The 56925-nt window shown below is 67.7% G+C and carries 49 protein-coding genes and 1 tRNA gene (2 of these 50 only partly in view); 12 read left to right on the plus strand and 38 right to left on the minus strand.

The window, feature by feature from the left end; translation table 11 throughout:
- The 3 genes from uvrA to FDN03_RS13150 form a co-directional block, all read right to left on the minus strand.
- Nucleotides 1–1889, minus strand: partial view of an excinuclease ABC subunit UvrA gene (uvrA, locus tag FDN03_RS13140; RefSeq protein ID WP_249354571.1) — the 5' portion only. The gene continues 985 nt to the left of window position 1, outside the view; only the first 1889 of its 2874 coding nucleotides appear in the window; the start codon lies at nucleotides 1887–1889; the stop codon falls past the left edge of the window.
- A gap of 96 nt (nucleotides 1890–1985) precedes the next feature.
- Complete coding sequence (locus FDN03_RS13145; protein ID WP_138177821.1) at nucleotides 1986–3605, minus strand: PQQ-binding-like beta-propeller repeat protein; 1620 nt, start codon at nucleotides 3603–3605, stop codon at nucleotides 1986–1988.
- Between the two features lie 162 nt (nucleotides 3606–3767).
- Nucleotides 3768–4163: a GntR family transcriptional regulator gene (locus FDN03_RS13150; RefSeq protein ID WP_246049495.1), complete on the minus strand. Its 396-nt coding sequence runs from the start codon at nucleotides 4161–4163 to the stop codon at nucleotides 3768–3770.
- Between the two features lie 73 nt (nucleotides 4164–4236).
- On the opposite strand from FDN03_RS13150, the gene FDN03_RS13155 reads away from it, so the two are divergent.
- Nucleotides 4237–4890: an MBL fold metallo-hydrolase gene (locus tag FDN03_RS13155; RefSeq protein ID WP_138177823.1), complete on the plus strand. Its 654-nt coding sequence runs from the start codon at nucleotides 4237–4239 to the stop codon at nucleotides 4888–4890.
- Nucleotides 4891–4905: 15 nt separating this feature from the next.
- Here the strand turns inward: FDN03_RS13155 and FDN03_RS13160 are convergent, their stop codons facing one another.
- On the minus strand, nucleotides 4906–5709 hold the full coding sequence (locus FDN03_RS13160; RefSeq protein WP_138177825.1) for a methyltransferase domain-containing protein: 804 nt from the start codon (nucleotides 5707–5709) through the stop codon (nucleotides 4906–4908).
- Nucleotides 5710–5785: 76 nt separating this feature from the next.
- On the opposite strand from FDN03_RS13160, the gene FDN03_RS13165 reads away from it, so the two are divergent.
- Complete coding sequence (locus FDN03_RS13165) at nucleotides 5786–8314, plus strand: DEAD/DEAH box helicase (RefSeq protein WP_138177827.1); 2529 nt, start codon at nucleotides 5786–5788, stop codon at nucleotides 8312–8314.
- On the opposite strand, the gene FDN03_RS16970 is transcribed toward FDN03_RS13165, so the two are convergent.
- Together FDN03_RS16970 and FDN03_RS13175 are read right to left on the minus strand one after the other, a co-directional pair.
- Nucleotides 8311–9258 (minus strand): NAD-dependent epimerase/dehydratase family protein, encoded by a 948-nt coding sequence (locus FDN03_RS16970; RefSeq protein ID WP_138177830.1) that lies wholly within the window; start codon nucleotides 9256–9258, stop codon nucleotides 8311–8313. The genes FDN03_RS13165 and FDN03_RS16970 overlap by 4 nt on opposite strands.
- Before the next feature lie 91 nt (nucleotides 9259–9349).
- Nucleotides 9350–10102, minus strand: a complete 753-nt coding sequence (locus FDN03_RS13175; RefSeq protein ID WP_138177831.1) for a metal-dependent hydrolase — start codon at nucleotides 10100–10102, stop codon at nucleotides 9350–9352.
- 63 nt (nucleotides 10103–10165) lie between these two features.
- On the opposite strand from FDN03_RS13175, the gene FDN03_RS13180 reads away from it, so the two are divergent.
- Together FDN03_RS13180 and FDN03_RS13185 are read left to right on the plus strand one after the other, a co-directional pair.
- Nucleotides 10166–10642, plus strand: a complete 477-nt coding sequence (locus tag FDN03_RS13180; protein ID WP_138177833.1) for a GNAT family N-acetyltransferase — start codon at nucleotides 10166–10168, stop codon at nucleotides 10640–10642.
- Nucleotides 10642–11973 (plus strand): alpha/beta fold hydrolase, encoded by a 1332-nt coding sequence (locus FDN03_RS13185; protein WP_138177835.1) that lies wholly within the window; start codon nucleotides 10642–10644, stop codon nucleotides 11971–11973. The genes FDN03_RS13180 and FDN03_RS13185 overlap by 1 nt, the downstream gene beginning before the upstream one ends.
- 89 nt (nucleotides 11974–12062) lie before the next feature.
- Here the strand turns inward: FDN03_RS13185 and FDN03_RS13190 are convergent, their stop codons facing one another.
- The 3 genes from FDN03_RS13190 to FDN03_RS13200 all read right to left on the minus strand — a co-directional run bounded on the left by FDN03_RS13190 (nucleotide 12063) and on the right by FDN03_RS13200 (nucleotide 15069).
- A complete protein-coding gene (locus FDN03_RS13190) occupies nucleotides 12063–13322 on the minus strand; it encodes an MFS transporter (protein ID WP_138926372.1) in 1260 nt (419 codons plus the stop codon).
- A gap of 72 nt (nucleotides 13323–13394) precedes the next feature.
- Nucleotides 13395–13856 (minus strand): MarR family transcriptional regulator, encoded by a 462-nt coding sequence (locus FDN03_RS13195; RefSeq protein WP_138177839.1) that lies wholly within the window; start codon nucleotides 13854–13856, stop codon nucleotides 13395–13397.
- Nucleotides 13857–14049: 193 nt separating this feature from the next.
- Nucleotides 14050–15069, minus strand: coding sequence for a TerC/Alx family metal homeostasis membrane protein (locus tag FDN03_RS13200; protein ID WP_138177841.1), 1020 nt, complete (start codon nucleotides 15067–15069; stop codon nucleotides 14050–14052).
- Nucleotides 15070–15346: 277 nt separating this feature from the next.
- Here FDN03_RS13200 and FDN03_RS13205 point away from each other — a divergent pair, with 277 nt between their 5' ends.
- The gene (locus tag FDN03_RS13205) at nucleotides 15347–15709 is read left to right on the plus strand and encodes a protease inhibitor I42 family protein (protein ID WP_138177843.1); all 363 of its coding nucleotides are present in this window, start codon (nucleotides 15347–15349) and stop codon (nucleotides 15707–15709) included.
- A 24-nt stretch (nucleotides 15710–15733) separates the two neighbouring features.
- On the opposite strand, the gene uvrB is transcribed toward FDN03_RS13205, so the two are convergent.
- From uvrB to coaE, 3 genes are read right to left on the minus strand one after another with little or no spacing between them, the layout of a single operon-like run.
- Nucleotides 15734–17815 carry an excinuclease ABC subunit UvrB gene (gene uvrB / locus FDN03_RS13210; protein ID WP_138177845.1) on the minus strand — a complete coding sequence of 694 codons (2082 nt, stop codon included), beginning with the start codon at nucleotides 17813–17815 and terminating at the stop codon, nucleotides 15734–15736.
- Between the two features lie 39 nt (nucleotides 17816–17854).
- Nucleotides 17855–18115 carry a hypothetical protein gene (locus FDN03_RS13215; protein WP_138177847.1) on the minus strand — a complete coding sequence of 87 codons (261 nt, stop codon included), beginning with the start codon at nucleotides 18113–18115 and terminating at the stop codon, nucleotides 17855–17857.
- Nucleotides 18112–18708, minus strand: a complete 597-nt coding sequence (gene coaE / locus FDN03_RS13220) for a dephospho-CoA kinase (protein ID WP_138177849.1) — start codon at nucleotides 18706–18708, stop codon at nucleotides 18112–18114. The genes FDN03_RS13215 and coaE overlap by 4 nt, the downstream gene beginning before the upstream one ends.
- Nucleotides 18709–18767: 59 nt before the next feature.
- On the opposite strand from coaE, the gene FDN03_RS13225 reads away from it, so the two are divergent.
- The 3 genes from FDN03_RS13225 to FDN03_RS13235 all read left to right on the plus strand — a co-directional run bounded on the left by FDN03_RS13225 (nucleotide 18768) and on the right by FDN03_RS13235 (nucleotide 22453).
- Nucleotides 18768–19457 (plus strand): YigZ family protein, encoded by a 690-nt coding sequence (locus FDN03_RS13225; RefSeq protein WP_138177851.1) that lies wholly within the window; start codon nucleotides 18768–18770, stop codon nucleotides 19455–19457.
- A complete protein-coding gene (locus tag FDN03_RS13230) occupies nucleotides 19454–20572 on the plus strand; it encodes a methyltransferase (protein WP_138177853.1) in 1119 nt (372 codons plus the stop codon). The genes FDN03_RS13225 and FDN03_RS13230 overlap by 4 nt, the downstream gene beginning before the upstream one ends.
- A gap of 171 nt (nucleotides 20573–20743) precedes the next feature.
- Nucleotides 20744–22453: an HNH endonuclease signature motif containing protein gene (locus tag FDN03_RS13235; RefSeq protein WP_138177855.1), complete on the plus strand. Its 1710-nt coding sequence runs from the start codon at nucleotides 20744–20746 to the stop codon at nucleotides 22451–22453.
- An 81-nt stretch (nucleotides 22454–22534) separates the two neighbouring features.
- Here FDN03_RS13235 and FDN03_RS13240 read toward each other — a convergent pair whose 3' ends face one another.
- Nucleotides 22535–22936, minus strand: a complete 402-nt coding sequence (locus FDN03_RS13240) for a hypothetical protein (RefSeq protein WP_138177857.1) — start codon at nucleotides 22934–22936, stop codon at nucleotides 22535–22537.
- 181 nt (nucleotides 22937–23117) lie between these two features.
- Between FDN03_RS13240 and FDN03_RS13245 the strand changes: the two genes are divergently transcribed.
- Complete coding sequence (locus tag FDN03_RS13245) at nucleotides 23118–23912, plus strand: hypothetical protein (RefSeq protein ID WP_138177859.1); 795 nt, start codon at nucleotides 23118–23120, stop codon at nucleotides 23910–23912.
- A gap of 212 nt (nucleotides 23913–24124) precedes the next feature.
- Here the strand turns inward: FDN03_RS13245 and rpsA are convergent, their stop codons facing one another.
- The 7 genes from rpsA to FDN03_RS13280 form a co-directional block, all read right to left on the minus strand.
- The gene (gene rpsA, locus FDN03_RS13250) at nucleotides 24125–25591 is read right to left on the minus strand and encodes a 30S ribosomal protein S1 (protein ID WP_138177861.1); all 1467 of its coding nucleotides are present in this window, start codon (nucleotides 25589–25591) and stop codon (nucleotides 24125–24127) included.
- A gap of 237 nt (nucleotides 25592–25828) precedes the next feature.
- Nucleotides 25829–27121, minus strand: coding sequence for a GNAT family N-acetyltransferase (locus FDN03_RS13255; RefSeq protein ID WP_171021255.1), 1293 nt, complete (start codon nucleotides 27119–27121; stop codon nucleotides 25829–25831).
- A gap of 214 nt (nucleotides 27122–27335) precedes the next feature.
- The gene (gene polA, locus FDN03_RS13260) at nucleotides 27336–30002 is read right to left on the minus strand and encodes a DNA polymerase I (protein ID WP_283205491.1); all 2667 of its coding nucleotides are present in this window, start codon (nucleotides 30000–30002) and stop codon (nucleotides 27336–27338) included.
- A gap of 162 nt (nucleotides 30003–30164) precedes the next feature.
- Nucleotides 30165–30716, minus strand: coding sequence for a dihydrofolate reductase family protein (locus FDN03_RS13265; protein WP_138177867.1), 552 nt, complete (start codon nucleotides 30714–30716; stop codon nucleotides 30165–30167).
- 54 nt (nucleotides 30717–30770) lie between these two features.
- Entirely contained in the window at nucleotides 30771–31010 is a 240-nt protein-coding gene (locus FDN03_RS13270) for a hypothetical protein (protein WP_138177869.1), read from the minus strand.
- Nucleotides 31007–32254 carry an inorganic phosphate transporter gene (locus tag FDN03_RS13275; protein ID WP_138177871.1) on the minus strand — a complete coding sequence of 416 codons (1248 nt, stop codon included), beginning with the start codon at nucleotides 32252–32254 and terminating at the stop codon, nucleotides 31007–31009. The genes FDN03_RS13270 and FDN03_RS13275 overlap by 4 nt, the downstream gene beginning before the upstream one ends.
- A 330-nt stretch (nucleotides 32255–32584) precedes the next feature.
- Nucleotides 32585–32666, minus strand: a tRNA-Leu gene (locus tag FDN03_RS13280).
- A 184-nt stretch (nucleotides 32667–32850) separates the two neighbouring features.
- Here FDN03_RS13280 and FDN03_RS13285 point away from each other — a divergent pair.
- Nucleotides 32851–33468 carry a response regulator gene (locus FDN03_RS13285; protein WP_171021256.1) on the plus strand — a complete coding sequence of 206 codons (618 nt, stop codon included), beginning with the start codon at nucleotides 32851–32853 and terminating at the stop codon, nucleotides 33466–33468.
- A 316-nt stretch (nucleotides 33469–33784) separates the two neighbouring features.
- Here the strand turns inward: FDN03_RS13285 and pyk are convergent, their stop codons facing one another.
- The 11 genes from pyk to hisI form a co-directional block, all read right to left on the minus strand.
- Nucleotides 33785–35293, minus strand: a complete 1509-nt coding sequence (pyk, locus tag FDN03_RS13290; protein WP_138177873.1) for a pyruvate kinase — start codon at nucleotides 35291–35293, stop codon at nucleotides 33785–33787.
- A 96-nt stretch (nucleotides 35294–35389) separates the two neighbouring features.
- Complete coding sequence (locus tag FDN03_RS13295; RefSeq protein WP_138177874.1) at nucleotides 35390–36847, minus strand: glutamate synthase subunit beta; 1458 nt, start codon at nucleotides 36845–36847, stop codon at nucleotides 35390–35392.
- Nucleotides 36840–41483: a glutamate synthase large subunit gene (gene gltB / locus FDN03_RS13300; protein WP_138177876.1), complete on the minus strand. Its 4644-nt coding sequence runs from the start codon at nucleotides 41481–41483 to the stop codon at nucleotides 36840–36842. The genes FDN03_RS13295 and gltB overlap by 8 nt, the downstream gene beginning before the upstream one ends.
- Before the next feature lie 473 nt (nucleotides 41484–41956).
- Nucleotides 41957–43063, minus strand: a complete 1107-nt coding sequence (lgt, locus tag FDN03_RS13305; RefSeq protein WP_138177878.1) for a prolipoprotein diacylglyceryl transferase — start codon at nucleotides 43061–43063, stop codon at nucleotides 41957–41959.
- Entirely contained in the window at nucleotides 43060–43848 is a 789-nt protein-coding gene (gene trpA / locus FDN03_RS13310; RefSeq protein WP_138177880.1) for a tryptophan synthase subunit alpha, read from the minus strand. The genes lgt and trpA overlap by 4 nt, the downstream gene beginning before the upstream one ends.
- A complete protein-coding gene (trpB, locus tag FDN03_RS13315; RefSeq protein WP_138177883.1) occupies nucleotides 43849–45105 on the minus strand; it encodes a tryptophan synthase subunit beta in 1257 nt (418 codons plus the stop codon).
- A gap of 125 nt (nucleotides 45106–45230) precedes the next feature.
- Nucleotides 45231–46109: an indole-3-glycerol phosphate synthase TrpC gene (gene trpC / locus FDN03_RS13320; RefSeq protein ID WP_138177885.1), complete on the minus strand. Its 879-nt coding sequence runs from the start codon at nucleotides 46107–46109 to the stop codon at nucleotides 45231–45233.
- 1 nt (nucleotide 46110) lies between these two features.
- Nucleotides 46111–46359, minus strand: a complete 249-nt coding sequence (locus FDN03_RS13325) for an HGxxPAAW family protein (RefSeq protein WP_054822081.1) — start codon at nucleotides 46357–46359, stop codon at nucleotides 46111–46113.
- A 155-nt stretch (nucleotides 46360–46514) separates the two neighbouring features.
- The gene (locus FDN03_RS13330; RefSeq protein ID WP_138177887.1) at nucleotides 46515–47105 is read right to left on the minus strand and encodes a Trp biosynthesis-associated membrane protein; all 591 of its coding nucleotides are present in this window, start codon (nucleotides 47103–47105) and stop codon (nucleotides 46515–46517) included.
- On the minus strand, nucleotides 47102–48664 hold the full coding sequence (locus FDN03_RS13335) for an anthranilate synthase component I (RefSeq protein ID WP_138177889.1): 1563 nt from the start codon (nucleotides 48662–48664) through the stop codon (nucleotides 47102–47104). The genes FDN03_RS13330 and FDN03_RS13335 overlap by 4 nt, the downstream gene beginning before the upstream one ends.
- A gap of 110 nt (nucleotides 48665–48774) precedes the next feature.
- Nucleotides 48775–49176, minus strand: coding sequence for a phosphoribosyl-AMP cyclohydrolase (hisI, locus tag FDN03_RS13340; RefSeq protein ID WP_138177891.1), 402 nt, complete (start codon nucleotides 49174–49176; stop codon nucleotides 48775–48777).
- A gap of 135 nt (nucleotides 49177–49311) precedes the next feature.
- On the opposite strand from hisI, the gene FDN03_RS13345 reads away from it, so the two are divergent.
- Together FDN03_RS13345 and FDN03_RS13350 are read left to right on the plus strand one after the other, a co-directional pair.
- Nucleotides 49312–49953 (plus strand): TIGR03085 family metal-binding protein, encoded by a 642-nt coding sequence (locus FDN03_RS13345; RefSeq protein ID WP_249354573.1) that lies wholly within the window; start codon nucleotides 49312–49314, stop codon nucleotides 49951–49953.
- Between the two features lie 171 nt (nucleotides 49954–50124).
- Nucleotides 50125–50763 carry a DUF6318 family protein gene (locus FDN03_RS13350; protein ID WP_138177895.1) on the plus strand — a complete coding sequence of 213 codons (639 nt, stop codon included), beginning with the start codon at nucleotides 50125–50127 and terminating at the stop codon, nucleotides 50761–50763.
- A 958-nt stretch (nucleotides 50764–51721) separates the two neighbouring features.
- Here the strand turns inward: FDN03_RS13350 and hisF are convergent.
- The 7 genes from hisF to ribD all read right to left on the minus strand — a co-directional run.
- The gene (gene hisF / locus FDN03_RS13355) at nucleotides 51722–52492 is read right to left on the minus strand and encodes an imidazole glycerol phosphate synthase subunit HisF (RefSeq protein WP_138177897.1); all 771 of its coding nucleotides are present in this window, start codon (nucleotides 52490–52492) and stop codon (nucleotides 51722–51724) included.
- A gap of 25 nt (nucleotides 52493–52517) precedes the next feature.
- Nucleotides 52518–53366: an ATP phosphoribosyltransferase gene (gene hisG, locus FDN03_RS13360; RefSeq protein WP_138177899.1), complete on the minus strand. Its 849-nt coding sequence runs from the start codon at nucleotides 53364–53366 to the stop codon at nucleotides 52518–52520.
- 125 nt (nucleotides 53367–53491) lie between these two features.
- A complete protein-coding gene (locus FDN03_RS13365) occupies nucleotides 53492–53755 on the minus strand; it encodes a phosphoribosyl-ATP diphosphatase (protein WP_054821212.1) in 264 nt (87 codons plus the stop codon).
- Between the two features lie 72 nt (nucleotides 53756–53827).
- A complete protein-coding gene (gene ribH, locus FDN03_RS13370; RefSeq protein WP_138177901.1) occupies nucleotides 53828–54304 on the minus strand; it encodes a 6,7-dimethyl-8-ribityllumazine synthase in 477 nt (158 codons plus the stop codon).
- A gap of 103 nt (nucleotides 54305–54407) precedes the next feature.
- On the minus strand, nucleotides 54408–55640 hold the full coding sequence (gene ribB / locus FDN03_RS13375; protein WP_138177903.1) for a 3,4-dihydroxy-2-butanone-4-phosphate synthase: 1233 nt from the start codon (nucleotides 55638–55640) through the stop codon (nucleotides 54408–54410).
- Complete coding sequence (locus tag FDN03_RS13380; protein ID WP_138177905.1) at nucleotides 55637–56260, minus strand: riboflavin synthase; 624 nt, start codon at nucleotides 56258–56260, stop codon at nucleotides 55637–55639. Before FDN03_RS13380 ends, ribB begins: the two co-directional genes overlap by 4 nt.
- 134 nt (nucleotides 56261–56394) lie before the next feature.
- A protein-coding gene (gene ribD, locus FDN03_RS13385) for a bifunctional diaminohydroxyphosphoribosylaminopyrimidine deaminase/5-amino-6-(5-phosphoribosylamino)uracil reductase RibD (protein WP_138177907.1) crosses the window boundary here: on the minus strand, nucleotides 56395–56925 show its 3' portion. It continues 519 nt past the right edge of the window; the window shows 531 of its 1050 coding nt (coding positions 520–1050); the start codon falls outside the window, past its right edge — the gene reads right to left on this strand; the stop codon is at nucleotides 56395–56397.

The following is a 56925-nucleotide window of genomic DNA, read 5'->3' on the forward strand; positions in this document are numbered from 1 at the left end:
AGCATCCGCTTCTTGTCGACCTTGCGGCGGTTTTCGGGCACCTCGATCCTGCGCCGCCCGGCCAGGTAGTCGCCGGTCAGCGACAGCTCGTTGCGCTTCAGCTCCTCCAGGGACCCGGAGTGCACCACGGTGCCGCCGTGCTCCCCGGCGCCCGGGCCGATGTCCACGATCCAGTCGGCCTCGGCAATGGTGTCCTCGTCGTGTTCCACCACGATCAGCGTGTTGCCCAGGGAGCGCAGCCGGATCAGGGTCTCGATCAGCCGGCGGTTGTCGCGCTGGTGCAGCCCGATCGACGGTTCGTCCAGCACGTAGAGCACCCCGACCAGCCCGGAGCCGATCTGGGTGGCCAGGCGGATGCGCTGGGCCTCGCCGCCGGAGAGCGTGCCGGCGGCCCGCTCCAGGGTCAGGTACTCCAGGCCCACGTCCAGCAGGAAGCGCATGCGCGCCCCGATCTCCTTGAGCACCTGCGCGGCGATCTGCGCCTCGCGTTCGCTCATCTGGACGGTTTCCATGAACTGGGCGGCGCTGCGCAGGTCCATGGCACACACCTCGGCGATGGACTTGCCGCCCACCAGCACGGAGAGCGAGGCCGGGTTCAGCCGCGCTCCGTTGCAGGTCGGGCACGGGATCTGGCGCATGTACTGCTCGTAGCGGTCCCGGGCGTGGTCGGACTCGGTTTCCTGGTGCTTGCGGTGCACGTAGGCGATGACGCCCTCAAAACCGGTGGTGTACTTGCGTTCGCGCCCGAACCGGTTGCGGTACTGCACCACGACCTTGTGGTCCTTGCCGTTGAGGATCGCGTTGCGGGCCTTGGCCGGCAGGTCCTTCCAGCGGGTGTCCATGGAAAAGCCCAGGTCCTTGCCCAGGCCCTCGATCAGCCGGTTCCAGTATTCGGTGGTGGCCTTGCCCAGCGACCAGGGGGCGATCGCCCCGTCGGCCAGCTTCACCTCGTCATCGGGCACGATCAGCGCCTCGTCGACCTCCAGCTTGGTGCCGATGCCGCTGCAGGCCGCGCAGGCGCCGAACGGGTTGTTGAAGGAGAAGGTGCGCGGTTCGATCTCGTCGATCGCCAGCGGGTGCTCATTCGGGCAGGCCAGGTTCTCGGAAAACGCGCGCACCCGCTGCGGGTCATCGGCGTCCAGGTCCACGAAGTCCACCAGCACGCGCCCGTCGGCCAGGCCCAGCGCGGTCTCAATGGAATCGGTCAGCCGCTGGCGCACGGTGTCGTTGATCGCCAGGCGGTCCACGACCACCTCGATGGTGTGCTTGTACTGCTTGGCCAGCTTCGGCGGGTCGGTCAGCTGGATGGTTTCCCCGTCGACGCGGGCGCGGGCGTAGCCCTTGGCGGACAGCTCGGAGAACAGGTCCACGAACTCGCCCTTGCGGGCGCGCACCACCGGGGCGAGCACCTGGAAGCGGGTGCGTTCGGGCAGTTCCAGCAGCTGGTCCACAATCTGCTGCGGGGTCTGCTTGGAGATCGGCTCACCGCAGACCGGGCAGTGCGGGTGGCCGACGCGCGCCCAGAGCAGGCGCATGTAGTCGTACACCTCGGTGATGGTGCCCACGGTGGAGCGCGGGTTGCGGCTGGTGGACTTCTGGTCGATCGACACCGCCGGGGACAGGCCCTCGATGAAGTCCACATCCGGCTTGTCCACCTGGCCCAGGAACATGCGGGCGTAGGCGGAGAGGGACTCAACGTAGCGGCGCTGGCCCTCGGCGAAGATGGTGTCAAAGGCCAGGGAGGACTTGCCGGACCCGGAGAGCCCGGTGAACACGATCATTGCATCGCGCGGCAGGTCAAGGTCCACATTCTTCAGGTTGTGCTCACGGGCACCCTTGACCACCAGGTGCGACAAATCAAGTGAAGTAGTCTCTGCAGTAATAGCCACCAGCCCATACTAATCGAAAACTGGTTCGAATAAGAGTGCCGTTGGGCACATCTTCCGGTGATGTGCCCCGCTCCCGGCGAGCGCCGCCGGCAGGCGCTACCGCTGCACCTGCCGGGGCACGTCGGGCGCGCCCGGGGCCGGTTCGGCCGGCGGCATCCGGTAGGCGGTCATCCCCTGGGTCCCGGCCAGCACCACCACCTGCTGCTGGTGGTGCCCGGTGCGCACGAACTCGGCGTAGCGCGGCGGCACCGTGCCGGGTTTGAGGGTGTCGCGGTCGCACGGGTGGATCGCGTCCTCGCCGTTGAGGTAGCGCGGCTCCCGGTCCCCGGGGATCGGCAATTCCAGCGTTTCACGCGCCGTCGTGCACAGCACGCTCTGGCCCAGCACCTGCCCCAGTTCGCGCACGTTTCCGGTGGCGATCTCAATGGCGCGCCACCCCTGGGGCAGCGGCAGGATGGCGTGTTCGGTGTCGGACAGGATCCGTGCCCGCGGTTTGATCAGCTCCCGGGTGCGCTTCAGCTCCGGCAGCCCGTGGCTCCACTGTTCGGCGCCGGTGCAGGCGTCCAGGGCGGTGACCCGCCATTTCAGGCCGGTGAGCACGCCTTGGCGCGTGTCGCTGTCGGATTCGAGGATGGAGGACATGCCGCTGTCGATGGTGCACAGCACCACGGTGCGCCGTGCGTCGGTGACCCAGTCGGTGAAGATCCCCTGGCAGTAGGCTTCCGCCCCGGGCTGGCGCCACAGCACCGTGCCGCTGGCCGCGTCCACCGCGATGCTCATGTAGTCGCTGGCCAGATCGAGCAGGTAGGTGCCGCTACTGGCCCGGTTGTGGGCGCGCGAACCGCTGCCGATCAGCGTGTCGGAGGGTTCGCTGGCCAGGGTCCAGGTCCATCCGGAGTCGGAGGAGTACTCGGTGGCGAACGCCTTCTCGTAGGGCTGCTTCCAGAGGATTTTGCCGTTCCGGGCGTAGGCGAGCTGTTCCTTGTTTGGCCCGCGCTGCCCGGTGGCCGAGAGCCCGTGCCCCAGCAGGCGGGAGTCCTCATCCGGCAGGGGCACCGGCAGTTGGGCGGGCGGCACCGCTGCCCAGCTGCCGCCGCTCGCGTCGAAGCGGTATTGCCTCGCCCCGCGCCGGTTGACCGAGTCGTTGGTGCCCTCGGTGCACCAGCTGGTGGCGCAGGGCTGGGGCCTGCTCCCCCAGTAGTGTTCGCCCCACCCCGGTGCCAGCTGCCGGCCGGTGTCGGTGTTCAGCACCACCAGTCGGGCGCCCTGCTGTCCGTCGGGGATCTGCACGGCCACCGTGTCCTGCCCGTCGATGCTCACGCTGTCCAATCCCACCGGCACCCCGGAGGGGTCATTGCCCGGGTAGGCCCGGCGCTGCCAGGCCAGTTTGCCGCTGTGCAGCTCCCGTGCGGTGAGGTACAGCTTGTTCTTTTCATGGGTGTAGGCCAGCACCCGTTGGCCGACCACGAGGCTCTGGCTGAGCAGCGCATCCTGGCTGTCCCACAGTTTGGTGGCCGGTTTGGCCAGGCGCTCGGCCTGCGCCGCCACCTGGCGCTCCCGGTCGGGCTGCCCGCCGTCCTGCCCGGCCACGCAGCCGGTGAAGGCCAGCGTGCCGGCCAGTGCGGAGGCCAGGAACAGCGGGGCCCGTGTTCCCCGGTGCGGGGGTGCGGCGGCAGCTTCTGGCGGGGCGGTGGTGGCGGCTGGACTGCGGTGCATGATGACCCTCCTGGTTCACCGGCGGGGCCGGTGCTGATCGGTGGGCTCATCCTATGGCGGGGAAAAAATCTGTGCGGAGGATATCCACAGCCGGGGCCTGCCGCCGGTCCGCCGGGGGTGGGAGGTGGGGCCGCAGGCCGGTCCGGCGGCCGGCCGGGGACCCTAGCGCGGCAGTGAGCTGAAGGCGGCGCGCAGGTACTGTATCGCCTTGTCCTCGGTGACGTTCCACAGCTGGCAGGCCCGGGCCAGGTCGGCGGCGGCGTCCGTGACCTCCTGCACGCCGCGCTCGGCGCTGGCCTGCACGATGGTGCCGTGCCGTCCCCGGGTGACCACCGCGCCCTGGGCCTCGAGCTCCTTGTACACCTTGGCGACCGTGTTCGTGGCCAGGGACAGCTGCTCGGCCAGGGCCCGCACGGAGGGCAGCTTGGTTCCCGGGGCGAGCTTGCCCCCGGCGATCGCCGCCAGGATCTGTTCGCGCACCTGCTGGTAGGGGGCGGTGGGATCCTGCGCGTCGATCGTGATGAACCCGAGGCTGTCCATGGCTGCTGTCACTTCCATTTCATCGAAAAGCTAAATCGTTGTTCCCTTGAGCCTATCGCCTTGCCCCGGGTGCCGGACGTAGGGTGGGGGCATGAATACCTTGGATCTTGACGACGTGACCATTCGCCAGATAAGCGTTTCCGACATGGACAACAACGTCTACCTGCTCACCGAGAAGGCCAGCGGCAAGCAGCTGCTGGTGGACGCGGCCGATGACTGGTCGGCGATCTCGGCGATGATCGAGCAGGCCGCCGGGGACGGGCCCGAACCGGAGCTGGTGGGCATCGCCACCACCCACCAGCATTGGGATCATGTGCGCGCGCTGTCCCAGGCGCATCAGGCGCACCCGGTGCCGACCTACGCCGGGGCCGAGGACGCGGCGCAGATCGAGCAGCATAGCGGGGTGGCGACCAGCAACCCGGTCAAGCACGGGGACCGGCTGCCGCTGGGGGACGTGGTGATCGACTGCGTGCACCTGCGGGGGCACACCCCCGGTTCGATCGCCTACGTGGTGCGGGATTCCTCGGGCAGGATCGCGATCCTCAGCGGGGATTCGCTCTTCCCCGGCGGAGTGGGCAACACCGGGGAAGATCCCCAGCGTTTCATGCAGCTGTTCGCCGATGTCAGTGAGCGGCTCTTTGGCGCCTACCCGGATGAGGCGGTGGTGCTGCCCGGGCATGGGGATTCCACCACCCTGGGCCAGGAGCGCCCGCACCTGGAGGAATGGCAGGAACGCGGCTGGTAGCCGGCCCGGGACCGGCTAGCTTCCCGGCCGTCCGAGCTTCTGCCCGACCATGAAGATCCGGCGGAACGGGAAGTTGGTCAGCTGCTGCCCGCCGGCGACCTCGATGCGCCGGTAGTGCCCGCCGACCGCCTGGCGGTAGTCGTCTTCGAAGCGCCGGTAGTCCTCCGGATCCAGGGCGGCCTTCACCGGCAGCAGTGCGGTGCCGCGCACCCAGTCCAGGATCGGGTCGCTGCCGGTGAGCAGCTGCTGGTAGCTGGTCTCCCACACGTCGGCGGTGAACCCTTCCTCGATCAGCAGCCGCTGGTAGTCCGCCGGCGCGGCGACCGCGTCGGCGTGGCGCAGCACCCCGGCCAGCTTGGCCGACCAGTCGGGGCGTTCGGCGACCTGGCGCATCACCGCGTGGGAGGGCGAGTCGAAGTTGCCCGGCACCTGGATGGCGATGGCCGCCTCGCTTTCCAGCTGCCGCAGCCAGCCCCGCAACAGCTGCAGGTGCCCGGGGATCCACTGCAGCATGGCGTTGGAGAACAGCAGGTCGATCGTGTCATCGGCCTGCCACGAGGTGGCGTCGGCCAGCTCAAAGCGCAGGTTCGGCGGGTTGTCTCCGGCGTGGGCGGTGTCAATCATCTGCCGGGAAGAGTCCAGGCCCAGCACCAGCGCCTCGGGCCAGCGTTCGGCCAGCAGCCTGGTCATGTTCCCCGGCCCGCAGCCCAGGTCCACGATTTTCTTTGGCGCCAGGTGCTCCACCCGCGCCATCAAATCCAGGTAGGGCCGCCCCCGGTAGTCGGCGAATTCGGTGTATGTGCTCGGCTCCCACTTCATAACCCAAGTTTATTGCCGCACACTGCGCCACGACTAGGGTCTGTTAACAGTTCGCAACCGTTAGGCTGGAAGCATCATGATGCTCACTGACTTGCTGCCGGCAGACCCGAACAACGTCTCCGACGAGGAAATCTACGAGGCCTTCGGCCGCTGGGTTTCCGACCGCGGAATCACCCTCTACCCCGCCCAGGATGAGGCGTCCCTGAACCTGGTGGCGGGGAACAACGTCATCCTGGCCACCCCGACCGGTTCGGGCAAGTCGCTGGTGGCGGTCGCCGCCCACTTCTACGCCATGTGCCGCGACCAGGTCAGCTTCTACACCGCGCCGATCAAGGCGCTGGTTTCGGAGAAGTTCTTCGATCTGTGCAAGATCTTCGGCGCCGAGAACGTCGGGATGCTCACCGGGGATTCGGCGGTGAACGCGGATGCGCCGATCATCTGCTGCACCGCGGAGATCCTGGCCAACATTGCGCTGCGTGAAGGTTCGCGCGCCGATGTAGGCGTGGTGGTGATGGACGAGTTCCACTTCTACGCCGACCCGCAGCGCGGCTGGGCCTGGCAGGTGCCGCTGATCGAGCTGCCCCAGTCCCAGTTCCTGCTGATGAGCGCCACCCTGGGCGATGTGACCCGCTTCGAACGTGAACTGGGCGAACGCACCGGGCGGGAGACCACCACCATCGCGCACACCGAACGCCCGATCCCGCTGCACTTCTACTACTCCATGGACCCGGTGCAGGAGGCGGTCGACGAGTTGATCAAGACCCGACAGGTGCCGATCTACATTGTGCACTTCTCCCAGCTGGACGCGATCGACCGCGCCACCGGGCTGATGAGCATCAACGTCGCCACCCGTGAGGAGAAGGAGAAGATCGCGCAGCTGATCGGCGGGTTCCGCTTCGCCGCCGGGTTCGGCAAGACCCTGAACCGCCTGGTGCGCCACGGCATCGGGGTGCACCACGCCGGGATGCTGCCCAAGTACCGCCGCCTGGTCGAGCAGCTGGCGCAGGCCGGGCTGCTGAAGGTCATCTGCGGCACCGACACCCTGGGGGTGGGCATCAACGTGCCGATCCGCACCGTGGTGATCACCGCGCTGTCCAAGTTCGACGGGACCCGCACCCGGCTGCTGAACGCCCGCGAATTCCACCAGATCGCCGGACGGGCCGGGCGCGCCGGGTTCGACACCGCCGGCACCGTGCTGGTCCAGGCCCCCGAGCACGCGATCGAGAACGCCAGGGCGATGGCCAAGGCGGTGAAGAAGCACGGCGAGGGTTCCTCCAAGCTGCGCCAGATCCCGAAGAAGAAGCCGCCGCAGGGCTTTGTCAGCTGGGGTGAGAAGACGTTCGAGAAGATCGTGCACGCCGCCCCGGAAACCCTGCGCTCCTCCTTCCAGGTGTCGCACTCGATGATCCTGAACCTGCTCGAGCGCGAGGACAACGCGTTCGAGGCCGCGAACCGGCTGCTGAGCGAAAACCATGAGCCGCCGGCCGCCCAGCGCCGGCTGAAGCTGCGCGCCCTGGGGATCCTGCGCGAACTGCTGGCCACCGGGGTGGTGGTGCGCAACGCGGAACCGGACCAGTACGGCAACCACTATGCGCTGACCGTGCACCTGCAGCAGAACTTCGCGCTGAACCAGCCGCTGTCCCCGTTCGCCCTGGCCGCCCTGGAACTGTTCGACCCGGAGTCGGCCAGCTACGCGCTGGACGTGGTCTCGGTGATCGAGGCGACCCTGGAAAAGCCGCGCCAGGTGCTCTCCGCCCAGGAGAAGAAGGCCCGCGGGGAGGCGGTCGCCCAGATGAAGGCCGACGGGATCGAATACGACCAGCGGATGAACATCCTGGACACCATCAGCTACCCGCAGCCGCTGGCCGAGCAGCTGGAGTCCGCGTTCGAACAGTACCGTGCCGGCGCCCCGTGGCTGGCCGACTTCGAGCTCGCCCCGAAGTCGGTGGTGCGCGACATGTACGAACGCGCCATGGGCTTCTCCGACTTCGTGCAGTACTACCAGCTGGCCCGCTCCGAGGGCGTGCTGCTGCGCTACCTGACCGATGCGTACAAGGCGCTGCGCCAGAGCGTGCCGCAGGATGCGCTGCGCGAGGACCTGGTGGATCTGATCGAGTGGCTGGGCGAGATGATCCGCCAGATCGACTCCTCGCTGCTCGATGAGTGGGAGGAGCTCTCGCGCGGTGAGCTGGTTGAGGAGACCGAGATCGCCCCGCCGGCCCCGGAGAACCTGACCAGCAACATGCGCGCGTTCCGGGTCATGGTGCGCAACGAGATGTTCCGCAGGGTCAAGCTGTTCGCCGACGAGCAGGAGACGGCGCTGGGCGAGCTGGACGGGCACAACGGGTTCGACGCCGACGCCTGGGCCGAGGTGATGGACCAGTACTTCGAGGAGCACGAGGACATCGACGACGGGCCCGGCGCCCGCAGCCCGAAGCTGTTCCTGGTCACCGAGAAACCCAACCGCATCTGGCAGGTGCGCCAGATCTTCGCCGACCCGCAGCAGAACCACGACTGGGGCATCAACGCCACCATCTCGCTGGACGAGTCCGACGAGGCCGGTCACCCGGTGGTCACGGTGACCTCGGTGGGGCGCCTGGACTAGCGCGGCCCGGACACGCCCAGGATCCGCAGTTCCTCCGCCCGGCTCAACCCGGTCGGTGCGGCGGTCTCCGCCCCGGCCCCCAGCACCGACCGGGCACTGTCCGCCACCGGGCGCACCCGCAGCCCGGCCCGCCGGGCCGGGGCGTGGTCCCGGTCCATCAGCGCGGTCAGCTGCGCGGGCAGCCACAGCGGCAGCGACCGCGGCCCGGACCACGGTTCGATGCGGTGCGCGACCAGCTGTTCGGGACTCAGCCAGCGCACCGCCGGAGCCGGCGGGCCGAGCGTTGCCGCGAGCCGGTCGATGAACTGCGCACGGGTCATGACCGGCCCGACGGCATCGCACACCAGTTGGTGGCGCTCGTCGGCCAGCAGCAGGATCCAGTCGACCAAATCCCGCGCGTCGATGAACGGGTGCCCGTCGGCGGCGGCCGCGGCCAGGCGCAGCGGCCAGTAGCTGAAGCGTCCGGTCCGGTCCCCCGGCCCGATGATCAGTCCCGGGCGCAGGATCGTGAAGCTCGGGGCGCGCGCGGCCACCAGCTGCTCGCAGCCCACCTTCATCCCGCCATAGGACTGCGGGGAGTCGATCGAAACGTCCTGGCCGATCGCCGGCACCAGCCGCTCATCCGGCCCGGCCGCATCCCCGGGCCGCGGGTCGGCGTACACGTTGAGCGTGGAAATGAAGATCCAATGCCCCGCGTGCAGCCCCTGCAGGGCCCGGCGCACGTGGCTGGGCTGCCCCAAGACGTCCACTGCCACATCGAAGCGGGCCCCGGACAGGGCGGCGGGCGCCGCGTCCTTGCGGTCCCAGCGCACGAACCGGCAGCCGGCGGGCGGGCGGCCGCTCACGCCGCGGCTGGCGCAGGTGACCTGGTGCCCGGCGGCGAGCGCGGCGACGGCCAGGTGGCGGGAGAGGAACCCGGTGCCGCCCAGGATCAACAGTTTCATTGGCCCAGTCAACCAAGCGCCGGCGGGATTGGGAAGGGGCAGGGGGCAGGCCGCCCGGGCTTTTCCTGCCGCCCCGGTGTTCCGGCGGTGCCTAGTGCAGCAGCAGCGCGACGGTCACATAGGAGGTCAGCGCGCTGGCCAGCACCCATTCGGCGTTCGAGCCGGTCGCCCCGAGCACCGGCACCGCCACCCGGCCGTTGGCCTTCCAGCATCCGCCGATCCCCGGCAGGCGGCGGAACCAGCGCGGGGCCTTGAAGCGGATCGGCCACAGCAGGTTCACCCCGCCGATGGTGAGCATGTCCCCCAGCAGGTGCACCCCGGCGCCCAGCACCACCGCCAGGAAGAACCAGGAACGCTCATCGGGGGCGTTCATTCCCACGAACGCGGCCCCGGCCAGGGCGATCACCCAGCACAGCAGCGCCGGCATGAACTTCATGGTCTTCACGGCGAAGGAGATCAGCAGTACCGCGAACACGGCGGCGCCGGGGTAGACCACCCCCAGGCCCGCGGTGTGGATCGACCACTTGTCCAGCACCCAGGCCAGCAGCGCGAACGCGCCGACCCCCAGCAGCGAGTGGGTGCCGTTGCGGTGTCCCCCGGAGATTGTGCAGACCAGGCGGGTGACCAGGTTGGAGATCGGCGGCAGGGAGCGGGCGATGGTCGCCGAGGGGTGGTCCGCGTCGGGCAGCATCGCCGCCCCGGCGCACACGATCGCCCCGGCCAGCGTCTCCCACTGGTTCATCTCGAACAGCCCGAGCCCCAGGTTCACCGGTCCGAGGTCCACCTGTGTTGTTATTGCCAGCCACGCGGCCGCGCCGCTCATGGCGTGGTGTCCACCCATCATGGATTCAACCTTAGAACGTATGTACGACACTTCCCGATCCGCGACAGGGGTAACCTTAGACACATGTCAACCGTGAGAATTGCGCAGAAGCACGACTGTGCCCGCATCCTGGAGCTGATCCATGAGCTGGCCGTCTACGAAAAGGAACCGGACGCGGTGAGGAACACCGTCGCCGACCTGCAGGAGCACCTGTTCGGCGCCAACCCGCAGGTCTTCGCCCACGTGGCCGAGGACGCCACCGGGCAGGTGGCCGGCGTGGCGATCTGGTACCTGACCTATTCAACGTGGGAGGGCCGGCACGGGATCCACCTGGAGGACCTGGTGGTGCGGGAGTCCGCCCGCGGGCAGGGGCTGGGCAGCGCGCTGTTGAAGGAGTTGGCGCGGATCGCCGTCGAGCGCGGGTACCGGCGCCTGGAGTGGGCGGTGCTGGACTGGAACGCCCCGGCGATCGGCTTCTACGACGCCATCGGCTCCAGCTCTCTGGACGGCTGGACCACCCGCCGGCTGGACGGTGCGGCGCTGGCGAAGGCGGGTGCCTGATGGAGTACCGCGGCATGCACGTCACCGACCACTGGGTCCAGGTGCCGCTGGATCACCAGAACCCGCACGGGGAGCAGATCAGCGTCTACGCCCGTGAGGTGAGCACCGATCCGGCCAAGCCCTGGCTGCTGTATCTGCAGGGCGGGCCCGGCGGCAAGTCCCCGCGCCCGGCCTCGCTCTCGGGCTGGCTGGCCGAGGCGGTCAAGCATTTTAGGGTGCTGCTGCTGGACCAGCGCGGCACCGGGCTGTCCACCCCGGCCAACCGCCAGTCCCTGGCGCTGCGCGGGGACGCGGCCGCCCAGGCGCACTACCTGCGCTTCTTCCGGGCCGATTCGATCGTGCGCGACGCGGAGGCGCTGCGCACGGCGCTGGGCATCGAACGCTGGAGCACGCTGGGCCAGAGCTATGGCGGGTTCTGCACGCTGAGCTACCTCTCGCTCTTCCCGCAGTCCCTTCAGCGCTGCCTGATCACCGGCGGGCTGGCCTCGCTCACCGCCGACGCGGACACCGTCTACCGGGCCACCTACCGCAGGATGGCCGAACGCAACGCCGAGTACTTCACCTGGTACCCGCAGGACCGCCAGGTGCTGCAGCGCATCTACCGCCACGTGCGCACCTTCCACGATGAACACCTGCCCGATGGGCGGCCGGTAACGGTCCCGCTGGTGCAGATGCTCGGGCAGTACCTGGGCGGGAACACCCGGGTGCATTCGCTGCACCATGTGCTGCAGGAGGCGTTCATCGACACCCCGGGCGGGCCGCGGCTGTCGGACACGTTCCTGGGGGTGCTCTACGACCAGGCCAGCCGCGCCGCGAACCCGCTCTACGCGGTGCTGCACGAATCGATCTACGCCCAGGGCCAGGCCACCAACTGGGCCGCGGAACGGGTGCTGGAGGAATTCGCGGAATTCAGCCCGCAGGCCGAGGTGCCGCTGCTGACCGGTGAAATGGTGTACCGCTGGTACTTCGCCGAGGACCCGGCGCTGCGCCCGCTGGAGGAGACTGCCCGGCTGCTGGCCGAATACGAGCACTTCACCCCGCTGTACGACCTGCAGGTGCTGGCCCGGAACCAGGTGCCGGTGGCCGCCGCGGTCTACCACGACGACGTCTACGTGGACCGCGAGCTCTCCCTGGACACCGCCAGCCGGGTGCGGGGCCTGCAGACCTGGGTGACCAAGGCGTTCCACCACGATGGGATCGCCGACGAGGGCGCGTACATCTTCAAGCGGCTGCTGGACATGACCAACGGCGTCGACCCGGATGCGGCGCTGAAGTCCGCCACCGCCACCGCCACCGAAGACACCACAGCACAGGGCGCCACCGGGAACTGAGCGGAGCCCCCGGCATGAACAACGCCCTGCCCCGCGCATCAGTGGATGCGTGGGGCAGGGCGTGGTCCTGTCCTTGGGAGGACTGGCCGCTATGCGTCCGCGGCGGTGAGGTCCTCGGCGACCTCCTGTTCGCTCTCATGCGAGACGCCAATGTGGCTCAGCGTGTGCCCGGCGAAGGCCAGCACCAGGATCGCCACCACGATCGACCCGGCACCGAACCAGTACGGCGCGCCGGCCCCCAGGGCGGTGGCCAGCGGACCGGCCACGGCCGGGGCGATCGCCCCGCCCAGGAAGCGCACCCCGGAGTAGGTGGAGCTGGCCACGTTGCGCGGCAGGTCGGTGGCCTCCATCACGGCCTCGGTCAGCGCCGTGTTCATCACGCCCAGCGCCAGGCCGGCGACGACGATCAGCACGATCAGAACCACCAGGTCCTCGTGGAAGACGGCCATCGCGCCCAGGATCACGGCCAGCGCGCCGAGCATCGTGAACAGGGTGGGACGCAGCCCGAAGTTGCGGGTCAGCGGCGGGGCCACCAGCACCGAGGTGACCGCCAGGGCCAGGCCCCAGCCGAAGAACACCAGACCCAGCTCGTGGGCGCCGAATTCCATGCCCTGGGCGTGCGCGGCGGCCTCCAGCGGGAACGGCGAGTAGGCCAGCAGCACGAAGAACCCGAAGTTGTAGAACACGGCGGTGACCGCCAGCGCCAGCAGCGCCTTGTTGCGCAGCGCCCGGAACCCGGCCAGCAGGGACACCTGCACCGGCGCCTGGGTGGGGGCGCGCAGGAACGCCAGGATCGCGACCAGGCCGATGGCCATCAGCACGGCGGTGCCGAAGAACGGCCCGCGCCAGGAGATGTCGCCCAGCATGCCGCCCAGCAGCGGACCGGTGGCCATGCCCACGCCCAGTGCGGCCTCATAGAGCACGATCGCCTGGCGGCTGCCGCCACTGGCCGCGCCGACGATGGCCGCCAACGCGGTGGAGATGAACAGCGCGTTGCCCAGCCCCCAGCCGGCGCGGTAGCCCAGGATCTGGTTGACGCTGCCGCTGGCCCCGGCCAGGGCGGCAAAGGCCACGATCAGCACCAGGCCGGTCAGCAGGGTGCGCTTCACGCCGATGCGGGCCGAGACCCAGCTGGTGAAGAACATCGCGATGCCGGTGATGAACAGGTAGCTGGTGAACAGCAGCATCGTCTGCGAGGCGCTGGCCTCCAGTTCGCGGCTGATGGCCGGCAGGATCGGATCGACCAGGCCGATCCCCATGAAGGAGACCATGCAGGCAAAGGCGATCGCCCATACCGATCCAGGCTGTCGCCATAGTGAGGGCTTGCTAGCGGTACTCGTGTGGATCAACTTCTTTCTGTACGTTTGGTTCTCACAAAATCCGTGGGTGTCGGCCGCGGTCCGCGCCGCAGCCGGCGCGGGTCAGGACAGCTGGGATTCGAGGCTGGCCACCATCCGGGTGTACAGCTGCTGCGCCTGGCGCAGCGTGTCGAGCTCCGCCTGGCTCATCTGCCCCAGCGCCTGGGACAGGGCGGCGGTGGCGTGGGCGCGGTAGCCCTGCAGCGCGGCTTGTCCCTGCCCGGTGATCTCCACCAGGGCGGCGCGCCGGTCCTGCGGGTCCGCCGAGCGGGTGACCAGCCCTTCGCGTTCCAGGCGGCCCACCAGCCCGGTCATGGTCGGCTGGGCGATCCGCTCGTGCCCGGCCAAATCCCCCACCCGTTGGGCGCCGTGGCGATCCAGCGTGGAGAGCACCCGCCAGGCGGTCACCGAGCGGCCCTGCCCGGCCACCCGGCCCAGCAGCCGGCTCATGAACGCCGCGGAGGTGGAGATCTGCGAGGCGAGCTCGGCGAACTTCGCGGCGTCGGAGGCTGGCTGGTCTGTCATGGGTACCAGTATAGAAGAAATTACATAGCATGGCTATGTAAGAGCGTGGAGTGTGACTCTCCTCATCACCGGCCGGGGTGCGCCGCGGGGACGCCGGGCATGGCAAGGGCCGGGACGGATCATCCGTCCCGGCCCTTGGCCCGGTGGGAGGTCTAGTGCCGGCAGCCCGCGCCGGCCGGCTCCCCCGCAGGCGTTACTTCTCGTCCTTCGCTGCGGCCTCGGCCTCGGCGCGGGCCGCGGCACGGCGTCCGAGCGGGGTCCACAGCGACATGACGGTGGCGACCACGATGGTGGAGGCGATCACGATCAGCGACAGGCCTGTGCTGATATCCGGCACCCACTCGATCGGCTGGCCGCCGTTGAGGAACGGCAGCTCGTTCTCGTGCAGTGCGTGGAAGATCAGCTTCACGCCGATGAACGCCAGGATGAAGCTGAGCGCGTGCTTCAGGAAGACCAGTCGGTTCATCAGCCCGCCCAGCAGGAAGTACAGCTGGCGCAGGCCCATCAGCGCGAAGATGTTCGCGGTGAACACGATGAACGCGGACTGGGTCAGCCCGAAGATCGCCGGGATCGAGTCAACGGCGAACAGCAGGTCGGTCATGCCGATGGTAATGAAGACCATCACCATGGGGGTGAACATCTTCTTCCCGTCGACCTTGGTGCGCAGCTTGTTGCCGTCGTAGTCGTTGGCGATCGGCAGCTTGCTGGTCAGCCGCTTGACCAGACCGGATTCGCTTTCCTCGTCCTCGTCATCGTCCTTCAGCTGATGCCAGGCCGTCCACAGTAGGAAGGCGCCGAAGATGTAGAAGATCCAGGACAGGTGCTCGATCAGGGTCGCACCCAGCAGGATGAAGACCGCGCGCAGGACCAGCGCAATGATGATGCCGAACATCAGCACTTCCTGCTGGTACTTCCGCGGGACCGAGAAGCGGGTCATGATGATGATGAAGACGAACAGATTGTCGATCGACAACGAGTATTCGGTGATCCAGCCGGCGTAGAATTCCTGGCCCAGCTGCGGACCTGCCTGCCACCACAGCACGCCACCGAAGATCACGGCCAGCATGACGTAGAAGGCGACGAACAGGCCGGCTTCCTTCATGGAGGGCTCGTGCGGCCGGCGGACCACGTACAACAGGTCCAAAAGCAGGATCACGCACAGCGCGGCCAGCGAGATGATTTCAAATTGAAGGGTTAACCCTGAAACGCCCACAGAAAAGTAGCCTTTCGTCGTAAGGGTAGGACAAGGGAACCGAAGGTCTCTCCGCCGTCACAAGATCGTGTTGTGTTCGGCTGCTGCATCCGGCGGAACTTCCTCGTCCCACGTGTTGACGTTCACAGCATTTGGGATACTCCCCTACGTACGAGAAACCATTGTATCCCATCGCCCCGTCCCAGCCCATGGTCCCGGCCACCCCGCACCCGCCACGCGCCGACACATCCACCCACGCCAGCGCCGCGGGCGGCGGCGTAGGCCGTAGGATGGATGAATGGAACAAATCGAGACCGACGGCAGCGCCAACCTCGAGGTCAGCCGCGGAACCCGAATCCATTTGGTAATGCCGGTCCCGGATGCCAGCGGCTTGTTGTGGACGCTGACCGAATGCGGCCAGGGACTGATGGTCGAGCGGGAGCCGGGCACGATCCGCCAGCAGCCCGACGGCAACGGCGCCGCCAAGCGCACCGTCCCGCGGCACCTGGACGCATCACAGCGCGCGGACCAGGCCACCGCCACCCACGTGGCCTCGCTGCGCGCGATCACCGCCGGATACTGGTCGGTGGAGCTGCAGCTGAGCCGGGCATGGGAGAACCGCACCGCCCAGGTGCGCCGCTTCACCGTCACCGTCATCTAGCCGCGGCCCACACCGGGCGTGTCGCTAGGCGTGCCCGGCGCCCTTCATCTGGCGCAGCTCCTTCTTCAGCTCGGAGACCTCGTCGCGCAGCCGGGCGGCAAGCTCGAACTGCAGTTCGGCGGCCGCCGCATGCATCTGCTCGGTCATCTGCTCGATCATCCCCACCAGGTCCTCGGCCGGGGCGGCGGCCAGCCCGTCGCTGCGCACCGGGGCGGACTTGCGCTTGGCGCCCTTGGCCAGCCGGTTGTTGTTCAGCAGCTCCTGGGTGTCGGCGTCCTCGCGGGCCAGCTGGTCGGTGATGTCCGCGATCTTCTTGCGCAGCGGCTGCGGGTCGATGCCGTGCTCCTCGTTGTGCGCCTGCTGGATCGCCCGGCGCCGGTTGGTCTCCTCGATCGCCTGGGCCATCGCGTCGGTCACCTTGTCCGCATACATGAACACCTGGCCCGAGACGTTGCGCGCCGCACGCCCGATCGTCTGGATCAGCGAGGTCGCCGAGCGCAGGAAGCCCTGCTTGTCCGCGTCCAGGATCGCCACCAGGGACACCTCGGGCAAGTCCAGGCCCTCACGCAGCAGGTTGATGCCCACCAGCACGTCGAAGGAGCCCATGCGCAGTTCGCGCAGCAGCTCCACCCGCCGGATCGTGTCCACATCCGAGTGCAGGTACTGCACCCGGACCTGGTGTTCGGTCAGGTAGTCGGTCAAGTCCTCGGCCATCCGCTTGGTCAGCGTGGTCACCAGCACGCGCTCGTCGCGCTCCACGCGCACCCGGATCTCATCGAGCAGGTCATCGATCTGCCCCTTGGTCGGCTTGACGATGATCTGCGGGTCCACCAGGCCGGTGGGGCGGATGATCTGCTCCACCACCCCGTCGGACTTGCCCAGCTCGTACTTGCCCGGGGTCGCCGAGAGGTACACCGTCTGCCCGATCCGCTCCAGGAACTCGTCCCACTTCAGCGGCCGGTTGTCCATGGCGCTGGGCAGTCGGAAGCCGTGCTCGACCAGGGTGCGCTTGCGGGACATGTCCCCCTCGTACATCGCCCCGATCTGCGGGACGGTCACGTGCGACTCGTCGATCACCAGCAGGAAGTCATCCGGGAAGTAGTCCAGCAGGCAGTGCGGGGCCGAACCGGCCTCACGCCCGTCGATGTGCCGCGAGTAGTTCTCGATGCCGTTGCAGAAGCCCATCTGCTCCATCATTTCCAGGTCATAGGTGGTGCGCATGCGCAGCCGCTGGGCCTCGACGAGCTTGTTCTGCTGCTCCAGCTCCGCCAGCCGTTCGGCCAGCTCATCCTCGATCGACTTGATCGCCCGGTTCATCCGCTCCGCACCGGCCACATAGTGGCTGGCCGGGAACACGTACATCTCGTCTTCCTCCCGCACCACTTCCCCGGTCACCGGGTGCAGGGTGTGGATCGCGTCGACCTCGTCGCCGAAGAACTCGATGCGCACCGCCAGCTCCTCGTACATCGGGATGATCTCCACCGTGTCCCCGCGCACCCGGAAGGTGCCGCGGTGGAAGTCCATGTCGTTGCGGGTGTACTGCATGGCCACGAACTGGCGCAGCATGTCGTCCCGGTTCAGCTGCATGCCGCGGCGCAGGGTGACCATCCCGGCGACGTATTCCTCCGGGGTGCCCAGGCCGTAGATGCACGAGACGGTGGCGACCACGATCGTGTCGCGGCGGGTGAGCAGCGAGTTCGTCGCCGAGTGGCGCAGCCGCTCCACCTCCTCGTTGATCGAGGAGTCCTTCTCGATGAAGGTATCGGTCTGCGGCACGTAGGCCTCGGGCTGGTAGTAGTCGTAGTAGGAGACGAAGTACTCCACCGCGTTGTTCGGCAGCAGTTCACGAAATTCGTTGGCCAGCTGCGCGGCCAGGGTCTTGTTCTGCACCATCACCAGGGTGGGGCGCTGCACCTGCTCCACCAGCCAGGCGGTGGTGGCGGACTTGCCGGTGCCGGTGGCGCCCATCAGCACAATGTCCTTCTCGCCGGCCTTGATGCGTTCGGCCAGCTCGGCGATCGCCTGCGGCTGGTCCCCGGCAGGCTGGTATTCGCTGATGACTTCAAAGGGGGCGACGACGCGCTTGATCGGCTGTGCAAGGCTCATGCACCCAGCATAACGAGCCGCACCCCCGCGCGGCACCCGTTATCGCCCTCGGCGCATCCCACCGCGGATGATCGCCCGCTTGGCCGTGTTGGACATCATCGCGCCAAAGAAGCCGGTGGTAAGCACGGTCGCCGCGGCCAGCCCCAGCAGCGCCAGCCACCCGGAGACGTAGACCACCGGGGAGTAGGGCCCGTTCGAGGCGACGAACTCACTGCGCCCGCCAAAGCCCAGCCACAGCACCAGGGCGACGGCGAACGCGGCAAGCATCACCCACTTGGAGATCCGCAGGGTCAGCTTCATGCACTGAACCCGTTCCGGAAGACGCGGGTGACCTTCTCGTTCAGCTGCTCGATGCTCCCGTCGTTGTGGATCACTACGTCGGCCACGGCCGCGCGCTGCTCGTCGGTGGCCTGGGCGGCCATCCGGGCGACCGCCTCGGCCCGGTCCCAGCCGCGGTCCTCCATCATCCGCCGGATCCGCTCATCGTGCGGGGCCTGGACCACCAGCACCTTGTCAAAACGCTGGTGCTGGTCGCTTTCCACCAGCAGCGGGATGTCCTCCACCACCACCTCGGCGCCGTCGGCCACCGCCGCGGCGCGCAGCCGTTCGGCCTCGGCGCGCACCGCCGGGTGCACGATCGCGTTCAGCTTCTCGCGCTCCCCGGCGTCGGCGAACACCACCGCGGCCAGCGCGGCCCGGTCCAGGCTGCCGTCCTCGGCGAACACCTGCGAGCCGAAGGCCAGCCCGATCTGCTCCAGCGCCGGGGTCCCGGGCTCCACCACCTGCCGGGCGATCGCGTCGGCATCGATCACCACCGCGCCCAGCTTCAGCAGCTGCGCGGCCACCGCCGATTTGCCCGAGGCGATGCCCCCGGTCAGTCCCACATGAATCATGACACCCGCTAAGTAAGAATGGCCTCAAGTCTAGAACTCCACCCTATAAACTAAGTCAGATGAACAGCAACGTTTCGGTGGCGAGTCGGTACACCACCTTGGCCGCGGACCTGTCGCACGAAGTGGAGATCAAGCGTTCGCGCTTCATCACCTACCTGTACCGGGTGCCCTCCGAAACCGACGCCCGCGGGCACATTGCCGCGCTGCGCAAGCAGCATTTCGACGCCCGCCACCACTGCAGCGCGTTTGTGCTCGGCGCGGACCGGATGACCCAGCGCTCCTCCGACGACGGGGAGCCGGCCGGCACCGCCGGGATCCCGATGCTGGAGGCGCTGACCAAACGCGAAACCACCCACGGCACCGATTTGAGCGACGTGCTGGCCGTGTGCGTGCGCTACTTCGGCGGGATCAAGCTTGGCGCCGGCGGGCTGGTGCGGGCCTACTCCGACTCCGTCTCCCAGGCGCTGGACGCGGCCACCCTGGTCACCCGGCAGCGGATGCGGCTCTTGGCCGTGCCCGCCGCGCATTCGCAGGCCGCACGCTACGAAAACGACCTGCGCGCCGCCGGCTACCAGCTCGGCGCCACCGACTGGCAGGCCGAGGGCGCGCTGCTGCAGGTGGCGATCGCCGACGAGCCCGGCGCCGAGGACGAGTTCCAGCGCCAGCTGGCCACCCTCTCCTCCGGCGCCCTGCACGGGCAGCTGCAGGGCCACGACTGGGTGGACGTGCCCCAGGGCGGTGGGCGATGAGCGAGCTGCTGGACGCCCTGCGCCGCTACCCGGACGTGGAGGCCGAGAACCTGCACGCCGTGGACGCGGCCGAACGGCTGATCCTGGACACCGTGCACCGCTGGCCGGGCACGGTCAGCGTGCTCAACGACCACTACGGCGCGCTCAGCCTGGGCGCGTTGGCCGCCGGCGCCGAACGGGTGCTGGTGCACACCGATTCGCTCACCGCCCAGCGTGCGATCACCGCGAACCTGCAGCGCCTGGCCCCGCAGTGGCTGGAGCGGCTGCAGCTGCTGGACCCCGGAATGGCGCTGCGGGATGCCGAACTGGTGCTGCTGAACCTGCCGCGCGGGCTGGATGTGCTCGACGAATTCGCCGCGCTCATCGCGGAACACGCCCACCCGGAGGTGGTGGTGCACGCCGGGGGGCGCATCAAGCACATGAACCGCTCCATGAACCAGGTCCTGCAGGCGCGCTTCGCCCGGCTCGACGTGTCCCTGGCCCGGCAGAAGTCCCGCGTACTCACCGCCCGCACCCCGCTGCCGCACCAGCCGGTGCCCAGCTTTCCGGCGCAGGCCACCCACACCGTCAACGGCCGGCGCTTTACGCTGCGCGCCTCTGCGGCGACCTTCGGCCAGGCCCGGCTGGATCCGGGCACCCGGCTGCTGCTGGAGCACCTGCCGGATCTTTCCGGCCAGGATGAACTGGTGGACCTGGCCTGCGGCAACGGCAGCATCGGGATCTACGCGGCACTGGCCACCCCCGGGCTGCGGGTGGCGGCCTCGGACCATTCGGCCTCCGCGGTGGCCTCCACCGCCGCCGGTGCGGCGCTGAACGGACTGGGCGGGCGCATCAGCGTCGTGCAGGATGACGGGCTGTCCCGGCTGCCCGCCGCCAGCACCCACCTGATCACCCTGAATCCGCCCTTCCACATGGGCAACACGGTGCACGCCGGGATCGCGCTGAAGCTGCTTGACGAGGCGGCCCGGGTGCTCGCCGACGGCGGCCAGCTGTTGTGCGTCTACAACTCCCACCTGCGCTACCGCGGGGAAATCACCCGGCGCATCGGCCCGGTCCGCCAACTGGCCCGCAACTCCAAGTTCACGGTGGTGCAGGCCACCCGGCAGCGGCACTAAACCGGGGCATGTGGCCCGGCACCGCTGGGCACCGAAACGCCATGCCGCGCCACCCACCGGGCGCGGGAACGACCGGGCACGGGAACGACCGGGCACGGGAACACGAAAAGAGTTATCCACATCTTTCGCTGCCCGCCGCCGCCTCGCGGATTGGCGGCGCACACTGGGGCCATGAGCAACAACAACCTGCGCCAGGCGGTCGAACAGATCGCCGCGCACCTGCGACAGCCGGCCGGGCTCAGCGCCCCGGACGCCGCGGCACTGTGCCAGCTCATGACTTCCCTGCCCGCAGCCCTGCATCAGGCCGCCCAGGCGAACACCGATCCCCGCTACGCCGTCCGGCTGGCCAGCAGCACCGAAAGCGCCGGGGACCACATCGCCCGCCTCAAGATCCTGTGCGCCCACCTGGCCGAGCGCCACGCCCTGCACTGCCTGGATCCCCGGGAGCTTGACGCACTGCGCGATCATTGCGATTCCCCGGACACCGCCACGGACGAGGCATCCCCGGCGGCCCCCGACTCCGCCGACGTTGCGGCCCGCTACGCGCTGGGGCGGCCCACCTTCAAGGACCCGGCCGAATTCCTGGCCGGTTGGCTGCCGCTGGACTACCACGAGGCCAAACGCCGGGTGAACGCCGCCCGGCAACTGATTGGCCGGTTCGATGACGCCGGCGTGCCGGTCGACCCCCAATTCCCGAAGCTGGCCGCGAAATTCAACGACGCCTCTCTGCCGCCCCAACCGGTGATCTCCGCGGCCGGACGGCTGGCCACCTTGGAGCCCGTCGCCGAGGGCACCGAGCAGCCGCTGCCACCGGTGCTCACCCCGGAGGGCGCCACCGTGGAAGACATCGCCCAGAACCTGGTTGCCGAACCCAATCCGGCCACGCGCAGCAAGAAACTAAACCAGCTGTTCAAGCAGGCGCGGACCACCACCGAACAGCTCGATCCCGTCACGGCCACCGGCCTGTTCCGTACCGGGGCGAAGAACGGGCTGGTCAACTATGCGTTGCGGCTGTTGCCTGGCGACGCGGAACTGATCGAATCACTGATCGCCCAGGCCGATAATCCGCGCACCGATGCCGGGAACGACAGCCGTGTGCTCGATGATCCCGCGGAAGCTGGCGCACCGAGTGGATCTGCGCCGGCTCCGGACGCCGAGGATCGCCCGGACTTTGTCACCGCAGAGGAAGCGGCGCAGAGCGGTCCGATCAGCTCGGTGGCCGCCAATGTCCCACAGCGCCGGCTCAAGGCGCTGCTCGGGTTCCTGCGCCTGGACATTGACAAGATCCTGCGCGACCACTCGCGCCGCCAACGCAAGGCCAAGGGCAAGGCCCAAAAGCGGGCTGCCTTGCCGCCACTGGTCCGGCCCCTGGTAATGGTGCACCTGACACTGGCCGAGCTGCGCGGCGAAGCCAAAACCCACGGACTGACCGCACACGGGCTGGAGCTGTCGGCCACCGACCTGCGCCGAATCCTGGCCCGGGCCAGGATCATCCCGATGACGCTGGGCGGCAAGGGGGAAATTCTCGATGTGGGCCGCAGCCAGCGCGAATACCCGCTGCCCATGGCCCGGGCGATCAAGGCCCGGGACCGCGGATGCATCGTCCCGGGCTGCAAGGTGCCGGTGGAGCACTGCGAAATCCACCACATCAGGTTCTGGAAGGATGGCGGAGTTACCGCCGTGCGGTGGGCCGCGACCATGTGCACGAAGCACCACCACGATGTGCATGCCGGGCTGCTCAAAGTCATCTCCAACGGCGGGGTGCCGCAGGTGATCCTGCCCAAATTCCAGGATCCGCTGCAGCTTCCCCGCCGCAATTCCATCAACTACCGGCTCGGCGACCTGTTCCGGCCGGCGGACCCGGTCGCTCCTCCCCCATAGGGCAACCCGCTCCCTGCCGCCGGCGCTGCTGGCTGCCCGTCGCGCGCCGACGCGATGAAGGTCTTCGGCCGTGGTGCGTGTTCAGCCCGCCTGTCGGTGCGGAAGCAGGTAGGGCCGCCGCCCCTCAACCCGCACGGCACTGCCGTCAATCCCGACCCCGGTCAGAGGGATGCGATCCAGTTCCTCGCCCGGTTGCCCCTGCCACACCACCGGTTCCAGGGACACATCGCGCCGCGCCCGCCAGCGTACGGTGCGCCGGTTGCGGCGCAGCACCTCCGAAACCCGATGCGGGTACAGCGCCAAACGTCCCTGCGGTGACCCAAGTGTGGAGACCGGGCCGCTGTCCACCGGCACCGGGCGGCAGTCCCACCCGCTCAGCCCCACCACCTCCAGCTCGGTCCCGGCGGGAATCAGCTGGTCGTTCACGTGCTCTGCCCAGACCCACGGGTTCAGGGCGTGGCGCACAAACTCCTGCCTGCTCATGCTGTTGACAGCCTGCACCCCGTGCCGGGCACATTCTTCGTGGACCGGTACGAACGCGGCCAGCCAAGGGATCGTCGTGTTCGGGTTCGGCGGCTGCCTCAAAGTTGCTTGCAGGTGCGCCGCACCTGCAGTCCTGCTCGGAGGCTTCCGAACGCGCCACCACTCCGCTCAGCGCGCCCAGGTGGATCGCGCCGCCTTGTCCCCCACCGACCGGGATCCGCAGGACCAGGGGCCCGACGAACCGCTGGGCGGCGAAACGCACCAGCACCAGCAACCCCCAGAACGCGAGCCCGCTCAGCCCAAAGGCAGCGGTTTGCAGATGTTGCATCTGGAGCCGGTCCACCTGTTGCTGTGCATCGTTGAAATAGTCGAAGCCGACCCTCGCCAAGCCGTACACGAACCCGGCCGCGGAGAGTTTGGCCAGCCACGGGGGCACTTGTTTCCGGGCGGCGGTGTGCTGCAGCAGACTCTTCTCAACCATCACGGATTGCACTGCTTCACGTCGCCAGGTGCGCAAGCTTCTGGTGAAACGCAGGCCACTGAGCATTCCGAGCCCACCCAGCAGGCCGTAATATCCGGCGCCCAGCGCAAGGACCCACTGTTCCAGCGGCGGCCATGGCATCCAGGCCACGACGGCCAGGCAGGTGGCCGCGGCAACCCAGGGCGCCTGGCGTCCGCTGGCCACCATCACCGCCACCGCACCGACGGCGGCAGTGAGCGCACCCCACCAGCCCTGCGCCAGCCAGGGAAGGTCATGCCCCCGGCAGCCGATGAGCCAGATGAGCAACCCCAGTACCGGCAGCCAGGTGCCAAGGCTCAAGATCCAGTTGGGGATGCTGCGCGGAACATTGCCCCATTCCTGCTCGCTCAGGCGCCGGAACGGGACGCTGACCTTCTCGGTGCGCGCCAGGATACTTGCCATCTCGGTTTCCTGTCCCATCGGCCCCTTTGCCTCTCGTTCATGATCCCCGCTTGATTGGGAGTTCCCTAAATCAAGACTAGTTTTGGCGAAGCGGGGAAGAAGGCCCGGAAGGAGGACTTTGCGGCGCGGCTCGTCAACATTTCGGAGGAGCTGCGCAGACCGCCGCGGTGGCACGAGGCGTCCGATTAAACGACGACGGCGGGTTTGCCCCTGGTATCAGGGACAAACCCGCCGTCGTTCAGCTAGCGCTGGACGCTACGCGGCAATTAGTTGCCGGTCAGCTTCTCGCGCAGGGCAGCCAGTGCCTCGTCCGAAGCCAGGGTTCCGGAATCGGAAGCCGGTGCCTCGGAGGAGTACGAAGCCGGTGCCGGCTCGGCAGCGGTCGGCTCGGCGGTGGCGTCGGCGTTCATGGCCTCGGCAACCTGCTTCTTGTGAGCTTCCCAACGCTCCTGGGCAGCAGCGTACTGTGCTTCCCAAGCGGCGCGCTGGGTCTCGAAGCCCTCCAGCCATTCGTTCGACTCCGGATCGAAGCCCTCCGGGTACTTGTAGTTGCCCTCTTCGTCGTACTCTGCGGCCATGCCGTACAGAGCCGGATCGAATTCGGTACCCTCCGGGTCGACACCCTCGTTGGCCTGCTTGAGGGACAGCGAGATGCGGCGGCGCTCCAGGTCGATGTCGATGACCTTGACGAACAGCTCGTCGCCCACGGAGACAACCTGCTCGGCCAGCTCGACGTGGCGCACGGCCAGCTCGGAGATGTGCACCAGGCCCTCGATGCCGTCTTCGACGCGAACGAACGCACCGAACGGAACCAGCTTGGTGACCTTGCCCGGCACAACCTGGCCCAGGGCGTGGGTGCGGGCGAAGGTCTGCCACGGATCTTCCTGGGTGGCCTTCAGCGACAGGGAGACACGCTCGCGGTCCAGGTCCACTTCCAGAACCTCGACGGTGACTTCCTGGCCAACCTCGACAACCTCGGACGGGTGGTCGATGTGCTTCCAGGACAGCTCGGAGACGTGCACCAGGCCGTCGACGCCGCCCAGGTCCACGAAGGCACCGAAGTTGACGATCGAGGAGACAACGCCCGGGCGAACCTGGCCCTTCTCGAGCTTGTTGAGGAAGGTCGAGCGAACCTCGGACTGGGTCTGCTCCAGCCATGCACGGCGGGAGAGCACCACGTTGTTGCGGTTCTTGTCCAGCTCGATGATCTTGGCTTCGATTTCCTGGCCGATGTACGGGGCCAGGTCGCGAACGCGACGCATCTCGACCAGCGATGCCGGCAGGAAGCCGCGCAGGCCGATGTCCAGGATGAGGCCACCCTTGACAACCTCGATGACGGTACCGGTAACGACGCCGTCTTCTTCCTTGATCTTTTCGATATCGCCCCAGGCACGCTCGTACTGAGCACGCTTCTTGGAGAGAATCAGACGGCCTTCCTTGTCTTCCTTGGTCAGGACCAGGGCTTCGACGTTGTCGCCGACGGTGACAACTTCACCCGGGTCAACGTCGTGCTTGATGGAAAGCTCGCGGGAAGGGATGACACCTTCGGTCTTGTAACCGATGTCGAGCAGGACTTCGTCATGGTCAACCTTGACGACGGTGCCTTCGACGAGGTCACCATCATTGAAGTACTTGATGGTGGCGTCGACGGCAGCCAGGAAGTCCTCAGCAGATCCGATGTCGTTGATGGCAACGACCGGGGTGCTGTGCTTCTCGTTCGAGGTGATGGTCATGTAGTAGGGACTCCGATGTGGATAGTTTATGGTCAGTCGAGACTCCGGAAGTCCCGGAATTTCGAGGTGTGTACTGCATAGCGAGTGGACATGGCAAAGCCATGACACACTTTTCAAGTTTACGCGCTTGCACAGGCCTCGGTCAAAGTCACGTCGACATCCGGTGGATGGCCGCGCAAGTGTTGTTGGACACAATTGCCTGGCGCCGTGTCCTACGCAATGCCGGCGCGGCTCGGGCTAGAACTCGTAGGGCGTGAACGCGCTGCGCGGTTGGGCGAACAGCATTTCCAGCTCGTTGAGGTCGCGGTCTGAGCGGCACTGCACCAGGCCCACGTCCGCCAGATCGGCCAGCCGAACGCTGGCGAGGTAGAGCCGCGGCAGCACCGAAACGTCCATGGACAGCTCCGGCAGCCGGTGTTCGGTGGCGGGATTCGGCGTGACCTTCGCCCGGCCCTGCTCGATGCGCACCTGATAGGTGCCGTCGGCCAGGCTCAGCTGATCACGCAGCACCAGCACGAAGGAACCGTCCCGGCTCCACGCGCGGGCCTGCAGCGCGGCGACGGGGTCCAGCAGCCGCAGCCACAGCACGTCCCGGGTCTCTTCCACCTTGTAGTTGCGGTCGTTGGCCAGCATCAGGCGCAGCGGGTCATCGACCGGCCCGGCGCCAAGCACCTCGCCGATCAGGTCGTGGTTGCCCAGGAATTCGAGCAGGGCCACCCGGGCGGCGGCGTTCTGGGCCAGCAGTCCACGCACCGTCATGGCCCGGGGCTTGGAGTCCCGGCTCTGGTACTTGTAGCTGATCAGCCCGTCGAGCGATCCGTGCTGGTCGTAGTGCGCGGCCAGGCGCGCGTCCTTGGCCGGTGCGAGATTCTCCCACCCGTCCAGCTGGCCCAGGATGTAGCCGCGGTCGAACGCCGAGGCGTCAATGGAACCGTAGGTGCCGGCCATGCAGCGTTCGGCCAGTTCGTCGAAGTGCGGTTCGATCTGCTCGGCGCTGACTTCCATGACCCGCCCGGGCAACGGCTCGCGCAGCTTCAGCCCGTCGGTGCACTCCAGCGCGAAGCGGTTCTCGTAGCTGGCGATGCCGTAGCCCCAACGCCCGTAGATCCGGGCGTCCGAGGCGGTCAGCGCCGCCCACGGGTAGCCCTGCTGCTTCGCGTAGCCCAGATCCTCGGTGATCTGGCGTCCCAGGATGCCGCGGCGCCGGTAGCTGGGGCTGACCGTGACGGCGGTGATCTTGTAGATCGGCAAGTCGGTTCCGGCCCCTGCGTTCAGCCGCCCCGGGAAGCCGCCATAGGTGTGCACCGGTTCGTTTTCGTGCAGCGCCGGGCTGCCCGCACCCCGATCGTAGACCAGGGACATCCGCATTTTCTGGGCCGCGGTGATCTGCCGCCAGCGCTCGGCCGCGTCCTCGTTGGTCACCGGACTGTGGAAGCCGCGGGCGGTGGCGCGGTGGAACCGGTCCAGGTGTTCCATTTCTTGCTCGGTGAGCTGGTCGGCCTGCCAGTGCTCGGTGTGCAGCTTGTCCATGGTGGGTCCTTCCATCGGTTGATGGGACGTGGTGCGGGCCGCGCGGGTGTGCTGCCCGTCGAATCGTGGATGGTGCCGTGAGTCGTGGATGGTGCTGGGGGTGGTGCATGGTGCGGTGGGCGGTCAGTGGGAGCGCTGGCCCGTGGGGTGTGCGCCCCGGTGTCCGATCCGGCTGCGGGATCGGATCGGACACCGGCTAGGGGTGGCTTGGCCCCTAGTGGCCGGCCTCGTGCCAGGAGTGGCCGATGCCGGGCTGCACGTCCAACGGGACACGCAGCTGGGCCGCGTTGCCCATCTGTTCGGTGACCAGGGCCTGCACCTGCTCCAGCTCCCCCTCGGCGATCTCCAGCACCAGTTCGTCATGGACCTGCAGCAGCATCCGGCTCTTCAGCCCGGCCGCCGCCAGTTCCGCGTCCACCTGCAGCATCGCGACCTTGATGATGTCCGCGGCCGAGCCCTGGATGGGGGCGTTCAGCGCCGCGCGTTCGGCGATGTCGCGCAGGCGGCGGTCGGAGCTGTTCAGTTCCGGCAGGTAGCGGCGGCGCCCGAAGATCGTTTCGGTGAACCCGTCCTTGCGGGCTTGGTCGACCACTGAACGCAGGTAGGTGCGCACCGCGCCGAAGCGGTCGAAGTAGTCCTTCATCAGGGTGCGGGCCTCGTCGACGGTGATCTTCAGCTGCTTGGACAGTCCGAAGGAGCTCAACCCGTAGGCCAGCCCATAGCTCATCGCCTTGACCTTGGAGCGCATCTCGCTGGAGACCTCTTCGGGGCTGACGTTGAACACCCGCGAGCCGACGTAGCGGTGCAGGTCCTCCCCGTCCTGGTAGGCCTGGATCAGGCCCTCATCCCCGGAGAGGTGGGCCATGATGCGCATTTCGATCTGCGAGTAGTCCACGGTCAGCAGCTTGTCGTAGCCCTCGCCCACGACGAACACGTCGCGGATGCGCCGGCCCTCCTCGGAGCGGATCGGGATGTTCTGCAGGTTCGGGTTCAGGCTGGACAGGCGTCCGGTGGCCGCGACGGTCTGGGCGTAGGTGGTGTGGATCCGCCCGTCCTCGGCGATCGACTTGCGCAGCCCCTCCACGGTCTGGCGCAGCTTGATCGCATCGCGGTAGGCCATCAGCGCGACCAGGAACGGGTGCCCGGTCTTGACCAGCAGGTCCTGCAGCGACTCGGCGTCCGTGGTGTAGCCGGTCTTGATCTTCTTGGTCTTGGGCAGCTCCAGTTCCTCGAACAGCACCACCTGCAGCTGCTTCGGGCTGGAGAGGTTCACCTCGTGGCCGATCGCGTCGTAGGCCTCCTGGGTGGACTGCTCCACCTGGGTGGTGAAGTGGTCGTAGAGCTCATCCAGCTTCGTGCGGTCCACCGCGATCCCGGCCCGCTCCATGTCGAACAGCACCCGCACCAGCGGCAGCTCAATGTCCTTCATCAGCTGTGCGGCGTGCTTTTCCTCCAGGCGCCCGACCAGGTACTCGGAGAGCTCGTTGATGGCCTGGCTCTGGGCCAAGGTGGCGTTCTTCAGCTCCGGGTCCACCCCCATCCCCAGGTCCAGCTGCCCCTTCTTCTCCGGCTTGACCACCGGGACGGTGGCCTTCAGGTGGTACTGGGCGATGTCGGCCAGGTCGTGGCTGCGCCGGTCCGGCTGGATCAGGTAGGCGCCGATCAAGGTGTCGTCGACGACGCCGACCAGGTCCAGACCGCGTTCTGCCAGCAGGTGCATGCTGGCCTTCGCATCGTGCAGCACCTTCGGCGCGCGCGGATCCCCCAGGTAGTCGGCCAGCGCGCGGTCGGTCTGCTCATCCAGTTCAGTCAGGCTGATCCAGGCGGACTCGGTGCCGTGGGTCAGCGCCAGCGCGGCCGCTTCCCCGCCGCTGACGGCCGGCTGCAGGGCGATCTTCGCCCCGTCGGCGGCCTTGATGAACTTGTCCAGCTGCTGCGCGGTGGTGATCTCGGTGAGGTTAAACTCGATGACATCGCGTTCGACCTCCTCTTCCTGGGCGGCGAACAGGTCAAAGAGGCGCTTGCGCAGGGTGTTGAACTCCAGCGCGTCGAACAGGTTTTCCACGGCCTCACGGTTCGGGCTTTCCAGCACGGACTCTTCCAGGGTGACCGGCAGGTCCAGGTCGCGGTGCAGTTCGTTCAGGCGCCGGTTGCGCTTGACGTTCTCCACGTGTTCGCGCAGGTTGTTGCCGACCTTGCCCTTGATGGAGTCGATATTCTCCAGCACCCCGTCCAGCGAACCGTACAGGCCCAGCCATTTCGCGGCCGTCTTGGGGCCAACCCCGGGCACTCCGGGCAGGTTGTCCGCGGTTTCCCCGACCAGCGCGGCCAGATCGCAGTAGCGTTCGGGGCGGACGAAGTACTTGGCTTCAATCGCATCGGCGTCCATCGGCGGGATGTCGCTGATGCCCTTCTTCGGGTAGAGCACCAGGGTGTCCTCGTTGATCAGCTGGAACGCGTCGCGGTCCCCGGAAACGACCAGCACCTTGAAGCCGGCGTCCTCACCCTGCCGGGCCAGGGTGGCCAGGATGTCATCGGCCTCGTACCCCTCCAGGGTGATGCTGGGAATGTTCATCGCCTTCATGACCTCTTGGATCAGGTCGATCTGGCCGTAGAACTCCTCGGGGGTCTTGTTGCGCCCGCCCTTGTATTCGGTGTACTCCTGGGAGCGCAGGGTCGGGGTGTCCAGGTCGAACGCGACCGCCACGTGAGTTGGCTTCTGCTGGCGGATCATGGTCAGCAGCATGGAGACGAACCCGTGCACAGCGTTGGTGTGCTGACCGGTGCTCGTGGCGAAGTTCTCGGCGGGCAGCGCATAGAAGGCGCGGAACGCCATCGAGTGCCCGTCAATGATCAGCAGTCGTCGGTCCGATTCGGACATCACTTTGGTTGTTTCACTCACACCTGCCAGCCTAGTTGCACTTCGGGACATTTTCACTTCCCGAACCACGCAATCTTTGGCACATCCGCGGGCCCCTGGCTCCGGCCGGAGCGGCAACATGGGCAGGTCAGGTGCGGGAGGCGGGGCGGTGCCGCTGCCGGGCTACGGGGCGGCAACCCGGTAGCGGTCCTCCAATACCCCGTTCTCGTGGGCCGTGCGGTCGATCAGGGTGAAGTCGGCAGGGGTCTTGGTGTCGAAGACGCTCACCCCGCTGCCCAGGACCACCGGGACGGTGAGCAGCTGCAGCTCATCGAGCACCCCGGCGGTGAGGAACCGTCCGGCCAGCTGGGCCCCGCCCAGGATCCAGACGTCCTGCTGACCGGCGCTGCGGGCAATGTCGTGCGACCACAGGTCAATGTCCCCGCGCACGAACGTCAGGTCGGCCCCGGGAGTGGAGGGCAGCTCGTGGTGGGTGAACACCCACACCGGTTTGCCGGCGTAGGGCCAGGGCCGCTCAAGCGCGGTGAGCTGCTTGACCAGCCACAGGTAGGTCTGGCCGCCAATGACGATCGCGCCGACCTCGTCGAAGAACTTCTGGAACCCGGGCAGCGCGCCCTGCGCGTCGCCGAAGGGTTCAAGCCAGCGGGTTTCACCGGCCGAATCGGCGATAAAACCATCGATGGAGGCACCCACATAGTATTTGAAGCTCGTCATGGCTCCAGTCTATGGGTGCCTCCATCAGTGAAGGTACTCCGGCGGGAAATTAGCTCAAACGCCCAGGATGCTGGCGCTCAGGGCCGGCACGATCAGGATGATGCCGAAAAGCACCACGATTCCGCAGAAGGCGAAGCAGGCGAACGCGCCGAAGCGGTTCAGGGCCTCATGGCGGTCGTCATCGCGGGCGACGGCCAGCAGGCGGACGCCAAACGAGTACGCGCTGACGATGAGGATGGCGGCGACCCAGGTGGTTACCGCGACGATCAGGAATGCTGCCCAGTCGATGGTCACTTCTTGGCCCCCTGCGTGGGATTCTTCTTGGCGTTGTTCTTCGCCGCTTCCTTCGCGGCGGCCTTGGCGGCCTTCTCGCGCTTGCGGCGTTCCTTCTTCGACAGGATCTTCACTGCGGCACCCGAGGAGTCGATGTCGGAGATCGCGTTGTCGTGGCCGACAACGTCACGGCGCGAGAGCACCCAGAACACCAGCAGGATTCCGGCGCCAAGCACGCTGACGACCAGGGTGCCGGCGTTGCCCAGGTGCATGACCAGGGCGGCCAGCGCGCCGACGACTGCCGCGGCCGGCAGGGTGAACAGCCAACCCAGCGCGATGCGCCCGGCGGTACCCCAACGCACCTCAGCGCCCTTGCGGCCCATGCCCGAACCGATCACCGAACCGGAGGCGACCTGGGTGGTCGACAGGGCGAAGCCCAGGTGCGAGGAGGCCAGGATCGCCGAGGCGGTGGACACTTCCGCGGAGAAGCCCTGCGCGGGCTTCACATCGGTCAGTCCCGAGCCCATGGTGCGGATAATGCGCCAACCGCCGGTGTAGGTGCCCAGCGCGATGGCCAGCGCACAGCTGGTGATGACCCACAGGTGCGGGCCGGTGCCGGCTTCCTGCATCCCGGCGGCGACCAGGGTCAGGGTGATGACGCCCATGGTCTTCTGCGCGTCGTTGGTGCCGTGGGCCAGTGCCACGAGCGAGGAGGAGAAGATCTGGCCGTAGCGGAAGCCGCCGCGTTTGGGCGAAGCGCCTGATTGACGCTTGGTGATGGCGTAGGCCAGCTTCGTACACACGTACGCGGAGACACCGGCAATCACCGGGGCACACAGCGCCGGCAGCAGCACCTTGCTCATCAGCACGCCGTAGTCGATGGCGCCCAGCCCGGCGCCGACGATGGCCGCACCGATCAGGCCGCCGAACAATGCGTGGGAGGAGCTGGATGGAAGGCCCAACAGCCAGGTCAGCACGTTCCAGATCACTGCGCCCATCAGGCCGGCGTAGATCATTTCCGGCATGATTTGCACGCCGCCCTCGCCCTCCTTGATGATTCCGCCGGAGATCGTCTTGGCAACCTCGGTGGAGAGGAACGCGCCTACCAAGTTGAGGGCTGCGGCGAGCAACACAGCTTTTTTCGCTGTGATGGCGCCGGTTGCGATTGGAGTGGCCATCGCATTGGCCGTGTCATGAAAACCGTTGGTGAAGTCGAAGAACAACGCCAAGGTAATGACCAGGACGACGATGAGCGTCAAATCCATTGAATACCAGCCTGGGGGTCGAACGGCTAAGGGAAAGTTTTCTGCTCAGTACACCGCGATATCGATCCATCTGCACGGTGAACGACACGGCACAATGGCCGCGAGCCAGTTCAATCATATGACTACCTGTCACTGAGTCAATCTGGAAAGTCAACCCAGATCTGGCGAACAACGGGTGACACGCAGGTGAACCCGGATCGTCCTATGATCAAGCTAACAGGCGGTTTCCGCCGGCTTTTCGTTTCTGCGGATGCGGTGCAAAGCACTGCTGGCACGAAAAATCCCCACCGCGCAACCCGCAGGTCGTGCGAAGGGGATTTCATCACCAGGTGCCCAAGGTGGGACTCGAACCCACACATCTTTCGATACCGCATTTTGAGTGCGGCGCGTCTACCGATTCCGCCACTTGGGCTGGCACTTTTACGATAGTACTGGACGGATTTTGGATTTCCTAATCGAATCTTCCGCGTCATCGGGCATACTGGCCCCCAGGCAAGTAGGCTGTTCTTAGAAACCCCGGTTTCCCGCCCAGCATCTGCCTTCCGGCGTTAGCGAGCGACCAGAATTGCTGCCCGTGTGAACACAAAGGAAACGAATTGAGCCAGCTGCCCGACATCACCAAGATCCCCGCCGAAACGCCTGGCACCGCCCGCCGCGTACTCGTGGCCGAGGATGAGACCCTGATCCGCCTGGACATCGTCGAAATCCTGCGCCAAGAGGGGTACGAGGTAGTGGCCGAGGTCGACAATGGGGAAAGCGCCATTGAGAAGGCCCGCGAGCTGAAGCCGGATCTGGTCCTGATGGACGTGAAGATGCCGGTGCTTGACGGGATCAGCGCCGCGGAGACCATCGTCAAGGAACGCATCTGCCCGGTCGTGCTGCTGACCGCGTTCAGCCAGAAGGAACTGGTGGACCGGGCCCGGGAGGCCGGCGCCATGGCGTACGTGGTCAAGCCATTCACCGAGGCCGACCTGACCCCGGCCATCGAGATTGCGATCTCCCGGCACGACGAGCTGCGCGCCCTGGAGGAGGAAGTCAGCAACCTCAGCGAGCAGTTCGAGACCCGCAAGCTGGTGGATCGGGCCAAGAGCCTGCTGATCACCAAGATGGGGCTGACCGAGCCCGAGGCGTTCCGCTGGATCCAGAAGACCTCCATGGACCGCCGGCTGAGCATGCGCCAGGTGGCCGAAACCGTGATCGATCAGGTCAAGTAGGGCCGACCCCAGCCACGGGCTCATCGCAAAGCAGCCCGCCGCCGCTGCGGACCGAATCTCAGAACGCGGCCATCGCCTTGCCGGCGGTGGCCGCGTTTGACGTTTAAATCGTGCCGTGGCGCCACAGCGGCGGAGCCGTCGTCGCACCCCGGGCGCGGACGCCGCGCTGCACGGTTTGCTGCCCGGCTCCGGAGGCCAGGGCCGAAGGCCGGGGCCCGGCAGCACGGGAAACGGCCAGGGGCGCCAATCCCGCAAAGGATTGGCGCCCCTGGCCGGTGGCCGTGAGAAACCTCGCGGCCCGAGTCGGCGGCTATGCCTAGATGGAGGTGCCGCGCACGTTCTCCGGCGCCCACGGTCCGACCTTCTCCCGGTCCGGCATCGGCTTGCCGTCCAGCAGCTGGCCCGCATCGGCAAGGTCACCGACCTTGTGGATGCGCAGGGTGTTGGTGGACCCGGCCTGCCCTGGAGGCGAACCGGCGGCGATGCACACCAGGTCGTTGACCTCGGCCAGCCCCTCGGAGAGCAGGCGTTCGTCGACCTGGGCGGTCATCTTGTCGGTGTGGTCGGCGTATTCCACCAGGCGGGCCTGCACACCCCACATCAGGGTCATGATGTTGTAGGTCTGCGGCAGCGGGGTGAAGGCCAGCACCGGCTTGTGCGGGCGCAGCCGGGAGAGGCGGCGCGCCGAGTCACCCGACTGGGTGAACGCGACAATGTATTTCACATCGAGCTGGTCGGCGATCTCCACGGCGGCGCGGGTGATCGCCCCGCCGCGGGTCTTGGGCTTGGAGCCCAGCCGCGGGATGCGGTCCAGGCCGTGCTGCTCGGTGGAGGTGATGATCCGGGCCATGGTGGCCACGGTCTCCACCGGGTAGGCGCCCACCGAGGTCTCCCCGGAGAGCATGACCGCGTCGGCGCCGTCGATGACCGCGTTGGCGCAGTCCGAGGCCTCGGCACGGGTGGGGGTCGGGGACTCGATCATCGATTCGAGCACCTGGGTGGCCACGATGACCGGCTTCGCCCAGCGGCGGGCCAGTTCGATGGCGCGCTTCTGCACCATCGGGACCTCCTCCAGCGGCAGCTCCACGCCCAGATCGCCGCGGGCGACCATGATCGCGTCGAACGCGTCGATGATCTCCTCCAGGGCGGCGACGGCCTGCGGCTTTTCGATCTTGGCGATCACCGGCAGGCGGCGGCCTTCCTCGTCCATGATTTCGTGCACGCGGCGGATGTCGCTGGCGTTGCGCACGAAGGACAGGGCGATCATGTCCACCCCGGCGCGGATCGCCCAGCGCAGATCGTCCTCATCCTTCTCGCTCAGTGCCGGCACGTTCACCGCGACGCCGGGCAGGTTGATGCCCTTGTTGTTGGACACCTCTCCGCCGACGACGACCTCGGTGAGCACCTTGACCTCGTCGACCTGCAGGGCGCGCAGCTGGACCTTGCCGTCGTTGACCAGCAGCATGTCCCCCGGCTGCACATCCCCGGGCAGGCCCTTGAAGGTGGTGGAGCAGATGCTGCGGTCCCCTTCAATGTCCTCGGTGGTGATGGTGAACCGCTCCCCCGGCTCCAGGATGTACTTCGCGTCGTCCTTGAACCGGCCCAGGCGGATCTTCGGGCCCTGCAGGTCGGCGAAGATCCCCACGGCGCGGCCTACCTCACGGGAGGCGTTGCGCACGTTTTCCAGGTTGTTCGCGTGTGTGGAATGGTCGCCATGGCTCATGTTCAGCCGGGCGACGTCCACCCCGGCCTGCAACACCGCCACGGTGTTTTCGTAGCTCTCAATCGATGGTCCCCAGGTAGCAACAATCTTCGCGCGTCTCATACCGTCAGCCTATTATGCCTTTCACTTTCCACGGTACGTCCGGCCGGGAATTCCAAGGCTGAAACTCCATGGCTGGCCGCAACGCACCCGTGACACTCACATGATGCTGATGGCCCTATCGGTGGGGGCGACCGGTGCGGGCAACATGGTGTGCCCCTGCAGGTGACGGTCCACCGCCGCGGCGACGGAGCGCCCCTCGGCGATGGCCCACACGATCAGGGACTGTCCCCGACCGGCGTCCCCGGCGGCGAACACATTGTCCGCGCCGGTGTGGTAGTAGCCATCACGGGCGACGTTGCCCAGATTGTCGAAATCGATACTGACCTGTTCATCCAGCCCGGCTTTTTCCGGTCCGGTGAACCCGAGGGCGAGCAGCACCAGATCCGCCTTGATCAGCTTCTCGGTGCCGGGCTTCGGGAGGCGTGAGCCAGCGACAAATTCCGTCTCTGCCACTGTAACACCGATCACCCGGCCCTGCCGACCATTAAATCTCACAGTGGAGGCCAGGTAGCTGCGCTGCCCGCCCTCCTCGTGGGAGGACTGCACCTCGAACAGCGGCGGCACCGTCGGCCACGGGTGCCCGGGCCCGCGTTCGGCCGGGGGCTGCTGGCCGATGGCCAGGGTGGTGACGCTGGCCGCCTGCTGGCGCAGCGCCGTGCCCAGGCAGTCCGCCCCGGTGTCCCCGCCGCCCAGGATCACCACGCGCTTGCCGCGGGCGTCGATCCGCGGGCTGCGGCGCGCCTGGGACACCGCGCGGTTGCTCTCGGTGAGGTACTGCATCGCAAAGTGCACCCCGTCCAGCTCCCGGCCCGGCACGGGCAAATCGCGCGGCACGCCGGCGCCGGTGGCGATGATCACCGCGTCGTAGTCCCGGCGCAGCTCATCCCAGCCGGCGTCCACACCGATGTTCACCCCGGTGCGGAAGACGGTGCCTTCCGCGCGCAGCTGCTCCAGCCGGCGCTCGAGCACCCGCTTGTCCAGCTTGAAGTCCGGGATGCCGAAGCGCAGCAGCCCGCCGGGGGCCTCGTCGCGTTCGAAGACCACCACGGTGTGCCCCACCCGGGTCAGCTGCTGGGCGGCGGCCAGCCCGGCCGGGCCGGAGCCGACCACCGCGATCCGCGCCCCGGTGTGCCGGGCCGGCGGCTGCGGGGTGAACGCCCCGGCGTCCAGCAGGTGCCCGGCCAGTTCGGCCTCCACCTGTTTGATTGTCACCGCCGGCTGGTTGATGCCCAGCACGCAGGCGGCCTCGCAGGGCGCCGGGCAGAGCCGGCCGGTCAGTTCCGGGAAGTTGTTGGTCTGCAGCAGCCGGTCGGCCGCCTCGTCCATCCGCTGGCGGTAGACCAGGTCGTTGAACTCCGGGATCAGGTTGCCCAGCGGGCAGCCCTGGTGGCAGAACGGGACCCCGCAGTCCATGCAGCGCGAGGCCTGGGCCTGCAGGGTGCCGGCGCGCTGGCGTTCGCTGACCTCCCGGTAGTCCAGCAGCCGCAGCGGCACCGGGCGCCGGGGCTGGGTTTCACGGTGGCGGATGTTCAGAAAGCCGCGTGGGTCAGCCACGGGTCACCTCCAGGATCTGGGTCCACACCTGGGCCGAGTCCGGGTTCTGCCCGGAGTCGGCGGCCTGGGTGCGAAGTTCTTCGATGGCGGCGTAGTGCCGCGGGATGATGCTGGTGAAGCGGGTGCGGCTGGCGTCCCAGTCCAGCACCAGGCGCTGGGCCAGCGGGGAGCCGGTGCGGGCGATGTGCTCGGTGAGCAGCGCGTGCAGCTGCCCGGCCTGCGCGTCGTCCAGCGGGCCGATCAACAGTTCCTGTCCGGCGGCGGCCAGGGGGTTCAGCCGCCGGGGGTCGAAGTCCAGCACCCAGGCCACACCCCCGGACATGCCGGCGGCGAAGTTGCGTCCGGTGGGCCCGAGCACCGCCACGGTGCCCCCGGTCATGTACTCGCACCCGTGCTCGCCGATCCCCTCGGCGACCAGCGTCGCCCCGGAGTTGCGCACCGCGAAGCGTTCGCCGACCCGCCCGTTGATGTACAGCTGGCCGCCGGTGGCGCCGTAGCCGATCACGTTCCCGGCGATCACCTGTTCCTCGGGTGGGCAGGCGCTGCCGGAGCCCGGGTGCACGGCGATGATCCCGCCGCTCAGGCCCTTGCCGACGTAGTCGTTCGCGTCCCCGGCCAGGCGCAGGGTGATCCCGGCGGGCAGGAACGCGCCCAGCGACTGCCCGGCCTGGCCCTGCAGGCGCACTGTGATGGTGTCCGCCGGCCGGTCGGCGTCGAAGGCGGCGCGGGTCAGGTGGTGGCCCAGCAGGGTGCCCACCGAGCGGTCGGTGTTGGACACGCTGGCCGCCAGCCGCACCGGGGTACCCGCGGCGAGCGCCGGACCGGCCTGGGCCAGCAGCCGCCGGTCCAGGTGGTTCTCCAAACCGTGCTGCTGCCCGGTGGTGCGCCGCCGGGCGGCCGGGGCCACGGGTGGCACGTGGGTGATCGGGCCCAGGTCCAGCCCGCGGGCCTTGTAGTGGGCGGCCGCTTGGGCCGTGTCCAGCAGTTCGACCCGCCCGATCACCTCGTCCAGGGTGCGCGCGCCCAGTGCGGCGAGCAGTTCGCGCACCTCCTGGGCCAGGAACTGGAAGAAGTTGACCACGAACTCGGCCTTGCCGCTGAAGCGTTCGCGCAGTTCCGGGTTTTGGGTCGCCACCCCGACCGGGCAGGTGTCCAGGTGGCACACGCGCATCATGATGCACCCGGAGACCACCAGCGGGGCGGTGGCGAAGCCGAACTCCTCGGCGCCCAGCAGCGCGGCGATCACCACGTCGCGCCCGGTCTTCAGCTGCCCGTCGGCCTGCAGGGTCACCCGCTGGCGCAGCCCGTTGAGGATCAGCGTCTGCTGGGCCTCGGCCAGCCCGATCTCCCACGGGGTACCGGCGTGCATGAGCGAGTTCAGCGGGCTGGCCCCGGTGCCGCCGTCGTGCCCGGAAATGAGCACCGCATCCGCCTTGGCCTTGGCGACCCCGGCCGCGACGGTGCCGATGCCGGCCTCGGAGACCAGCTTGACCTGTATCCGGGCGGAGGGATTGGCGCATTTGGCGTCGTGGATCAGCTGGGCCAGGTCCTCGATCGAGTAGATGTCGTGGTGCGGGGGCGGGGAGATCAGCCCGACCCCGGGGGTGGAGTGCCGGGTCCGGGCGATCCACGGGTAGAGCTTGGTGCTCATCAGCTGCCCGCCCTCCCCGGGCTTGGCGCCCTGGGCCATCTTGATCTGGATGTCCGCAGCGCTGCTCAGGTAGCGGCTGGTCACCCCGAAGCGCCCGGAGGCGATCTGCTTGATGGCGCTGCGCCGCAGCGGGTCGTTCAGCCGGGCCGGGTCCTCCCCGCCCTCCCCGGTGTTGGACTTGCCCCCGAGCCGGTTCATCGCGATCGCCAGGGTTTCGTGCGCCTCGGCGGAGATCGAGCCGTAGCTCATCGCCCCGGTGGCAAAACGGGTGACGATCGCACTGACGGGCTCCACCTCCTGGATGGGCACCGGGGTGGCGGCCTGGGTGTTCAGCCGCAGCAGCCCACGCAGCGTCTTGAGCTCGGCGGCCTGTTCGTCGACGGCGGCGGTGTACCGCTTGAACAGGTCATAGCGCCGGGTGCGGGTGGAATGCTGCAGCCGGAACACGGTCTGCGGGTCAAACAGGTGCGGGGGCCCGCCGCGGCGCCACTGGTATTCCCCGCCGCCGGGCAGCTGCGGGGCACCGCTCACGGCACTGCTCCCGGTCCCGGTACCGGGGTGGGAGGGGTGGACGGGGTAGGCGCGGGCGTGGCGGGCCGCGGTTTCCCGGGCGATCACCTCCAGCCCGATCCCGTCCAGCCGGCTGGGGGTGCCGGTGAAGTATTCGTCGACCAGCGCCCGGCCCAGCCCCAGGGCCTCGAAGGTCTGGGCGCCGCAGTAGGAGGCGATGGTGGAGATCCCCATCTTGCTCATGATCTTCAGCACCCCCTGGCCCAGCGCCCTGACCAGGTTCGCGGCCGCGGCCCGCCCGTCGGGGGCCGGGTCCACCCCGGGCAAGGTGCCCTCCAGGGCCATCTGCTCCACGCTCTCCAGCGCCAGGTACGGGTTCACGGCGCTGGCGCCGTAGCCGATGAGCAGCGCCACATGGTGCACTTCCCGGGCGTCGCCGGATTCGACCAGCAGCGAGACCCGGGTGCGGGTGGAGCTGGAGAGCAGGTGGTGGTGCACCGCGGAGACCAGCAGCAGGGAGGGGATCGGCGCCCACGCGGCGGAGGAGTCCCGGTCGCTGAGCACGATGAAGCGCACGCCGCGGTGCACCGCGGCGCAGACCTTCTCACAGATCTCGTCCAGCCGGGCGCGCAGCTCCCGGGCCCCGCCGGCGGGCCGGTAGAGCCCGCGCACCCGCAGGCTCTGGCGGGTGCCGTGCCCGTCGCGCAGGAACAGCACCTGGTCCAGCTGGTCGTTGTCCAGCACCGGGTAGTCCAGCGCGATCTGCTCGGCCGAAACCGGCCCGGGCTGCAGCAAGTTCCCCTCCGGGCCGATCGAGGTGGCAAGGCAGGTGACCAGCGCCTCGCGGATCGCGTCCAGCGGCGGGTTGGTGACCTGGGCGAAGGACTGGGTGAAGTAGTCAAACAGCAGCCGGTCGCGCTCGGAGAGGACCGCGACCGGGGTGTCGGTGCCCATGGCGCCCAGCGGTTCGGTGCCGGTGGCGGCCATCGGCCCCAACAGCAGGCGCAGCTCCTCGTTCGTGTAGCCGAAGGTGAGCTGGCGCTGGCGCACCGAGGTGGCGTTGTGGTGCACGTGCTCGCGCTGCGGCAGCTGGTGCAGCCGGCGCTTGTTCTGCCCCACCCACTTCGCCCAGGGCGCGGCGGCGGCCAGTTCGGCCTTGAGCTGCGCGTCGGGGATGATCCGCCCGGCCGCGACGTCCAGCAGGAACACGGTGCCCGGGACGACGCGCCCCTTGGCGGTGACCTGCTGGGCGGGCACGTCCACCACCCCGACCTCGCTGGCCAGCACCAGCAGCCCGTCCGCGGTGGTCAGCCAGCGGGCCGGGCGCAGCCCGTTGCGGTCCAGCACCGCCCCGGCCAGCTGCCCGTCGGTGAAGCACACGGCGGCCGGCCCGTCCCACGGCTCCATGAGCATCGCATGGTACTCGTAGAACGCCCGCAGATCCCGGTCCATGTGCTCATCGTGTTCCCAGGCCTGCGGGATCATCATCATGATCGCCGCGGCCGGGTGCCGCCCGGAGAGCATCAGCAGTTCGGCGACCTCGTCGAAGCTGGTCGAGTCCGACGCGCCGGGCGTGCAGATCGGGAACAGCTCCTCGGGCACCTCCCCCAGCAGCTCGCCGGCCAGCTGGGACTGCCGGGCGCGCATCCAGTTGCGGTTTCCCTGCACGGTGTTGAACTCCCCGTTGTGGGCGATGGTGCGCAGCGGCTGGGCCAGCGGCCAGGAGGGGAAGGTGTTGGTGGAGAAGCGCGAATGCACGATCGCGCAGCGGGTGCCCAGCCGGGCGTCGGCCAGGTCCGGGTAGAAGCGGTCCAGCTGCGCGGTGGAAACCATGCCCTTGTAGACCAGGGTGCCGCTGGCGAAGGAGGCGAAGTACACCCCGTGGCGGTGCTGGGCCCGGCGCCGGATGCGCCAGCACACCGCGTCCAGCGCCCGGCCGGAGGGCACCCCGGTGACGAAGAACTGGGCGATGTGCGGCATGCATTCGCGGGCGGCGGCCCCCAGCACCCGTGCGTCCACCGGCACCTGGCGCCAGCCCAGCACGGTGAGGCCCTCGGCCTCGGCCAGCTGCTGCACGGCCGCCACCGCGACCTGACGCTCGGCGGGGACGGCGGGCAAAAAGGCCATGCCCACGGCGTAGCGTCCGGGCTCGGGCAGCTGGAAGTCGGCGGCCTGGCGCAGGAAGCGGTCCGGCAGGTGCAGCAGGATTCCGGCCCCGTCCCCGGTGTCCGCGTCGGCGCCGGTCGCGCCACGGTGTTCCAGGCGGCGCAGGGCGGTCAGCGCCTGTTCGACGATGCGGTGGCTGGCTTCATTTTTCAGGCTGGCGATCATCGCCAGCCCACACGCGTCCTTCTCGGCGCCGGGATCGTAGAGTCCCTGCGCGCCGGGCAGCGCGGCGAATCGGGTGTAGGGCGAGGAGATGGGTTCCCCGCCACCATCTGGCGAGGCGTTCAGCTGGACTCCGGTCATGCTCATGAGCGTGCCTTTCAAGGGTGTGCCGTATTGCTGGGGGCAGCACGCAGGACGCTGGGTTTCAGCCCGAAAAACGGAGGCTGCCGGTCATCGTCGCCGCCCCGGCGGCAGGCCGACGCCGCGGGCCGGGTCCACCGATGGGTGGGATACCGGGGCCGGGCAGCGAAGGCACGCCGCGGGCCAGGGAGTGGGGCCCGAAGGTGTGGTGTGCGGACGATGGATCCACCGCGTTGTGGGTCGTGTCCGACCGGTGGGCCGCGAAATGGTGGTGCGGGCCGCAAGCGGGTCGGGTGTTCCACGTTACAAGTCGTTTGTTTCCGCCGCGTGCCCGGTTGTGTTTCGGGGGCGTTAACGAATTTCCCTGGTTGCCCCGGCAGTTGCGGGCGGGTTAACGTACCGTGGCGGCACCCCTGGTTCGGGGTGCCGCCACGGTGGGCTGCCGGCCGGCACGGGCATTCCTGCCGGCGGCCGCCTTGCTACTTCTCCTGGGCGGGGCCAGCGGTGCCGGGGCCATTGCTGCCGGAGCCATCGGCAGGGTCCTGGCCGGCAGCATCCGGACTCCGCGCCGCGTCCCTTGCGGTGCCCGCGTCCTTCACGTCGCCCGTCTTCTTCACGCCGCCCGTTTTCTTGGTGTCGCGTCCCCGCGGCGCGCGTCCGGCGCCGGCCTCCAGGGCACTCGAACCGCCCTCCGCGGCGGCGGCCTCGGCCACCGGTTCCCGCCCGGGCAGGTAGATGGTGTCCTGGTGCTCCGAGCGCAGCCGGCCCAGCGAGTACGCCAGCCCGATCACCCCGCCGATCACCAGCAGGATCGCCAGCAGCTGGTGGATGCGCAGGTCCAGCGGGCCCAGGCTGATCACCTCGGCCGGGTCGATGCGGAACGATTCCATGATCGTGCGCCCGATGCCGTACCAGATGACGTAGCAGGCGAACATCGCCCCGCGGCGCAGCTTGTACTTGCGGTCCAGCGCCAGCAAGAGGATCACCCCGGCCACGTTCCACAGCGACTCGTAGAGGAACGTGGGGTGAAAGAGCGTGTCGGCCGGCAGCCCGGCCGGGAAGTTGTAGCTGTCCGGGTCGATCTCCAAGCCCCAGGGCAGGGTGGTGGGTGAACCGAACAGCTCCTGGTTGAACCAGTTGCCCCAGCGTCCGGCGGCCTGCGCCAGCAGCACGCCCGGGGCGGCCGCGTCGGCGAACGCCGAAAGCCGGATCCCGATGCGCCGGCAGCCGATCCACGCGCCGACCGCGCCCAGCGCCACCGCGCCCATGATGCCCAGTCCGCCCAGCCACAGCTGCGGGATCTCGGCCAGGTGCGCCGGGCCGCCGCCCAACCCGAAGTAGTACATCGGGTCGGTGATCAGCACGTGGTAGAGCCGCCCGCCGACAATGCCGAACGGGATCGCCCAGATTGCGATGTCCCACAGCGTGTCGCTGGTGCCGCCGCGGGCGCGCAGCCGGCGGCCGGTGAGCCACAGGGCCAGCACGATGCCGACCAGAATGCACAGCGCGTAGGCGTGGATGGTCAGCGGCCCCAGCGTGAAGCGGGACCATTCAATGGGCGGGGAGGGGATCGCGGCGCTGATCATGCGCTGGCTCTCCCGCTCAGCTCGGCGGCCAGCGCCCCGACCGCCTCCACCCCGCCGTCACGCAGCGCCGCGACCAGGGCGGTGCCCACGATCACCCCGTCCGCGTACGCGCCGATCTGCTGGACGTGCTCCCGCTTGGAGACCCCCAGCCCGACGCAGGCGTTTTCCGCCCCGGCCGCGTGCGCGGCGGCGACCACGTCCTGGGCGGCGGCGGAAACCTCGCTGCGCGCCCCGGTCACCCCCATCACCGAGACGCAGTACACGAACCCGCTGGAGGCCTGCACGGTCATCTTCACCCGGGCCTGGGAGGAGCTGGGCGCGATCAGGAAGACGCGCTCCAGGTCGTACTTTTCACTGGCGGCCACCCATTCACCGGCCTCGTCGGGCACCAGGTCCGGGGTGATCAGCCCGGACCCGCCGGCCTCGGCAAAGCGGCGGGCGAACTCCTCCACGCCCATGCGCAGCACCGGGTTCCAGTAGGTCATCACCATCACCGCGGCGTCGCAGCGGGCGGTGATCCCGGCGATGATCTCAAAAATCTGGGAGACCCTGAAGCCGTTGGCCAGCGCCTGGGTGGTGGCCTGCTGGATCACTTCCCCGTCCATCACCGGGTCCGAATACGGGATCCCGATCTCGATGATGTCCACCCCGTTGTTGGCGACCGCCACGGCCGCGTCAATGGTGGTGGCCACGTCCGGGAACCCGGCGGGCAGGTAGGCGATCAGCGCCGGGCGGCCCTCGGCCTTCGCGGCGGCGATCTTCTGGGCACTTCTCACCCGGGTCATCTACTTCCCCTCCCCGGCCGCGTCGGCCGCATCAAGCAATCCAAACCATTCGGCGGCGGTGGACACGTCCTTGTCCCCCCGCCCGGAGAGGCTGACCACGATCACCACGTCCTGCGGGTCGCGGCCCTCGGCGATCTTGCGCTGGGCGACCTTGATGGTCCCGGCTAGCGCGTGCGAGGACTCGATCGCCGGCAGGATCCCCTCGGTGCGGCACAGCAGGCGGAACGCGTCCATCGCCTCGGTGTCGGTGATCGGCTCGTAGCTGACCCGCCCGATGTCGGCCAGGTGCGCGTGCTCCGGGCCCACGCCCGGGTAGTCCAGGCCCGCGGAGATCGAATGCGATTCGATGGTCTGCCCGTCGTCGTCCTGCATCAGGTAGCTCTTGGCCCCGTGCAGCACCCCGGGCTTGCCCAGGGTGATCGTCGCGGCGTGGCGGTCGGTGTCCACCCCGTCCCCGCCGGCCTCAAAACCGTAGAGCTCCACCTCGGCGTCGTCCAGGAAGCCGTGGAAGATGCCGATCGCGTTGGAACCCCCGCCAATGCAGGCGGTCACCGCGTCGGGCAGGCGTCCGGCCTGGGCCAGGATCTGCTCACGCGCCTCCTCGCCGATGACCTCGTGGAAGTAGCGCACCATGGCCGGGAACGGGTGCCCGCCGGCGGCGGTGCCCAGCAGGTAGTGGGTGTTCTCCACGTTCGCCACCCAGTCGCGCAGCGCCTCGTTGATCGCGTCCTTCAGGGTCTGGCTGCCCACGGTCACCGGGATCACGGTGGCGCCCAGCAGCTCCATGCGCGCCACGTTCAGCGCCTGGCGCCGGGTGTCCTCCGCGCCCATGTAGACCACGCACTCCATGCCCATCAGGGCGGCGGCGGTGGCGGAGGCGACCCCGTGCTGGCCGGCGCCGGTTTCGGCGATGATCCGGGTCTTGCCCATCCGCTTGGCCAGCAGCGCCTGGCCGAGCACGTTGTTGATCTTGTGGCTGCCGGTGTGGTTCAGGTCCTCGCGCTTGAGGAAGATCCGCGCCCCGCCGCAGGCCTTGTGCCCAAAGCGCTTGGCCTCGGTGAGCAGCGAGGGGCGCCCGGAGTAGTTCTTGTTCAGGTCCTTGACCTCGGCGATGAACGCCGGATCGTGCTTGGCCTGCTCGAAGGTGGCGGCCAGCTCATCCATGGCGGCCATGAGGGACTCGGGCATCCATCGTCCGCCGTAGGCCCCGAAGTATGGTCCGCTGGCGTGCTTCAACGAGCCGTCGGAAGTGCTCATTGTTCCCTCTTTTCCCTCGCAATGTTGGCAGGTGCCCCCGCGGCGCTTCTCGCCGGGCGGGGGCACCACCGTGGATCGTTCGGATCGAGCGGCGTGCGCCGCTGGCCGTCAACTGTTGATTCTCTTTAACTGTGGCCGCTCACCGGCGGTTTGCGTAGTTTGTTGCGCCAGTTGTCCTGGCCGCGTGCGGGCTTCGCCGCGGTGCCGGCCCGGATGAATTCGGCGACCGTTTCCCGCGGGGCGGCGTGCTTCACCAGTGCCTCGCCGACCAGGATCGCATCGGCGCCGGCGGCCGCGTACTGTGCCACCTGCTCGGTGGATTCCACACCGGATTCGGCGATCACCACGGCCTCGCGCGGCAGCAGCGGGGCCAGCTTGGCGAAGGTGGCAGGATCCACGTCCAGGGTCTTCAGGTTGCGCACGTTCACCCCGATGATCTTCGCGCCGGCGGCGACCGCGCGCTGGATCTCCTCTGCGGTGTGGGTTTCGACCAGGGCGTGCATGCCCAGCTGTTCGGTCAGCGCCAGGAAGCGGCGCAGTGTCGCGTCGTCCAGGGCGGCGACGATCAGCAGCACCAGGTCGGCCCCGTGGGCGCGGGCCTCGTAGATCTGGTACTCGTCGACCGTGAAGTCCTTGCGCAGCACCGGGATGTCCACGGCCTGGCGCACCGCGTCCAGGTCCTGCAGCGAACCATTGAAGCGGCGCTGCTCGGTGAGCACGGAAATCACCGAGGCACCGCCGGCGGCGTATTCGGCGGCCAGGGTGGCCGGCTCCGGGATCTCGGCCAGCGCCCCCTTGGACGGGGAGCGGCGCTTGACCTCGCTGATCACCCGCAAGGTGGTGTCCCGGGCGGACTGGTCGGTGTTTCCGCCCAGCGCAGCATAGGCGTCGCGGGCCGGGGCGGCGGCGTGGGCGGCGCCGATCATCGCCTCAAGGCCGGTACGTGCACGTCGGGCGTCCAGGTCTTCCCGGACGCCCGCAATGATTTCGTCGAGAACGCTCAACTTAGTGGTGTGCTCCGCTGCGCGAGCCGCCCACGCCGTATCCGGCCTTGCGCATGATCCAGCCGACCACCAGGCCCAGCAGGATCACGCCGCAGCTGATGTACACCAGCAGGTGGGCGTGGTTGGCGAAGGCGATTCCGCCCACGATGGCACCGACCATCATGATGATGACAGCCGTCCAGGCTGCGATCGAGTTACCGTGTCCAACCTCTTCGGCAAAGATCGGGTCGATCTCGGTCTTCTGCGACATAACGGAACGTCTCCTTGGTTTTCTACCCATGTCCGCGCGGTGGCCCGGGCGGATCCTTAAGCTTCCTGCTCTATTCTGCCACCAGTTCACACCGATGACACATTTGGGGGCAATCGTGTTGCCCACCGTCGCGGCCCTCCGCCGCGGCGCGCGAATCAGCGCCCGGACTCGGTGGGATCATCCCCGGCCGAGAGCTGCTCCCAGTCCGAGATCCGGTCGTTGCGCGGGGATTCGCCGGTGGGCTGCGCCTCGGAGCGCACCCGGTCGTACTTGGTGGTCTTGGACCAGTGCCCGGCGGCCAGCAGCACGCAGATGCCCTGCAGCACGATCAGCGCCCCGGCCACCGCAACCACCATCGGCCACGCGCTGACCTGGTAGTCGGCGACGATGTCCTTCAGCCCGGTCGCCTCGGCCACGGCCCCGGCGGCCGCGCCCTGCGGGTTCAGTGCGCCGTTCAGCCCGGCGCTGATCACCCCGGCCCCGGCCAGCACGGAGATCGCGCCGATGATGTAGCGCACCACCTTCCCGCCGATCAGCAGCGCCAGCGCCGCGGCCAGCACCACCACGCACAGCGCGGTGACCGCCGGGGCGGCCTGGGAGCCGTCGACCACGATCTGCGGCACCTGGACGGTGGTGGCCTGGACGTCGACCAGCACCCAGGTGCGGGTGGCGGCCCACAGGCCCAGCCCGGCGGCGACCACCCCGAACAGTGCCACGTTCCTCAGGCTCAGCATCTTGCGCATCATGCACCTTCCGTCACGTCGGTGGCCTGGCGCAGGCTCTGCGCGGCCCAGACCGCGCGCAGCGGTGCGGCGGCCTTGTTGATGGTTTCCAGGGCCTCGTCGGCCAGCTTCGAATCGTTGACAATCCCACCGCCGGCCTGCACATAGGCCCGCCCGTCCTTCAGCAGCGCCGAACGGATGGTGATGGCCATGTCCATGTCCCCGGCGAAGTCCAGGTAGCCAACCACTCCCCCATACACTCCGCGGCGGTAGGGCTCGTACTCATCCAGCAGCTGCAGGGCGCGGGGCTTGGGCGCCCCGGAGAGCGTGCCGGCCGGGAACGTCGCGGCCAGCACGTCGTACGCTTCGATTCCCTCACGCACCTTGCCCACCACGTTGGAGACCAGGTGCATGATGTGGCTGAAGCGCTCCACCTCCATGAACTGGGTGACCTCCACCGTGCCGGCCTGGCAAACCTTGGACAGGTCGTTGCGGGAGAGGTCGACCAGCATCAGGTGCTCGGCGCGTTCCTTCTCATCGGCCAGCAGCGACTTCTCATGCAGCTGGTCCTCCTCGTAGTTCGCACCGCGTGGGCGGGAGCCGGCGATCGGGTGGGTGACCACATGCCCGTCGTTCACGGTCACCAGCGCCTCCGGGGAGGAGCCGACAACCTGGAAGGGCTGGCCGTCCTCGTCGACGAAGTTGTACAGGTACATGTAGGGGCTCGGGTTGGTGGCGCGCAGCACCCGGTAGATGTCCAGCGCGCTGGCCTGGGTTTCCAGCTCGAACCGGCGCGAGACCACGATCTGGAACACCTCACCATCCACAATCGCCTGCTTCGATTCGCGGATTGCCTGCAGGTACTGCTGCTCGTCCCAGGAGTGGGTGACCGCCTCCATCAGCTCTTCACGCGGCACGTCGGTGCCCTGCAGCACCGCCCCGCCGGTGGGCAGGTGCCCGTCCAGCTGCTCCAGCATCCGGTGCAGGCGCTGCACCGCGTCATCGTAGGCCTGCTCCGCGCGTTCGGCCCGCCCGTCGAAGTTGATGGCGTTGGCGATCAGCGTGACCGTGCCCTCCGCGGCGTCGTGCACGGCCAGGTCGCCGACCAGGTTCATGCTCAGCTCCGGCAGCTTCAGGTCATCGGCCGGCGGGTTGGGCAGCTTTTCCCAATGCCGCACGCACTCCCAGCCGATGAAGCCGACCATGCCGCCGGTCAGCGGGGGCAGGCCCGGCATCGGTTCGGTGCGCAGGGCCCGCACGGTGTCGCGCAGCACCTCAACCCCGACGCCGGTGGTGGGCAGCCCGGCCGGGGCCTGGCCCTGCCAGTACGCCTGCCCGTCGCTGCGCGTGGAGAGCGTGGCCGGGGAGTTGACCCCGATGAAGGAGTACCGCGACCACACCCCACCGGCTGCCGCCGACTCCATCAGGAAGGTACCGGCCCGTCCCCCGGCCAACTGCCGATAGAGACCGATCGGGGTCAGTGAGTCGGCCAGGATCCGCACCGAGACGGGGATGACCCGCCGCGTGGAGGCCATCGCCAGGAACTGCTGGCGGGTCGGGGAAATGCTACCTAGGGTTTTCATCAGCTTCTTTTCAACAGCTACTTGCCAACAACTACTTTTCAACCGCTTGGGGCGCCGCGGGATCTCCCGCGGCCCGCGGGAACCGTCCCTGCCGCCTTCGGCAGGAGCGCTTAGGCCGGGCGGTGGCCGACCTGCGCCGGCAGCTGCCGGTCGGTGAAGCACGTCGGGGCCCCGGTGTGGCAGGCCGCCCCCACCTGGTCCACCTGCACCAGCAGGGCGTCCCCGTCGCAATCCAGCGCCACGGACTTGACGTACTGGGCATGGCCGGAGGTGTCCCCCTTGCGCCAGTACTCCTGGCGTGAACGGGAGAAGAACGTGACCCGCCCGGTGCTCAGGGTGCGGCGCAGGGCCTCGTCGTCCATCCAACCCAGCATCAGCACTTGAAGGGTGTCGGCCTGCTGGACGATCGCGGCCACCAGGCCGTTGGGATCGCGCTTGAGGCGGGCAGCGATCTGGGGGTCAAGCTGCGCCGCATCCGGCTGGGATTCGGCGCTGGAATTAGTAGTAGACATCCCCTCAAGCATACTTGCTGGGCCTGTGCGTCCCCACCGTGTGACAAGACTCAATGCCACTAGTTCGGGGCATTGCCTCGCAACATGTCTTTATAGGTGCTCAAGGTGCCGCACTCCATGCTAGGTTCAGAGGTAATGCACCTGGTACATGCTTCTCGACTCGCCCTGGCCGAGGCCCTGTTGGCAGCTGGCCCCTCGGCTGATACGTTGTGCGCGGGCTGGGAAACCCGCCACCTTGCCGCGCACCTGGTTCTGCGCGAAAATTCGCCGCTGGGCGCCGGGGCGGTTCTCAAGCCGCTTTCCGGGAAGCTCGACGCGAAGATTAAAAAGCTAGCCGACGAGGCCCAGCGCCCCGAAAGCTATGCCGGGCTGGTGCGACGTTTTCGCACCGGGCCGAGCAAGTACTCCCCGTTCTCCATCGAGCGGGTCAGCACCGCCGCGAACATGTCCGAGTTCTTCATCCACACCGAAGACGTGCGCCGGGCACGGACCCAGTGGGCTCCGCGCATCCTCGATCGTGGCTACACCGAAATGCTCTGGAATGACCTCACCCGCCGCGCCCGCATGTACTACCGCCACTGCCCCATCGGCGTCATCCTGGCCCGGCCGGACGGCAAACGCCATGTGGCCAAGAAGGCGGCCAACCCGGTGACGATCACCGGCCCCGTCACGGAGCTGATCATGCACGCTTCCGGTCGAATCGACAGCGCGCTTGTTACCTTTGAGGGCAGCGACGAATCGATCAAGGCGCTGAAGAAGACGAAGCTGGGCTTCTAGTCTCCCCTGGTTTCAGTGCCGCGCGCTGATGCCGGTTGCATTCGATGGCGTTTGCTGTCTTAGCGGCAGCAGTAGTTTTCCCCAGTTATTGCCGCGCCCTCCCAAAGCTGACCGTTCCGGTCTAGGATGTCGAACAATCGTGACGGCATTCGAAGGCAACGGAGGTTCGAAATGTCTAGCCGATCCCGCGCACTTGCGCTATTCGCCGTTCCCCTAGCATTCTCGTTCGCGCTTACCTCCTGCCAAGACGGCAACGACCCCGCAGCAACAACTCCACCGTCGGAGTCACCAGCCACCTCTTCGCCCACAGCCTCACCGTCGCCGACAAAATCACAGCCACCGAAGCCAGTGCCAGCAAGCGCCGAAGGACCGGCGAAAAACATCCCGGTACCCAAGATGCCCGATGCAGCCAAACAAAATTCCAAGAATGGTGCCATTAGCTTCGCCGAACACTATTTCGAAGTTGTGAACTACAGCATCGCGACGACGACAACAGATGAGCTAAAAAAACTGACCAGCCGCCAATGTAAGTTGTGTGCTGAGCAACTGATTGATCCCATAGATGCTGCGGTCGACATCAAAGCCTGGCAAGTTGGAGGCGAATATGACTACGATTTTGTCGATCTTTTGGAGCCCGTGGATAACAAAGCTGTCGCAATTTTCAATTTCGACGCAGCAGCTCAGAAGCTCTACCGAGAGCCCCACAAGGTACTCAAAACTTGGGAACGCGTCAATCATCAAGTCGTATCATTTGAACTTAAATTCACCAAGGACTGGGAAGTGACGAAAATTGTCATACCGAAAAATTAGCGTCCTGTTGTCCGTCGTATTTCTCGGAGGAGCTGTTCTCCCCTGCCTAGACGTCCGCGCGGCAACAGCAGCGTCGTGCAACGATGTTGGAGGTCGAATGGGAGATAGAGACGCAAAAGTCGAATCTGATGACTGTCCGGGTGGAAAGCTGAGAGAAAGTTACTACAAAGAGCTAAACACTCTCTTACTGAAGGAACAGGCACCAAAATATCGGGTCGAACACTCCGAAACTTGCGGAAAGAGCGTAGAAACAACTGATAGCTGCAACGTAAACTCCGATCGAGACCGATGCGGAGACGGCAGCTTTCCCTACATAGAATCCTTTATTCGTCTTTCGGGGCCGGAGGCCGGAGAGGTTTTCGTGCAGCGCCTTCGGTGCCCAGAAGATGCGGAACTCGGGATACCAGATAGTGAAAGAATCCAGGAAATTCAAGTGACTCCCGCACAGTTCAGAAGCTTTCCCATCAAAGGATCCCTAGTAAACAGTAACCCTAAACAGTTTTCTCTTCGGAATGGGCATGTGCACTTATGGGCCTCCAGCGAAACTCAAACTTTCACAACTCGAATCGCGGAGACAGACGTCGAGATACGTGCGATACCGATTGCTTGGCGATGGGACTATGGCGACGGTTCTTCACGTAGTCTAAACCAACCGGGGAACCCTATGCCGAGTCATACGCTTCACGACAAAACACCGACCAGCCATTCCTACCTGGAAACCGGTCTCTTCAACGTCAATCTCACGACCCTCTATCGGGGCGAGTTCAGAGTGTCGGGCGGGTCGTGGCAAACAATCCCCGGTCAGGCGGCGGTTCCAAGCGAAGCAGTCCCGATCGATGTATGGAGGACCGAGAAAGAACTCATCGCTGGCGAGGGAGAATAAGCCGGAAACAACAAGGTCCCCAGTCCAAGAAGTATTAGATCTCCAGACTGAGGACCTTGCAAGGGTCCGACGCAACTAGCGTACGGGATATCCCGCTTCGCGAATTCTGTCCTTGACCTTGGCGATCATGTCGTTCGGTCCGAAGTGGAAGATCGATGCAGCCAGGACCGCGTCTGCACCCGCTTCAATAGCAGGTGGGAAGTCCTCAGGCTTTCCTGCTCCTCCGGACGCGATCAGCGGGACCTTGACCTCCGCACGGACAGCGCGAATCATCTCCAGATCAAAACCATCCTGGGTGCCATCGGCATCAATGGAGTTCAGCAGGATCTCCCCGACACCACGTTCAGCAGCTTCCTTGGCCCACGCAACTGCGCACGTTCCCGTACCGCTGCGTCCACCATGGGTGGTGACCTCGAATCCGGAAGCGATGTCCGGGTTGTCGGTCCGCCGTGCATCCAGAGACAGAACCAGAACCTGCGACCCGAAACGGTCAGTGATTTCGTTGATCACCTCGGGACGGGCGACAGCCGCGGTGTTGATCGAGGCCTTGTCCGCACCCGCACGCAGCAGACGATCGACATCCTGCGCTGTACGTACTCCGCCACCGACGGTCAGCGGAATGAAAACTTCGTCAGCGGTGCGGCGAACCACATCGTAGGTGGTTTCCCGATCCGAGCTGGAGGCGGTGACGTCGAGGAAGGTGATTTCGTCTGCCCCGGCCTCGTTGTAGCGGCGAGCCAGCTCCACCGGGTCACCGGCGTCACGCAGCCCTTCGAAATTGATGCCCTTCACGACGCGTCCAGCATCGACATCCAGGCAGGGAATGACGCGGATAGCCACAGTCATTTTCTTCTCCTTGGTTGGTGCCGAACTAGATGCGGCAGGCGTGGATCTGGCTGACGAGGATGGCGCGGGCGCCCAACTCGTAGAGCTCATCCATGATGTTGTTGGTTTGCGACTTTTGCACCATCGCACGCACCGCGCACCAGTCCGAGTCCTGCAGTGGGGACACGGTCGGTGATTCCAGACCCGGGGTCAGCGCGGCGGCCTGCTCGACCTGTTCAACGCGCACGTCGTAGTCAAGCATCACGTATTGGCGGGCCACCAGCACGCCGGACAGGCGGCGGATCAGCACTTCCAGACCGGAGGGCTTGTGATCCGTGCGTCCCAGCAGGACCGCCTCGGAGGCCAGCAGCGGGGGCCCGAAGATCTCCATGCCGGCGGCCTTGATGGTGTTTCCGGTTTCGACGACGTCGGCAATGGCATCGGCCACGCCCAGGCGGACCGAGGATTCCACGGCTCCGTCCAGGCGGACCACCGAGGCGTTGATTCCGGTTTCCTTCAGGTAGTGATCCAGCAATACGTCGTAGCTGGTGGCGATGCGCTTGCCATCCAGCTCATCCACGGAGCTGAAGGTGCCAACCGGGGCGGCGAAGCGGAACGCGGACTTGCCGATGCCCAGCGGCAGCAGCTCCTCCACCGCATCGTCCACATCGGCATCACGGTACAGGTCGCGGCCGGTGATGCCGACGTCCAGGATGCCGCGCCCAACGTACACGGCGATGTCGCGCGGGCGCAGGTAGAAGAATTCGACGTTGTTGTCCGGGTCGATGATGACCAGTTCGCGGTTGTCGCGGCGCTGCAGGTAGCCGGCTTCCTTGAACATGGTGGAGGCGATGTCTGACAGAGCACCCTTGTTGGGCAGTGCTACGCGAAGCATGTGGTTCTCTTTTCTGCTGTGGCGCACGGCAGGATGCTCACCTGCGGCGCCAAGGGATGATGGCTTGCCGGTGTCTATGCCGTCGGGCAGGGTGGGTTCGGGCTGGCGAACCCACCGCGCGACGGCTACAAATGCTTGTAGATATCGGCCAGGTCCAGTCCCTTGGCGATCATCATCACCTGGACGTGGTAGAGAAGCTGCGAGATTTCCTCGGCTGCCGCCTCGTCACTTTCGTATTCGGCGGCCATCCACACTTCGGCGGCCTCCTCGACGATTTTCTTGCCGATTCCGTGGACTCCGGAATCCAGTTCTGTGACGGTACGAGAGCCTTCAGGTCGGGTTTGGGCCTTGAGCGAGAGTTCGCTGAAGAGCTCGTCAAATGTTTTCACGTGTCTTAGCCTAGCGTTTTTGGGTACGCCGGTTCATCACGGCGTACCCATTGTGACGAAGCGGTAACCGGTTCAGCGCAGGGCTGCGGCGGTCATGACCGCGGCCGAGAACGCCTCGTGCCCCTTGTCCTCCGAGGATCCTTCCAATCCCGCCCGGTCCAGTGCCTGCTGCTCATTGTCGCAGGTGAGCACGCCGAAGCCGATGGGGGTTCGGGTCTCCACGCTGACCTGGGTCAGACCCATGGTCGCCGCCTGGCAGACGTAGTCGAAGTGCGGGGTGCCGCCGCGGATCACCACGCCCAGGGCGATGACGGCATCGTACTTCTCGGCCAGGACCCGGGCGGCGACCGGCAGCTCGAAGGAACCCGGGACGCGCACCAGGTGTACGTCGGCGATGTTGGCTTCCTGCGCGGCACGCTGGGCTCCGGCGATCAGCCCGTTCATCACGGTTTCGTGCCAGCTGGCCGCGACGATGGCGACCTTCAGGTTCGGGGTGTCCAGCGCCTTGAGCTGCTCGCTGGTGTTGGTGGGGGCTCCGTGCTTGCTCATGATTTTCCTTCTCTGGTGGTTCGTTGCCGGGTGGCTGGCGGCGGTGCGGCGCCCCGGCGTTGCTGTTTGCCGTCGGTGTGGGCCCGAGGGGCCCGGGCGCGCGTCAAGGCAGCTGCAGGTTGTGACCGAAGCGCTGCTGCTTGGTGCGCAGGTAGCGTTCGTTCTCGGCGCGCGGGGCGACCAGGCTGGGGACCTGCTCACTGACCTCGATCCCGGCCTCGCGCAGCTTGGAGACCTTGTCCGGGTTGTTCGTCAGCAGTCGGACGCGGTCGATGCCCAGGGTGCGCAGAATGGAGACGACCGCATAGTATTCGCGGGCGTCCACCGGCAGGCCCAGGTGCTCGTTCGCGTCGGCGGTATCCAGCCCGTGCTCCTGCAGCGAGTAGGCGCGCAGCTTGTTCAGCAGCCCGATGCCGCGGCCCTCGTGGCCGCGCACGTAGACCAGGTGCCCGCCCTCGGCGGCGATCTGCGCCAGGGCGGCGTCCAGCTGTTCGCCGCAGTCACAGCGGTAGGAGCCGAACACGTCCCCGGTTAGGCATTCGGAGTGGATCCGCACCAGCGGGGCCCGGCCCGCGGACCGGGCAGGGTCCGTTTCGGCGCCGCGGCCCGGGTGGCTGAGCACGATGTGCTCGTTGCCCTCCACCAGGGTGGCCCGGGCCGTGAATTCGCCGAACGCGGTGGGCAGGTGGACCGGGGCGGTCAGCTCAATGGCGTCGTTCACCCGGCGCCAGCGGGCCAGGTCCTCGATCGAGATCAGCGGCAGCCGGTGTTCTGCCGCGAAGCCGCGCAGGTCATCCAGGCGCATCATCGACCCGTCATCGTGCACGATCTCCACCAGCACCCCCACCGGCTCCAGACCGGCGGCGACGCACAGGTCCACGGCCGCCTCGGTGTGTCCGCGGCGTTCAAGCACCCCGCGTGGGTTGGCACGCAACGGGAAGATGTGCCCGGGGCGGTTCAGCTGGCCCGCAGTGGTGCCCGGGTCGGCCAGCAGACGTGCGGTCAGGGTGCGGTCGGCCGCGGAAATGCCGGTGCTGATCCCTTCGGCGGCATCGCAGGAGACGGTGAAGGCGGTGCCCTTGGCGTCCTGGTTGATCCCCACCATCGGGGCCAGGCGCAGCTCGTCGGCGCGGGCGGCGCCCATCGGCACGCAGATCACCCCCGAGGAGTGGCGGATGGTGAAGCCCATCAGCTCCGGGGTGGCGAACTGGGCGGCGAAGATGATGTCGCCCTCGTTCTCGCGGTCCTCATCGTCCACCACGACAACGGCCTTCCCGGCGGCCATGGCGGCCAGGGCGGTGGGGATGGAGTCGAACTCCTTCGTGCTGGTGCTCATCGGGTGACCTCCTGGAATTCGTTGAGCCGGGCGACGTACTTGGCCAGCACGTCGACCTCGATGTTGACCTCGTCGCCCACCTGGCGGGTTCCCATGGTGGTTTCGCGCAGGGTCGTGGGAATGATGCCCACCTCTACCCAGTGGGTTTCTGCGCCGGCAGGGCTCACGGCGGTGAGGGTCAGTGAGATCCCATCCAGTGCGATGGACCCCTTTTGCGCGGTCAGCGGCGCGTACTGGGTGGGCACAGCGACGCGGAAGCTGACCCATTGCCCGTGGTCTTCGCGTGAAAGCACGCGGCCCACGGCGTCCACATGTCCCTGCACGACGTGGCCATCGAGCCGGGCCCCAGCCTTGGTGCAGCGCTCCAGGTTCACGCTGGCCCCGGGTTCCAGGGCGCCGATGGTGGTGCGGCGCAGCGTTTCTCCCATCACGTCCACGCTGATTCGCGGGCCGTCGATGGCGGTGGCGGTCAGGCACACCCCGTTGATGGCGATGGAACCGCCCAGTTCGAAGTCCTGCGCGTGCCCTGGGATGTCCAGGTCCAGCACGGCGCTGTCGCTGTGCGCGTCGTGCTGCAGCCCCAGCACGGTGCCGCGGCCGCTGATGATTCCGGTAAACATTGAAAACTCCTTGTGGTGGTGCGCGGGACGGTGGGTCGCCGCAGGACCCCTGCGGCAAGGGCCGGGGTTGGGGTGGGCGGTGGCGACCGGCCGCGCTGATTCTGGCGTCTGGTGCCCGGTGCCGGGCGGCGCGCCTAGGGCCGGGTGTCGGGATCCGGCAGGGGCTCCAGGTGCAGCAGCACGTCGGGGCCCAGCCGGGTGAGCGCCTCCTGGTGGGCGGCGTCGAGCCGGAAGCGGCGGGCCTGGCTCAGCGTGGTCACGGTGGGGATGTTCACCGCGGTGGTGCCGGCGCCGAGGATCATCGGCGCCTGGTAGCAGTACAGTTCGTCGGCCAGGTCCGCTTCGATGAAGGCGGAGGCGATCGTGGCCCCGCCTTCGATGAGCAGGTGGTGCAGCCCCAGTTCACGGGCCCGCTCCAGCAGCTGCTGAAGGTCGTGGGTGGGCAGCTGCTCCCAGTTCGCGTCGTGCGCCAGGGCCAGCTGGTCGGGCAGCTGCCGTTTGCCGAGCACCAGCCGGTAGGGCTGGCGTTCGTGCAGTCCCCCGGCGGCGGTGCGCGCGCTTAGCCGGGGGTCGTCGCTGAGCACCGTGCCGGTGCCCACCACGATCGCATCCACCCGGGCCCGCAGCTGGTGGGCGTGCACCCGGGAGGCGTCGGAGGTGATCCA

This window comes from Glutamicibacter sp. V16R2B1, assembly GCF_005774635.1.
In the GTDB taxonomy this organism is placed as follows: Bacteria; Actinomycetota; Actinomycetes; order Actinomycetales; family Micrococcaceae; genus Glutamicibacter; species Glutamicibacter creatinolyticus.

Bases quoted from the DNA above. Each gene is read 5' to 3' on its own strand.
- FDN03_RS13145 (WP_138177821.1), bottom strand. From the start codon at position 3,605: ATGCACCGCAGTCCAGCCGCCACCACCGCCCCGCCAGAAGCTGCCGCC.
- FDN03_RS13150 (WP_246049495.1), bottom strand. From the start codon at position 4,163: ATGGAAGTGACAGCAGCCATGGACAGCCTCGGGTTCATCACGATCGAC.
- FDN03_RS13155 (WP_138177823.1), top strand. From the start codon at position 4,237: ATGAATACCTTGGATCTTGACGACGTGACCATTCGCCAGATAAGCGTT.
- FDN03_RS13160 (WP_138177825.1), bottom strand. From the start codon at position 5,709: ATGAAGTGGGAGCCGAGCACATACACCGAATTCGCCGACTACCGGGGG.
- FDN03_RS13165 (WP_138177827.1), top strand. From the start codon at position 5,786: ATGATGCTCACTGACTTGCTGCCGGCAGACCCGAACAACGTCTCCGAC.
- FDN03_RS16970 (WP_138177830.1), bottom strand. From the start codon at position 9,258: ATGAAACTGTTGATCCTGGGCGGCACCGGGTTCCTCTCCCGCCACCTG.
- FDN03_RS13175 (WP_138177831.1), bottom strand. From the start codon at position 10,102: ATGATGGGTGGACACCACGCCATGAGCGGCGCGGCCGCGTGGCTGGCA.
- FDN03_RS13180 (WP_138177833.1), top strand. From the start codon at position 10,166: ATGTCAACCGTGAGAATTGCGCAGAAGCACGACTGTGCCCGCATCCTG.
- FDN03_RS13185 (WP_138177835.1), top strand. From the start codon at position 10,642: ATGGAGTACCGCGGCATGCACGTCACCGACCACTGGGTCCAGGTGCCG.
- FDN03_RS13195 (WP_138177839.1), bottom strand. From the start codon at position 13,856: ATGACAGACCAGCCAGCCTCCGACGCCGCGAAGTTCGCCGAGCTCGCC.
- FDN03_RS13205 (WP_138177843.1), top strand. From the start codon at position 15,347: ATGGAACAAATCGAGACCGACGGCAGCGCCAACCTCGAGGTCAGCCGC.
- uvrB (WP_138177845.1), bottom strand. From the start codon at position 17,815: ATGAGCCTTGCACAGCCGATCAAGCGCGTCGTCGCCCCCTTTGAAGTC.
- FDN03_RS13215 (WP_138177847.1), bottom strand. From the start codon at position 18,115: ATGAAGCTGACCCTGCGGATCTCCAAGTGGGTGATGCTTGCCGCGTTC.
- coaE (WP_138177849.1), bottom strand. From the start codon at position 18,708: ATGATTCATGTGGGACTGACCGGGGGCATCGCCTCGGGCAAATCGGCG.
- FDN03_RS13225 (WP_138177851.1), top strand. From the start codon at position 18,768: ATGAACAGCAACGTTTCGGTGGCGAGTCGGTACACCACCTTGGCCGCG.
- FDN03_RS13230 (WP_138177853.1), top strand. From the start codon at position 19,454: ATGAGCGAGCTGCTGGACGCCCTGCGCCGCTACCCGGACGTGGAGGCC.
- FDN03_RS13235 (WP_138177855.1), top strand. From the start codon at position 20,744: ATGAGCAACAACAACCTGCGCCAGGCGGTCGAACAGATCGCCGCGCAC.
- FDN03_RS13240 (WP_138177857.1), bottom strand. From the start codon at position 22,936: ATGAGCAGGCAGGAGTTTGTGCGCCACGCCCTGAACCCGTGGGTCTGG.
- rpsA (WP_138177861.1), bottom strand. From the start codon at position 25,591: ATGACCATCACCTCGAACGAGAAGCACAGCACCCCGGTCGTTGCCATC.
- FDN03_RS13255 (WP_171021255.1), bottom strand. From the start codon at position 27,121: ATGGACAAGCTGCACACCGAGCACTGGCAGGCCGACCAGCTCACCGAG.
- polA (WP_283205491.1), bottom strand. From the start codon at position 30,002: ATGTCCGAATCGGACCGACGACTGCTGATCATTGACGGGCACTCGATG.
- FDN03_RS13265 (WP_138177867.1), bottom strand. From the start codon at position 30,716: ATGACGAGCTTCAAATACTATGTGGGTGCCTCCATCGATGGTTTTATC.
- FDN03_RS13275 (WP_138177871.1), bottom strand. From the start codon at position 32,254: ATGGATTTGACGCTCATCGTCGTCCTGGTCATTACCTTGGCGTTGTTC.
- pyk (WP_138177873.1), bottom strand. From the start codon at position 35,293: ATGAGACGCGCGAAGATTGTTGCTACCTGGGGACCATCGATTGAGAGC.
- gltB (WP_138177876.1), bottom strand. From the start codon at position 41,483: ATGAGCATGACCGGAGTCCAGCTGAACGCCTCGCCAGATGGTGGCGGG.
- lgt (WP_138177878.1), bottom strand. From the start codon at position 43,063: ATGATCAGCGCCGCGATCCCCTCCCCGCCCATTGAATGGTCCCGCTTC.
- trpA (WP_138177880.1), bottom strand. From the start codon at position 43,848: ATGACCCGGGTGAGAAGTGCCCAGAAGATCGCCGCCGCGAAGGCCGAG.
- trpB (WP_138177883.1), bottom strand. From the start codon at position 45,105: ATGAGCACTTCCGACGGCTCGTTGAAGCACGCCAGCGGACCATACTTC.
- FDN03_RS13325 (WP_054822081.1), bottom strand. From the start codon at position 46,359: ATGTCGCAGAAGACCGAGATCGACCCGATCTTTGCCGAAGAGGTTGGA.
- FDN03_RS13330 (WP_138177887.1), bottom strand. From the start codon at position 47,105: ATGATGCGCAAGATGCTGAGCCTGAGGAACGTGGCACTGTTCGGGGTG.
- FDN03_RS13335 (WP_138177889.1), bottom strand. From the start codon at position 48,664: ATGAAAACCCTAGGTAGCATTTCCCCGACCCGCCAGCAGTTCCTGGCG.
- hisI (WP_138177891.1), bottom strand. From the start codon at position 49,176: ATGTCTACTACTAATTCCAGCGCCGAATCCCAGCCGGATGCGGCGCAG.
- FDN03_RS13345 (WP_249354573.1), top strand. From the start codon at position 49,312: ATGCACCTGGTACATGCTTCTCGACTCGCCCTGGCCGAGGCCCTGTTG.
- FDN03_RS13350 (WP_138177895.1), top strand. From the start codon at position 50,125: ATGTCTAGCCGATCCCGCGCACTTGCGCTATTCGCCGTTCCCCTAGCA.
- hisF (WP_138177897.1), bottom strand. From the start codon at position 52,492: ATGACTGTGGCTATCCGCGTCATTCCCTGCCTGGATGTCGATGCTGGA.
- hisG (WP_138177899.1), bottom strand. From the start codon at position 53,366: ATGCTTCGCGTAGCACTGCCCAACAAGGGTGCTCTGTCAGACATCGCC.
- ribH (WP_138177901.1), bottom strand. From the start codon at position 54,304: ATGAGCAAGCACGGAGCCCCCACCAACACCAGCGAGCAGCTCAAGGCG.
- ribB (WP_138177903.1), bottom strand. From the start codon at position 55,640: ATGAGCACCAGCACGAAGGAGTTCGACTCCATCCCCACCGCCCTGGCC.
- FDN03_RS13380 (WP_138177905.1), bottom strand. From the start codon at position 56,260: ATGTTTACCGGAATCATCAGCGGCCGCGGCACCGTGCTGGGGCTGCAG.